Origin of the sequence: Micromonospora lupini str. Lupac 08, assembly GCF_000297395.2 — a bacterium.
Classification (GTDB): Bacteria; Actinomycetota; Actinomycetes; order Mycobacteriales; family Micromonosporaceae; genus Micromonospora; species Micromonospora lupini.
On sequence record NZ_HF570107.1, the window covers coordinates 30,509 to 74,657 of the forward strand.

39 protein-coding genes, 3 tRNA genes and 1 pseudogene are annotated in these 44,149 nt (G+C 71.2%); 28 read left to right on the plus strand and 15 right to left on the minus strand.

The features are described from left to right. The 5 genes from MILUP08_RS36435 to MILUP08_RS00190 form a co-directional block, all read left to right on the plus strand. A partial coding sequence (locus MILUP08_RS36435; RefSeq protein WP_420329254.1) for a hypothetical protein occupies positions 1 to 199 on the plus strand: 199 nt, incomplete at its 5' end. Further along, the gene (locus tag MILUP08_RS00175; protein ID WP_007453538.1) at positions 196 to 1,668 is read left to right on the plus strand and encodes an SCO6880 family protein; all 1,473 of its coding nucleotides are present in this window, start codon (positions 196 to 198) and stop codon (positions 1,666 to 1,668) included. The genes MILUP08_RS36435 and MILUP08_RS00175, both read left to right, overlap by 4 nt. Before the next feature lie 12 nt (positions 1,669 to 1,680). Next, positions 1,681 to 3,144 (plus strand): hypothetical protein, encoded by a 1,464-nt coding sequence (locus tag MILUP08_RS00180; RefSeq protein WP_007453540.1) that lies wholly within the window; start codon positions 1,681 to 1,683, stop codon positions 3,142 to 3,144. Then, on the plus strand, positions 3,141 to 4,943 hold the full coding sequence (locus tag MILUP08_RS00185; protein WP_007453543.1) for a type IV secretory system conjugative DNA transfer family protein: 1,803 nt from the start codon (positions 3,141 to 3,143) through the stop codon (positions 4,941 to 4,943). The genes MILUP08_RS00180 and MILUP08_RS00185 overlap by 4 nt, the downstream gene beginning before the upstream one ends. Beyond that, positions 4,940 to 5,452, plus strand: coding sequence for a DUF4913 domain-containing protein (locus MILUP08_RS00190; RefSeq protein WP_007453545.1), 513 nt, complete (start codon positions 4,940 to 4,942; stop codon positions 5,450 to 5,452). Before MILUP08_RS00185 ends, MILUP08_RS00190 begins: the two co-directional genes overlap by 4 nt. 30 nt (positions 5,453 to 5,482) lie before the next feature. Here MILUP08_RS00190 and MILUP08_RS00195 read toward each other — a convergent pair whose 3' ends face one another. Next, entirely contained in the window at positions 5,483 to 6,715 is a 1,233-nt protein-coding gene (locus MILUP08_RS00195; RefSeq protein ID WP_167626020.1) for an outer membrane protein assembly factor BamB family protein, read from the minus strand. Between the two features lie 424 nt (positions 6,716 to 7,139). Here MILUP08_RS00195 and MILUP08_RS00200 point away from each other — a divergent pair, with 424 nt between their 5' ends. From MILUP08_RS00200 to MILUP08_RS00225, 6 genes are all read left to right on the plus strand, one after another. Beyond that, on the plus strand, positions 7,140 to 7,490 hold the full coding sequence (locus tag MILUP08_RS00200) for a hypothetical protein (RefSeq protein WP_007453549.1): 351 nt from the start codon (positions 7,140 to 7,142) through the stop codon (positions 7,488 to 7,490). Between the two features lie 84 nt (positions 7,491 to 7,574). Further along, on the plus strand, positions 7,575 to 8,888 hold the full coding sequence (locus MILUP08_RS00205; protein ID WP_007453552.1) for a glycosyltransferase family 4 protein: 1,314 nt from the start codon (positions 7,575 to 7,577) through the stop codon (positions 8,886 to 8,888). Continuing rightward, the gene (locus MILUP08_RS33550) at positions 8,885 to 10,216 is read left to right on the plus strand and encodes an HAD domain-containing protein (RefSeq protein WP_007453554.1); all 1,332 of its coding nucleotides are present in this window, start codon (positions 8,885 to 8,887) and stop codon (positions 10,214 to 10,216) included. The genes MILUP08_RS00205 and MILUP08_RS33550 overlap by 4 nt, the downstream gene beginning before the upstream one ends. Next, positions 10,213 to 11,121 (plus strand): hypothetical protein, encoded by a 909-nt coding sequence (locus tag MILUP08_RS00215; protein WP_007453556.1) that lies wholly within the window; start codon positions 10,213 to 10,215, stop codon positions 11,119 to 11,121. The genes MILUP08_RS33550 and MILUP08_RS00215 overlap by 4 nt, the downstream gene beginning before the upstream one ends. 3 nt (positions 11,122 to 11,124) lie before the next feature. Beyond that, entirely contained in the window at positions 11,125 to 12,546 is a 1,422-nt protein-coding gene (locus MILUP08_RS00220; RefSeq protein ID WP_007453557.1) for a hypothetical protein, read from the plus strand. 28 nt (positions 12,547 to 12,574) lie between these two features. Beyond that, the gene (locus MILUP08_RS00225; protein WP_007453558.1) at positions 12,575 to 13,129 is read left to right on the plus strand and encodes an NUDIX hydrolase; all 555 of its coding nucleotides are present in this window, start codon (positions 12,575 to 12,577) and stop codon (positions 13,127 to 13,129) included. 43 nt (positions 13,130 to 13,172) lie between these two features. On the opposite strand, the gene hemC is transcribed toward MILUP08_RS00225, so the two are convergent. Continuing rightward, complete coding sequence (gene hemC, locus MILUP08_RS00230; RefSeq protein ID WP_007453559.1) at positions 13,173 to 14,114, minus strand: hydroxymethylbilane synthase; 942 nt, start codon at positions 14,112 to 14,114, stop codon at positions 13,173 to 13,175. Between the two features lie 151 nt (positions 14,115 to 14,265). Here hemC and MILUP08_RS00235 point away from each other — a divergent pair, with 151 nt between their 5' ends. The 6 genes from MILUP08_RS00235 (at position 14,266) to MILUP08_RS00260 (ending at position 20,668) form a co-directional block, all read left to right on the plus strand. Continuing rightward, positions 14,266 to 14,823, plus strand: a complete 558-nt coding sequence (locus tag MILUP08_RS00235) for a hypothetical protein (RefSeq protein WP_144056834.1) — start codon at positions 14,266 to 14,268, stop codon at positions 14,821 to 14,823. Positions 14,824 to 14,829: 6 nt separating this feature from the next. Continuing rightward, positions 14,830 to 16,047 (plus strand): efflux RND transporter periplasmic adaptor subunit, encoded by a 1,218-nt coding sequence (locus tag MILUP08_RS00240; protein WP_007453563.1) that lies wholly within the window; start codon positions 14,830 to 14,832, stop codon positions 16,045 to 16,047. Further along, entirely contained in the window at positions 16,044 to 16,733 is a 690-nt protein-coding gene (locus MILUP08_RS00245; RefSeq protein ID WP_007453565.1) for an ABC transporter ATP-binding protein, read from the plus strand. The genes MILUP08_RS00240 and MILUP08_RS00245 overlap by 4 nt, the downstream gene beginning before the upstream one ends. Then, positions 16,730 to 17,959: an ABC transporter permease gene (locus MILUP08_RS00250; protein WP_007453567.1), complete on the plus strand. Its 1,230-nt coding sequence runs from the start codon at positions 16,730 to 16,732 to the stop codon at positions 17,957 to 17,959. Before MILUP08_RS00245 ends, MILUP08_RS00250 begins: the two co-directional genes overlap by 4 nt. A gap of 73 nt (positions 17,960 to 18,032) precedes the next feature. Next, positions 18,033 to 18,731, plus strand: a complete 699-nt coding sequence (locus MILUP08_RS00255; RefSeq protein WP_039904992.1) for a response regulator transcription factor — start codon at positions 18,033 to 18,035, stop codon at positions 18,729 to 18,731. After that, positions 18,719 to 20,668 (plus strand): HAMP domain-containing sensor histidine kinase, encoded by a 1,950-nt coding sequence (locus MILUP08_RS00260; RefSeq protein ID WP_007453571.1) that lies wholly within the window; start codon positions 18,719 to 18,721, stop codon positions 20,666 to 20,668. Before MILUP08_RS00255 ends, MILUP08_RS00260 begins: the two co-directional genes overlap by 13 nt. 9 nt (positions 20,669 to 20,677) lie before the next feature. Here the strand turns inward: MILUP08_RS00260 and MILUP08_RS00265 are convergent, their stop codons facing one another. Further along, complete coding sequence (locus MILUP08_RS00265; RefSeq protein ID WP_007453573.1) at positions 20,678 to 22,246, minus strand: alpha/beta fold hydrolase; 1,569 nt, start codon at positions 22,244 to 22,246, stop codon at positions 20,678 to 20,680. A gap of 69 nt (positions 22,247 to 22,315) precedes the next feature. Beyond that, positions 22,316 to 25,144, minus strand: coding sequence for an AfsR/SARP family transcriptional regulator (locus tag MILUP08_RS00270; RefSeq protein WP_039904994.1), 2,829 nt, complete (start codon positions 25,142 to 25,144; stop codon positions 22,316 to 22,318). A gap of 296 nt (positions 25,145 to 25,440) precedes the next feature. Between MILUP08_RS00270 and MILUP08_RS00275 the strand changes: the two genes are divergently transcribed. Genes MILUP08_RS00275 through MILUP08_RS00285 form a run of 3 tightly spaced genes read left to right on the plus strand, consistent with a single transcriptional unit; the run spans position 25,441 to position 28,138 of the window. After that, entirely contained in the window at positions 25,441 to 26,634 is a 1,194-nt protein-coding gene (locus MILUP08_RS00275; protein ID WP_007453577.1) for an epoxide hydrolase family protein, read from the plus strand. Positions 26,635 to 26,691: 57 nt separating this feature from the next. Beyond that, a complete protein-coding gene (locus MILUP08_RS00280; RefSeq protein WP_007453579.1) occupies positions 26,692 to 27,420 on the plus strand; it encodes a helix-turn-helix domain-containing protein in 729 nt (242 codons plus the stop codon). Positions 27,421 to 27,478: 58 nt separating this feature from the next. Then, positions 27,479 to 28,138 carry a dihydrofolate reductase family protein gene (locus tag MILUP08_RS00285; RefSeq protein WP_007453580.1) on the plus strand — a complete coding sequence of 220 codons (660 nt, stop codon included), beginning with the start codon at positions 27,479 to 27,481 and terminating at the stop codon, positions 28,136 to 28,138. Between the two features lie 527 nt (positions 28,139 to 28,665). On the opposite strand, the gene MILUP08_RS00290 is transcribed toward MILUP08_RS00285, so the two are convergent. Then, positions 28,666 to 28,995, minus strand: a complete 330-nt coding sequence (locus MILUP08_RS00290) for a hypothetical protein (RefSeq protein WP_007453584.1) — start codon at positions 28,993 to 28,995, stop codon at positions 28,666 to 28,668. A 34-nt stretch (positions 28,996 to 29,029) separates the two neighbouring features. Continuing rightward, the gene (locus MILUP08_RS00295; protein ID WP_144056835.1) at positions 29,030 to 29,305 is read right to left on the minus strand and encodes a hypothetical protein; all 276 of its coding nucleotides are present in this window, start codon (positions 29,303 to 29,305) and stop codon (positions 29,030 to 29,032) included. Between the two features lie 699 nt (positions 29,306 to 30,004). Between MILUP08_RS00295 and MILUP08_RS33555 the strand changes: the two genes are divergently transcribed. Then, a complete protein-coding gene (locus MILUP08_RS33555) occupies positions 30,005 to 30,463 on the plus strand; it encodes a DUF4259 domain-containing protein (RefSeq protein WP_083915779.1) in 459 nt (152 codons plus the stop codon). A 252-nt stretch (positions 30,464 to 30,715) separates the two neighbouring features. Here the strand turns inward: MILUP08_RS33555 and MILUP08_RS00305 are convergent. After that, positions 30,716 to 30,788, minus strand: a tRNA-Arg gene (locus tag MILUP08_RS00305). Positions 30,789 to 30,823: 35 nt separating this feature from the next. Beyond that, positions 30,824 to 30,914: transfer RNA gene (locus MILUP08_RS00310), tRNA-Ser, on the minus strand. A 286-nt stretch (positions 30,915 to 31,200) separates the two neighbouring features. Here MILUP08_RS00310 and MILUP08_RS00315 point away from each other — a divergent pair. Next, positions 31,201 to 32,598: a hypothetical protein gene (locus MILUP08_RS00315; protein WP_237747014.1), complete on the plus strand. Its 1,398-nt coding sequence runs from the start codon at positions 31,201 to 31,203 to the stop codon at positions 32,596 to 32,598. 4 nt (positions 32,599 to 32,602) lie between these two features. Here the strand turns inward: MILUP08_RS00315 and MILUP08_RS00320 are convergent, their stop codons facing one another. Beyond that, a complete protein-coding gene (locus MILUP08_RS00320) occupies positions 32,603 to 33,373 on the minus strand; it encodes a CPBP family intramembrane glutamic endopeptidase (protein ID WP_039905082.1) in 771 nt (256 codons plus the stop codon). Between the two features lie 144 nt (positions 33,374 to 33,517). Between MILUP08_RS00320 and MILUP08_RS00325 the strand changes: the two genes are divergently transcribed. Further along, entirely contained in the window at positions 33,518 to 34,633 is a 1,116-nt protein-coding gene (locus MILUP08_RS00325; RefSeq protein ID WP_007453599.1) for a globin domain-containing protein, read from the plus strand. A 66-nt stretch (positions 34,634 to 34,699) separates the two neighbouring features. Here the strand turns inward: MILUP08_RS00325 and MILUP08_RS00330 are convergent, their stop codons facing one another. Further along, positions 34,700 to 36,229, minus strand: coding sequence for a peptide deformylase (locus MILUP08_RS00330; protein WP_007453601.1), 1,530 nt, complete (start codon positions 36,227 to 36,229; stop codon positions 34,700 to 34,702). Between the two features lie 331 nt (positions 36,230 to 36,560). Here MILUP08_RS00330 and MILUP08_RS00335 point away from each other — a divergent pair, with 331 nt between their 5' ends. Next, positions 36,561 to 37,337, plus strand: coding sequence for an IucA/IucC family C-terminal-domain containing protein (locus MILUP08_RS00335; protein ID WP_039905084.1), 777 nt, complete (start codon positions 36,561 to 36,563; stop codon positions 37,335 to 37,337). Between the two features lie 12 nt (positions 37,338 to 37,349). Here MILUP08_RS00335 and MILUP08_RS00340 read toward each other — a convergent pair whose 3' ends face one another. Beyond that, positions 37,350 to 39,179, minus strand: coding sequence for a DUF6311 domain-containing protein (locus MILUP08_RS00340; RefSeq protein ID WP_007453606.1), 1,830 nt, complete (start codon positions 39,177 to 39,179; stop codon positions 37,350 to 37,352). 211 nt (positions 39,180 to 39,390) lie between these two features. Between MILUP08_RS00340 and MILUP08_RS00345 the strand changes: the two genes are divergently transcribed. After that, positions 39,391 to 40,101: a class I SAM-dependent methyltransferase gene (locus tag MILUP08_RS00345; protein WP_007453608.1), complete on the plus strand. Its 711-nt coding sequence runs from the start codon at positions 39,391 to 39,393 to the stop codon at positions 40,099 to 40,101. Positions 40,102 to 40,212: 111 nt separating this feature from the next. Here MILUP08_RS00345 and MILUP08_RS00350 read toward each other — a convergent pair whose 3' ends face one another. Continuing rightward, complete coding sequence (locus tag MILUP08_RS00350) at positions 40,213 to 40,755, minus strand: YbhB/YbcL family Raf kinase inhibitor-like protein (RefSeq protein WP_007453610.1); 543 nt, start codon at positions 40,753 to 40,755, stop codon at positions 40,213 to 40,215. A gap of 143 nt (positions 40,756 to 40,898) precedes the next feature. On the opposite strand from MILUP08_RS00350, the gene MILUP08_RS35710 reads away from it, so the two are divergent. Continuing rightward, a complete protein-coding gene (locus tag MILUP08_RS35710) occupies positions 40,899 to 41,054 on the plus strand; it encodes a hypothetical protein (RefSeq protein ID WP_167626021.1) in 156 nt (51 codons plus the stop codon). A gap of 3 nt (positions 41,055 to 41,057) precedes the next feature. On the opposite strand, the gene MILUP08_RS00360 is transcribed toward MILUP08_RS35710, so the two are convergent. Beyond that, a tRNA-Ser gene (locus MILUP08_RS00360) sits at positions 41,058 to 41,147 on the minus strand. A gap of 374 nt (positions 41,148 to 41,521) precedes the next feature. Here MILUP08_RS00360 and MILUP08_RS00365 point away from each other — a divergent pair. Beyond that, positions 41,522 to 42,499 carry an NAD(P)H-quinone oxidoreductase gene (locus MILUP08_RS00365; RefSeq protein WP_039904996.1) on the plus strand — a complete coding sequence of 326 codons (978 nt, stop codon included), beginning with the start codon at positions 41,522 to 41,524 and terminating at the stop codon, positions 42,497 to 42,499. Here MILUP08_RS00365 and soxR read toward each other — a convergent pair. Next, a complete protein-coding gene (gene soxR / locus MILUP08_RS00370) occupies positions 42,482 to 42,940 on the minus strand; it encodes a redox-sensitive transcriptional activator SoxR (protein ID WP_007453620.1) in 459 nt (152 codons plus the stop codon). The genes MILUP08_RS00365 and soxR overlap by 18 nt on opposite strands. Before the next feature lie 47 nt (positions 42,941 to 42,987). After that, the gene (locus tag MILUP08_RS00375) at positions 42,988 to 43,695 is read right to left on the minus strand and encodes a glycosyltransferase family 2 protein (RefSeq protein ID WP_007453622.1); all 708 of its coding nucleotides are present in this window, start codon (positions 43,693 to 43,695) and stop codon (positions 42,988 to 42,990) included. Between the two features lie 124 nt (positions 43,696 to 43,819). On the opposite strand from MILUP08_RS00375, the pseudogene MILUP08_RS35715 reads away from it, so the two are divergent. Continuing rightward, positions 43,820 to 44,149, plus strand: a pseudogene (locus tag MILUP08_RS35715) (hypothetical protein); the annotation flags it as partial.

Below are 44,149 nucleotides of genomic sequence, written 5' to 3' on the forward strand. Positions count from 1 at the left end.
CGGCGGGGGTGCCGCGGCCGGCGGCGGTGCGGCAGCCGGCGGTGGCGCGGCAGCGGCAGGCGGACTCGCCGCGGCGGCCGGCCCGATCGCCGCCGGCGTCGTGGTCGGGCAGGCCGCAGCGAAGGCCGGCCCGGACGCGATCAGGAAGATCGGTGGTGCCGCCGCGGGGGCGTCGGGGCCGACAGGAGCTGACCAGTGACGACGACGGCCGCGCCGCCGAACCCGTCGCAGCAGCGCGCCTACGGCAACTGGCGTCGCGGCGTGTCGGCCGGACTGTTCGGCCTGGGCACCATCGGCACGCTGATCATGTTCGGTCTGGCCCTGCTGACCGTGCTGATGCTCGCCGTGTCACTCGTGGCGGCCCTGCTGACCGCGCTGTGCGGTGCGGCCGTCCTGGTCCCGCTGGCCATCCGCGTCAACGGGCGCTCCGGACTGCAGGTCATGGCGGCACGGTTCGCGTGGTGGCGAGGGCGTTCACGACGGCAGCACCTGTACCTGTCCGGCGTGGCCTCGAAGGTGACGCAGACACACCAACTGCCCGGCATTCTGGCCCGTTCGCAGATCTACGAGGTCGAGACGGGCCGCTCCGGGCGCATCGGCGTGGTGGTCATCCCACAGTCGCGGCACTACACCGTCACGCTGCGCTGCTACCCCGAGGGCATGGACCTGGTCGACCAGAGCGCCATCGACGCGCGCGTGGCACACCTCGCCGCCTGGCTGTCCAACCTCAGCCGTGAACCGGGCCTGGTACAGGCCGCGGTCACCGTGGAGAGCACCCCGGACCCGGGCACGCGGCTGGCCACCGAGGTCAACGACACGATGTCGCCGCAGGCACCGGAACTGGCCCGCCAGGTCCTCCACGAAGTGGTACGCAGCTACCCGGCCGGGTCGGCGACAGTCGAGACCCGGGTCTCGCTCACCTACACGCTGCCTCCGAACCGTCGACAGCTCTCGCACGAGGACATGTGCCGGGAGGTCGCCGCACGACTGCCGAACCTGCACTCCGGGCTCTCGGCCGCCGGCGGCGGCGGCGTACGCCCGATGATGCCGCGATCGCTGGTGCGGGCCGTGCGCGCCGCGTACGACCCCGGCACCAGCATCGAGCTGTCGCGTACCCCCGACCTGGACCTCACCTGGGAGAACGCCGGCCCGGTCTCGGCTCGGGAGAGCTGGGACTACTACCGCCACGACTCCGGGGTCTCGAGGACCTGGGGAATGGTCGAGGCTCCCCGTGGTGTCACCTTCGCCAACACGTTCGCCCGGCTGACCGACCCCGACCCGCAACTGCTGCGCAAGCGGGTGTCGTTGATCTACCGGCCGTACTCGCCGGCCGAGTCGGCCAAGCTCGTCGAAGCGGACAAGCGCGACGCCCGGTTCAACGCCACGAAGAAGTCCCAGGCCACCGCCCGGGACCTGGCCGACCTCAGCGCGGCCGAGCAGGCCGCGCAGGAGGAGGCTTCCGGCGCCGGCGTCGTGCGCTTCACGGTGCTGGTCACCGCCACCGTCTCCTCGGTCGAACAGCTCGACGAGGCGACCCGGATCATCGACTCGCGGGCCGCCGAGGCGCGGCTCATGCTCCGCCCGATGTACGGGGCCCAGGCGGCGACCTTCGCCGCCACCCTGCCGACCGGAGTGGTGCTGCCCGTGCACGCCACCGTGCCGTTCTAGGAGGCGGACCCGATGCCCCGATCCGTCATCCCGATCCGACGTCCCACCCGATTCGGCTACGCCGGACCCGGCGGCGGCCGGGTGTCGTGGGTCGAGTCGCCCACCGAGTACCGCGGCACGACTGTGCAGGTGTGCGGCCTGTGGCCGTTCGGCACCGGCTCGTCCACCCCGACTATCGGCGCTCCGCTCGGCCGGCACCGCTACACCAACGCGACTGTGTGCTTCGACCCGATCTCCTGGTACGAACGCGCCAAGCTGATCAACAACCCGTCGGTGTGGATCCAGGCCGAGCCGGCCATGGGCAAGTCCACGAGTGTGCGGCGGATGCTGCTGAGCCTGGTCGGCCAGGGGGTGACCCCGCTGATCCTGGGCGACCTCAAACCCGACTACGCCGAACTTGTCGCCGCGCTCGGCGGGCGGGTGCTGCGCGTGGGCCCCGGACTGCACCGGATCAACCCGCTCGACATCGGCCCCTGGCAGCAGGTGCTGGCACACGTGCAGGACCCCAAGGAGATCGAGCAGCTACGTGCGGAGATCGTCGACCGCCGGCTCAACGCCGCCCTGGTGCTGGCGACCCTGACCCGGGGTGCCCCGCTCGCGTCGGACGAGATCACCGTGCTGGCGGCCGCGCTGCGTTACCTGACCGAGCGGGAGAGCGTCGCCCAGCCGCTGCTGTCGGACGTGCTGCGGGTCATCGAGGAGGCACCCATGCAGGTGCGGTGGGTGACCCTGTGGCACGACGACAACGACCTGGACCGCTACCGCCTCGAGACGGAGAACCTGCGGCGTACGCTGCGGGCGCTGATCCACGGTCCGCTCGGCTCGACGGTCGAGGGCCACACCACCGCCTCGATCGAACTCGACACCACCGCGCTGTGCGTGGACATCTCCGGCATCAGCGAGACCAACCAGGCTCTGACCGCCGCCACCCTGGTCACCACCTGGGCCGCCGGCTTCGGTCAGGTCGAGGCGGCGCACCGGATGGCCGACCTGGGACTGGCCCCGCCGCGGCGCTTCTTCCTGGTCCTGGACGAGATGTGGCGCGCGTTGCGGGTCGGGCACGGCATGGTCGACCGCATCGACGCGCTGACCCGCCTGAACCGTTCCAAGGGCACCGGCACCGCGTTCATCACCCACTCGCTGGGCGACCTCCAGGCTCTGCCGAACGAGGAGGACCGCGCCAAGGCCCGCGGCTTCGCCGACCGGTGCGCGGTGCTCATGATCGGCGCCTGCTCCGAGCAGGAGCTCGACGCCGTGGCGCGGGTACGGCCCCTGTCGCAGGCCGAACGCAGCGAGGTGCTGTCGTGGTCGGCGCCGCCGTCGTGGACGACCGGGCCGGACGACGAGGAGGTCCTGATCGGCCGCGGGAACTTCCTCATCAAGGTCGGGACCAGGCCCGGCATCCCGGTGCACCTCGAACCCACCGAGATCGAGAAGCAACTGGGCAACACCGATTTCCGTTGGAAGCGCACATGAGCCGAACAGTGGGACCTGGCGGAAGCAGCGACTCCTCGGGCCTGATCGCCGGTGGCCTGGCCGTGCTCGCGCTGGCGGCGGCCGGGGCGGTGTGGCTCCCGTTGCGGCTGACCGAGCCGCCCGGCTATCACGGCGAGGGTCTGTTCAGCGCCGCCGGGGCGCTGATCTCGGGCAGGATCACGTGGACCGTCGCGTGCACCCTGGTGGCCGTCGGAGAGGTGCTGGTGGTGGCCGCGCTGGCCGCCGGTGTGCTGCTGCTGACCAGGGGCCGCCGGCTCCGGGGCAGCCGGGTCGACGAGGCCGCGCGGCACATGGCCCGTCGCGGTGATCTGAAGCACCTGAGCCCCGACGGCGTCACCGCGTCCGCGAAGCGGTTGCGGGCCAGCCTGGCCGACGCCGGCACCGTCGCCCCCGACGACGCGGGAGTCCTCATCGGACGCACCGTTGCCGGCGGTATGGAGCTGCGGCAGTCCTGGGAGGACATGGCCGTCGACATCTGGGGGCCGCGGACCGGTAAGACGACCGCGCGTGCGATTCCGGCCACCGTGTCCAACCCCGGGCCGACGCTTGTCACCAGCGTCAAGGGCGACATCATCGACGCCACCCGGGAACTGCGCGCGACGCGCGGCGAGATCTGGGTGTTCGACCCGCAGCAGGTCTGGGGGCAGCCGCAGCAGATGTGGTGGAACCCGCTCGGCGAGGTCGCCACCATCACCGACGCGCGCCGGCTGGCCGAGCACTTCGCCTCGGCGGAGCGCGAACCCGGTATGCAGCGCGACGCGTTCTTCGACCCCAGCGCCGAGGAGCTGGTGGCCAATCTGCTGCTGGCGGCCGCGGTCGGCGGCCGGTCCATCCTCGAGGTGTACCGGTGGGCGGTGAACCCGCGCGACGAGTCGCCTGCCGACATTCTCACCAGTGCGGGCTTCCAGTTGCCGGCCGACTCGATCATCGGTGTGGTCAACATGCCGGACCAGACCCGCGGCGGCGTCTACGCCGGTGCGCAGAAGATGCTCATGTGCCTGACCGAGCCGAGCGTCACCGCCTGGGTCAGCCCGCCGACCTCGTCGGCGATCCGGCAGTTCCGTCCCGAGACCTTCGTGGCCACCTGCGACACCGTCTACCTGCTCAGCCAGGGCGGTCCGGGATCGCCGGCGCCACTGATCGCGGCGCTTACCGACGCGGTGCTGCGGGCGGGGGAGCTGCGCGCCCGCGCCTCGCCGGGCCGGCGCCTCGACCCGCCGCTGATGTCGGTGCTCGACGAGGCGGCCAACATCTGCCGCATCCGCCAACTGCCGGCGCTGTACTCCTACTACGGCTCGCACGGCCTGCCGATCATCACGGTGCTGCAGTCGTACGCCCAGGGCATGGACGTGTGGGGTCGCGAAGGCATGCGCAAACTGTGGTCGGCGGCGAACGTGCGTACCTACGGCGGTGGCGTCGCGGACCCGGAGTTCCTCGAGGAGCTGTCCCGCCTCATCGGTGAACACGACGTCATGACCCGATCCACGTCGACAAACGGCTCCGGCTTCGGTCAGCAGTCCGTGTCGCGGCAGACCCGCCGCCAGCGGGTGCTCGACGTCGCGGAGCTGCACGCGCTGCCCCGGGGCCGGATGGTGGTGTACAGCTCCGGTGCGCCGCCGGTGCTGGCCCGCACCGCCCCCTGGCAGACCGGCCCGTACGCCGACGCCATCAAGGCCTCCATCGCCCGTTGGGACCCGGACAGCCGGAACGACTGGAGTCTCAAGGCCGACACCCCGCAGGTGCAGTCGTTCGACACCCCCGTACAGGAGCCGCGATGACCACGCCCACCGGCCAGAGCGGTTCGGAGAGGGCCGTGGCCGAACTGTCCGCTCTCCTGGAGCAGTTGTCCGGTGCTCTGCCGCGCGACGACACGCAGCCGGAACCGCAGGCGACCGCGGGTGCCGCCGCACAGCCGCAGCAGGCCGCCGACGAGGTGCCGGAGCCGGCGTTCCGCAACCTCGACGACTTCATGCGGCTGTATCTGGCCGAGGTCGTCGAGCGCCGCGTCCTGAGCGGGCCCAAGAGCGGCATCTACTGGTGCGACCGATGGTGGGCGCACCCCGAGGCGATCTCACGCTTCTACGCGATGTGGCGCGAGTGGGAGAGGGCCCGCATCGACGACACCATGAGCACCTGGTGGCTGCACCACCTCGATCCGCACCTGATGACCATGACCACCGAGTACGGGCCGTTCGCCAAGTGCGAACCCGGCCGGCACACCGAGCCCAGGACCCTGCCGGCCGTCGCCGCCCCGCGTGAGGTCCTCGATCAGCTGCCCGAGGGCTGAGCGCCGGGAGGGCCCCACGGCCCGTACCGGCTAGCCGAGGGCCGGGTGGAACACCAGTGCCGTGCCGTCCGACGGGTCCGCGGCAAGGCCCCCGTGAACGGTGACGGCCACCGGAGCCACCCCGGGCGACACCTCCTTGTCCGTGCCGGTGCGCGCGTCGAGGACGACGGCGGCGTCGTTCACCGTGCCGTAGACCGCGCCGTGCCAGGCCACGGTCATCCGGGGGGCGCGGCGACCCGTCGCGGGCAGCTGCCACAGGTCGTCTCCGGTGGTGGAGTCCAGTGCGAACAGCGGCTGCGAGTTGCCGATCGCGCACACCGTGACCGCCGCCTCGTCGTAGGAGCAGCGCAGTCCCGCCCCGTACTCGCCCTTCGTGCGGTTGACCAGGGTGCCGTCCTTCTTGATGAGCGTGTAGAAGCGCTTGCCGTCGGTCTGCTGACCCACCGCGACGAGAAAGGACGGACCGCCTGCGGCGAGTTCGGCGTTGGCGACCGAGAGCGCCGACCAGCGCTTGGCGCCGTCGAGCACCGCGAGTCCGGTGATGGAACGGCGGTAGCCGCTGTCCGGGGCGGTGAGGCCGACGACCGTGTCCCCCAGCAGTGCCGACGCGTCGAAGTCGTTGTCGCGCCAGAGGGTGCTGCCGGTGCTGACGTCGACGGCCACTGTCACCTGCTTGCCGATGCCGAGCACCACGACGGAGCCGCGACCGCCGATCACGCGGACGTGGTCACGGGCGACCAGGCTGAAGTCGCCCTCGGCCGGCTTGGCGTCCACCGTCACGGTCTTCGTCAGCCGGCCGTCCGTCGCGTCGATCACGAGCAGCTCGACGGCCTGCCGGGCCGCGACGGTGCCGGAGGCGGGGATCTCCACCGCGTACGGCACGACCACCGCGGGCTTTCCGGAGAGGTCGATCAGCACCGGCCGGTGCCCGGCGGCGGCCGGGTTGCGGGTGATCGGCGACTGCTCCGGCGTGAGCACCGACAGACGGTGTCCGCTGCCCACCTCCACCACAGTGGTCTGGGCGTCGCCGGCCAGGAACGCGGTGGTGCCGTGCAGGAGGACGTCGCCGGGGCGAGCCTCGCCCAGCGCGGCGCCGGTCGGCGCGAATCGGGTCGGCGGGTCGAACGCCGGCATCGACGGGGTGGCAGCGGGGGCCGACGCGGCCGGCGGTGACGGTGGTGACGGCGGGTCGTCGTCGCTGCACGCCGTGGTCGTCGCCGCGAGGGCAACAATCACCGCCGCCGTCTGGAGCCGCGCTCTCACCACTGGATCCCCGTTTCCCGTGATCGTCCCCCCGCGCGGAAGCATAGCAACGGGCATCGATCAGACGGGCGTTCACCGAGGTCCGCTGCCATCTCGGTCGATCGACGGCGGCCGGATCCGCGGTCGCCCCGCCCGACACGCCGTCACCGCGGTTTCCTGGTCTGTCGCGATTGGACAGGTCGATCTATGCTCACCTCTGCACGCACCGTGAGCGGATTCGGCAGCTGGCCACCGCGTGGGCGTGCCGGTGCAGTCGTGCGTTCGGGGGAGGGCACTGCATGAGTCTGCTGTGCGCGGACCGGGGGGCCGCCAGAGCCGCCAGCGGTGCTGCCGCGCCCCGCCGGCCTCGTCCTGCCCGTCGCGCGGATGAGCGTCCCGTGAGCTACGAGGCCATGACCTTCCCCGCCGGCGTAAGGATGTGGACATGGAGGCAGCAAAGGTGACGAAGGTGTCGGATTCCTGGGGATGCATGCTCAGCACGCACCGTTACCTCTGGAACGAGCGGGACGAATCGGTACGGCAGAACCTCACCTTCGCCGAACAGGCCGACCTGTCCCGCAGGACGCTGGCGGGCGAGGGCGATGCCGAGGCACCGCGGTCCGTCGAGATCGCCAGCACCGAGGCGCTCGTGGCCGCGTCCCTGCTCCGGGAGTTGTCGGCCCGGCTTCGCCAGGGCGTCACCACCGACGCGGTGAGCCCGGACGCCGTGCAACTGGCCGAAGTGGCCGACGAACTCGTCGGCCGGCTCTACGCAGCGACGGGAATGCGCGGCTGACCGTCGCCGCGACCGCGCGCCGCGCGATTTCGGTGCCCTGACCGCCGACCAGGTATCCGCAGACAGCAGAAGAGGGCAGCAGAGATGACAGTGCCATTGCCGCCGGCCCGGGCGGAGGCGCAGAACCGGCCGTTGAACGTGCTCACGCTGTGCGACAAGTGGATCGGCGGCGGTCCGATCGCCGTCAACCGGGAGATCTCCATAGCGCTCGCGGAGCTCGGGCACCGGGTGACCACCCGGGTGAGTGTCCCCTCGCCGTCGCATCCCCTGGTCGACATCCAGGTGCTCGACCCGGTCCCGGGGGTGTCCGACACGCGGGCGCAGTTGCTCCGGGCGGACCGGCTCCCTGCGGACGTCGACGTCATCATGGGCCACGGCCGGTTCTCCGGTGGGGCCGCCTCCTACCTGCGCGACAACTTCTACCCCCACGCGAAGGTGGTGCACTTCGTCCACGTGACGGCGGACGAGATGGACCGTGGCCGCGGCGAACCGTTGGAGTCGAACCAGCACACCGAGACCGAGCGCGCCCTGGTGTCCCGGGCCGACCTGGTGGTCGGGGTGGGTCCGCTGCTGACCGACGAGGGCCGCCGCCTGGCCCGGATGTGTGAGAAGCCGCCCCCGGTGGTGCAGATGACCCCCGGAGTGATCCTGGAGACGCCACCCCGGTACGACCCGGAGCAGACCCGACTGAACCTGCTGGTCTTCACGCGCACCGACGACCGCCTCAAGGGCGCCGACATCGCCGCCGCCGCCGTCGGCGAACTGCACAACCGCGGCATGGACGTACGGCTCACGATGCTGGGGGCCCACAAGTCCGACGTCGCCGAACAGGAACGCGTGCTGTCCGACATCGCCGGCTTCCCGGTCCGGGTCCGGGGCTACACCTCCGACCCGAACGTCATGGCCGCCGAACTCCGCGGGGCGGACATGGTGATCCACGCGGCACGGCACGAGGACTTCGGCCTGGCCCCGCTGGAGGCCGCGGGGCACGGCGTGCCGGTCCTGGTCGGGAACCACACCGGAGTCGGGATGTTCCTCGGCGACCCGAAGGAGGTGCCAGCGGCTCTGGGCGCACCGTCGGTGGTGAACACCCGGGGAAGCTCGGAGGCGACACTGCCCACCGTGTGGGCCGACCACGCCGAGGCCGTCCTGAAGGATCTGCCGGAGGCCCGGCGTCGAGCCATGGACCTGCGTGAGCACCTCGGGCAGAACCACACCTGGCGACACGCCGCCGAAGGGGTGGTCGAGAACATCCGGACCCTGGCGCCGCCCACGCGCGGCACCACCGCCGCGACGGCCGCATTGCAGGTCGCTCACCAACAGACTCGTCCTCCGGCCGTGGCGCCCCGGCGTCCGCAGGGATGGCAGGAGGCCTTCCGGCCGGGACGCGGCCGGTGAGCGGTACGGGACCCGCTGCCCACGACGCCGTGAAGCCGTGGCTGTTGCTCGACATCGACGGGGTCCTCAACCCCGTCGGTGACCATGCCGACCGGGGCTTCACACCGCATGACCTGCACGGCTACCAGGTGCAGCTCAACCCCGAGCACGGAGTGCTGCTGAACGCCCTCGACCGTGAGGGACTTGTCGAGCTGCGCTGGGCGACGACCTGGAACGATGCCGCGAACGCCTACGTCGCGCCCGTCGTCGGCCTGGCCGACCCGCTGCCCGTCCTGGTCATCGACCGGGCTCTGGCCGGCCCGGTGCCGTTCGGCGTGAACTGGAAGGCCGCGAGCGTGCTGGCCGAGGCCGACGGCATGCCGTTCGCCTGGCTGGACGACTTCTTCACGGACCCCGACCGGCGGTGGGCCGAGGCGCGTGTCCTCGACACCGGCGTACCCACGCTGCTCGTGCCGATCGACCCGGCGGTCGGGTTGCTCCCCGACCACCTCGATCAGGTGCGCTCATGGGCACAGAGCACCAGCGGTCCCGCAGTCCTCAGCGGCGAGGAACTCCTGGAGCGCACCCCGCACCTGGCGGCCGACCCGGTGTCGCGGGAACGGGCGGAATGGTTCGCGCGCACCTGCAACGCCCTGCCCGGCCAGGCGACCGGTCTCGACCGGAGGGACCTCACCGTCTCGCTCTGGGACCGCTGCGCGACAGCGGTCACGGCCGAGCACAGCGGTGAGCCGCGCGGGGTACGCCCCACCGACGAGTTCGTCCGCCAGTCCTTCCGCCGGTTCCTCCGTGGCGACGGCGCGGCGGCGACCGTCTGGGCCGATCGAGCGGCGCTGCGGGCCGCCCAGCCCGAGCGCGGTGGCGTGGCGCACGCCAAGGACTCGTACCGTCTCGTTCTCGGAGACCCAGCCGACCGCGACGCCGGCCGGCGGATCCAGCAGCTCGTGGATTCCGCGGTGGCCGACCTCGGGATCAGCCCGGACATCCAGCGCACCCACCGCTCGGTCCTGATCGGATCCCCCGGCCCGCTCGTGCAGGTCTCCGTCCGCGCCGACCGCAGCGACACGTCAAGTGACCTGACAGTCGCCTTCGGTCACGGCGGCCGGGCCGAGCGGGTCCCGTACGATCAACTGCTGCGCGACGGTCCGGATGCCCTGCTCGAGAGGGTCACGGGAGTGGCCAGGTCCGTGGCGGAGATGCGGGAGGGACGGCCCGCCGCCGTCGCCTACCTGCCGAGGCCCGCCGCGCGCCGGCCTCAACAGCAGCCGCACCAGGCGACGCCGGCGGTTCGTCCACCTACATCACCACAGCCATCAAGGGGCAGGCGATGACATCGGAAAGTCCGAGGCACGAGGGCAGGGCCATCGATGAGGCCCGGCAGGACTACGACGCTCTGAGCGCGGTCGGTGAGCTGTTCCCCGGCACCGCTCTGGCGGAGAGCAGCCGGCAGCTCGGGCAGGGCGGTGACTGGCCGGAGAACCTGAGCGAATCTCCGCTCGTCATCGACGCCGCCTCCGCCTGGGGCCCGGGCACCGTCCTCGCGGTGGCGGCCGCCGCACGCGGCGTCCCGCAGCTCGCTCTGGTGCTGGTGGGCGACGAGCCGGCCCGATCGGCGGCACGCCGCCTCCTGGACGCTGCGGGCCGCGCCGACGTCACGGTCGTGAACCGGCCCCCCGATGTGCCGTCAGTCGTCCGGTCCGCCTGCGGCGACAACGGGCAGCCGATCCGCTGGGTCAGCTTCGGCGAGCCTCTCCGCCTTGCGCAGCTGATCCAGCACGATCCGGGCCTGGCCGAACGGTTGCGTGTCACGCAGTCGGCGGACAGCGGGAGACCGGCGAGCGCCGAGGCCGCTCGTACGGTGCTGGACGCGGTGCGGGAGGGGCGGCTCGCCGCGCTCGACCTGGTGCTCACCGGGCCGGCAGACGCCGGGTCGTCCATCGACCGCGGCCGCCGCCAGGCCATGGCGCTGGCCGAGGCGCTTGACGACACGGTCGACCGGTCGGATGCGGCCGCCGTGCTCAGTGACTCCGTCGCCCTGAGCGCCGCCGTGATGTTGCCCTTCGTCGATGTGGAACAGGCGGGCACCGAGGTCGACGGCGAGGGCGTCTTCCAGCGCGGCAACGACGGGGTCCGCCTGTGGTGGGGGGCCGTCGAGGAGTACGAAGCGCTGCTCCGCTGGCTCACCCGGGTCGTCGAGCCGTCCTCGGCGGCGTCGCGGCCCGACCGAGGGGCGTGACAGGTGGCGGCCACCGAGGAGTTCTCCGGACTCGACGCGATCTACGAGGCGTACGGGCTGGAGTCCGCGAGCGACCGGTCGGCGGTCGCGGACGCGTACGCCGTCTTCCGTCAGCACCACGGGCCCTACGTCACCTCAATCGCCGCGGAGATGCTCGACGACCTGCGGGCTTCCGTCGACGCCGACCCGAACACGCGTGTCGTCTTCGTCGGACGGGACGGCTTCAGCCTCGGCGTGGCCGTCCGTGCGCTGGACCGCGACTTCTTCGACGCGCACTGCCACAACGTGGTGCTCTCCCGAGCACTGGCCGAGGCCGCGGTCCAGGACAAGGAGAAGAACAGCGGGGCCGAGTACCCACAGCTCGAGCCGTACCGGGAGATCTCCAAGTCGATCGACGACCGGGATGTCGACGGCGCCTACCAGCGGCTCACGCGATACCTGCGGGGCAACGGAATTCCGGTGGGCAAGGAAGGCAGCAGCGTCACCTTCGTCGACAGTTGTCTGAAGGGAACGATTCAGGAACTGTGCGCCGCGGTCTATCCCAAGACCGAGTTCACCGGTCGGTACATGTTCTACTACGGCATCGAGGGCGATCCGCATCCCGGGAGCAAGAAGGGATATGCGCTGCACCGCGAGGGTGGCATCGGCGGAGGTCTGAAGACGCTCCCGGACGACCCCGCGCTCACCTTCGGCAGCATTCCGGCGATCCGCGTCATCGAGAACGCGTTGCAGGGCCCGCTGAGCAGTCCGAAACGAATCAAGGACGATGCGCCCGACCAGACACGTCTGGTGGACACCCCGGACCGGACGTGGGGATGCAATCCGGTGCTGATCGCCGAGCCCTACCGCATTCCCGCCGTCCGCGAAGCCAGCAAGGTCGCGGCCCTGCTCGCCGTCCACGACAGTGCGGTGGACGTCAGGAACGGCGCTCCGCTCGACACGGCGGCGGTGCGTGAGCAGTTCACCACGCAGGTGCGTTCCTGGATCAACCGCAGTGACGACGTGGAGCCGGGACTGAACCGGATACTTGACAGCTTCGTCCACCGCGACGACCACCGCCTCGTCCGCCGCCTGGACGATCTCATGCACGAGGCGCGTCTTCCCGAGGACACCCGGACCCAGTTCTGGACGAAGTTCGACGAGGTCACGTCGATCGACGACAAGAAGGCCTTCATCGAGCAGTTCCGGAACGTGACCCAGCGGGGTCCTGACGTCGTCGCGCCGCGCGGGGAGATCGACGCCACGCACCGCCGCGCCGGGACCGGCCAGCCGTGGCTGCGGGGCATCGCACCGACGGCGGGCGGCACGGTGTCTCAGGCGCCTGCCCAGCGGGGGCGGCCGCCCGGCAGCAGCGCTCCGCAGCGGACCTCCGGCGGTACGCCGCACACCGGGCACCCCCGGCGACCCGACGCTCCGAGTCGCTGACCCGCCCCGGCAGGAAGGATCCCCGCACATGCCTACCGATTCCGGCCTCGCCGCCGCGTACCCCCTGCTGTTCGCCCCGCAGCGGTGGGAATGGGGCGGCCTCGACGCCCAGTTCGCCATCGGCGCACCGGCGGACGCGCTGGTCACCAACGTGCACGTCGTGGGGTTCAGCGGCGACCAGGTCATCCTGTGCCGCGACGACCGCGACGTCTGGTTCCTCCCCGGAGGCACGCGCGAGCCCGGTGAGAGCGTCGAGGAGTGCGTCGGGCGGGAGCTGCTGGAGGAGGCGGGCGCGGTTCTCACCAGCCCGCTGACGGTGGTGGGCGCGCATCACTGCGTCACCGACCGTCCGCTGCCGTACCGGCCGCACCAGCCGCATCCGGAGAAGGCCTGGCTGTGGTGCGTCGCGGACGCCGCGATCGTCCAGGCGCCGACGATGCCTGAGGACGCGGAACAGATCGTCGAGGTCCGCGCGGTGCCGATCCCGGAGGCCGCCGTGCTGCTGCTCACCGACCAGCCCTGGCTTCCCGACCTGCTCATGCTGGCCGTGGAGACGCGCAGGGGTGATGCCGCCGCCCGATAGCACGGTGGCCGGGTCGTCAGCCGAGGGTCGGCCGAGTTCTTGCTTATACCGACCCGTGGGCGGGCAGGTCGAGGAGTTCGCGGGCGCCCTGGCGCAGCAGGGCCGCGGCCACCGAAGTCCCGAGGGTGAGGGGATCCGCCGCCCATTCGTGCGCGTCGAGCACTGTCTTGCCGTCGATGCTGAGCACCCTCGCCCGCAGACCGAGGCGCCCGTCGGGTTCGGTGCGCGCGAGCGCGGCGATCGGCGAGTGGCAGTTGCCCTGGAGGATGTGCAACAGGGTCCGCTCCGCCACGGTCTCCCGCGCGGTTCGCGGGTCGCCGAGGCGCGCCACGAGGTCACGGGTGCTGGTGTCGTCGTCGCGGCACTGCAGGACCAGGGTTCCGGAGCCGATCGCCGGGACCATCGTGTCGACGTCGATCGGGTGGGTGATCCGGTCGGCCCGCCCGATCCGTTCCAGCCCGGAGACCGCGAGCAGCAGCGCGTCGTACGTGTCGCCGGCGTCGAGCTTGGCCAGCCGGCTGTTCGCGTTGCCGCGCACCGGCACCGGCACCAGGTGCGGCCAGTGCAGGGTCAGTTGCGCGATCCGCCGGACGGCGGAGGTGCCGATCCGGCTGCCGGCGGGCAACCGCTCGATGCTCAGTCCGCCCGGGTGGACCAGGCAGTCCCGTACATCGTCTCGCGCGAGGTAGGCGGCCATCACCGTGCCGGCCGGCACCGGCCGGTCCCCGGGTACGTCCTTGACACAGTGGACAGCGACGTCGACGTCCCCGGCGAGCAGGGCCGCGTCCACCTCCTTGGTGAACGCTCCCTTGCCACCCAACGCGGCCAGGTCGCCGTGCCACCGATCGCCGCTTGTCGTCATCGACACCACGTCCACCGCGACCTCGGGGTGCCGGTCGGCGAGCAGCGCGCGAACCCGCTCAACCTGGGCCAGCGCCATCGGGGAGTTGCGGGTACCGATGCGCAGCAGCCGGGAGTCGGACATACCGGCGAGGGTAGACCGTAGTGGGCGGGCGGCGACAGCCAGCCCGACGCTGCTGCGCTCTTGTCCGCACATTCGAAGACGGCGCGCGAACCTAACGAACAGCTCACATGCGGCGACCACGCTGGCCGGCATGCGATACACGATTGTGAAGATGGTCGGTCTGGGGGCCCTGCTGTTGTCCCTTCAGGCTTGCGGCGGCCAGTCGAAGGAGTCGGAGCCGCAGGTGGCCGCGATCCCGGGCGCGACGACGTCGGCCAGCGCCGGCCCGGCCGGTTCGAGCAGCGGCGCCGATCGTCAGCTTCCCCTCGGGGCGACCGGGCAGGAGATCGACCGCGTCTACGACGCCTATTACGCCTGCTGGGTGCAGCACGGCGTGCCGTCGGCGCCGGGGGAGAACGGCGGTCCGCTGCTCAGCTACAAGATGGACCAGGCGAAGTATCAGCCGGCCGTGGACGCGTGCGCCGACAAGGAGCCGCTGGGCGCTCCGGAACTCGACCCCCAGCAGAACCCGAACTTCGCCGACGACCTCCGCGAGCAGTTGCGGTGCGTCCAGAGCCACGGTCTGTCGATGGAGATCCGGCAGGCGGGAACCGACAACGCCGGCCTCTGGGTCGCGCCGGAGACCAAGGCCAATCTCGAGAAGGCGAACAGCGCCGCGGGGAGGGAGATCCAGCGTCAGTGCGAGATCTCGGCCTTCACGCAGAAGTAGCCGACCGTGCGGACGAAAACCCTCATCGCCGTCATGTCCGGTGCGCTCGCGTTGGGCGGCGTGGTCTACGTCGTTCACGCCCGCGCCGGCCAGGACACCCGGCCCGCCCACCCGGCCGCCGCCGAGGTGGCCACGGCCCAGGTGGTCCGGACCGACCTGTCCGACTATTGGACGGAGAGCGGCACGGTCGGCTATCGCAGGCAGCGCACCCTTCGCGGCGTCGCTGCCGGCGTGCTCACCTGGCTGCCGAAGCCGGGCAGTGTCATCGCCCGGGGCGACACCCTGTATCGGGTCGGCGACCGGCCGGTGACACTGTTCTTCGGTTCGTCGCCGATGTTCCGCGACATCGAGGTGGTCGGCACGGTCGGCCGCGACGTCAAGGTGCTGGCTGACAACCTGCGGACGCTCGGCTATCGGATCGGGCACCAGCCGCCGCCGGGGACCCGGGTCACCGTCCAGGGTGCTCCCCCGCCGGCTGCCGGCGCGGGCACGGACAAGAGCACCGGCAAGACCACGGACAGGACCACTGACCGGGACGCGCCCACGGCCGGATCCGGCACGTCGTCCTACCAGACCGTCGTGACCAGCCAGGACGGGGTCTTCACCCCATCGCTGAAGGACGCGGTGAAACGCTGGCAGGCGGCCGAAGGGGTACGACCGGCCACCGGTGCGGTGACCCTCGGCGACATCCTGGTGCTGCCCGGAGCGGTACGGGTAGGCGCGGCTTCGGCGCAGCTGGGCGACGACGCCACCGGCAACCTGATGGCGATCAGCGATCAGGCCAAGGCGGTGTTGGTGGAGATCGACGCGAGTCGGGCCGACGATCTCCGGGCCGGGCAGAAGGTGCAGATCGGCCTCCCGGACAGCTCGCACACCAGCGGCACCATCAACTCGGTGAGCAGCAACGTCCAAGCCGGCCCGTCAGAAGGCGGAGAATCCGGCTCGGAGAGCCCGAAGGTGCAGGTCGTCGTCACGGTGGACAAGGCTGCGGCGATCCAGAACATCAGTTCGGCCGCCGTCGAGGTCCGGTTCACCGGCACCACCGAGCACGACGTCCTCGCCGTACCGGTCGGCGCACTGCTCGCGCTCAGCGGCGGCGGCTACGGCGTCCAGATCTCCGACGGTGCCCTGGTCGCGGTGAAGGTGGGCCTGTTCGCCGACGGCATGGTGGCGATCACCGGTACGGGCATCACCGCCGGCACCCGGGTGGTGACGACGTCGTGACCACGGTGCTGGAGATCGACGGCGCCAGCCGGCGCTACGGCAGGGACGTGACGGCGCTGCGCGACGTCTCGTTGCGGATCGACGCGGGAGAGTTCGTGGCCATCCTCGGCCCATCCGGGTCGGGAAAGTCCACCCTCCTCAACATCATGGGCACGCTGGACCGGCCCACCGAGGGCCGGGTGCTGATCGGCGGACGTGACGTCACCACCATGTCCGACCGGCAGCTGTCCAGCCTGCGCGGCCGCTGGCTGGGCTTCGTGTTCCAGCAGTTCCACCTCACCGATGGGCTGAGCGCGACCGAGAACGTCTCGACCGGCCTGCTCTACGCCGGCGTGCACCGCCGTCACCGCCGGGCGCTGGCCCTGGCGGCACTGGAGCGGGTCGGCCTGGCCCACCGCGCCGACCACCACCCGCAGGCGCTCTCCGGCGGCGAACGCCAACGGGTGGCGATCGCCCGGGCGCTTGTCAACAGGCCCGCGCTGGTGTTGGCCGACGAGCCGACCGGGGCGCTCGACATGGCGACCGGCTCGGCCGTGCTCGACCTGCTGACCGAGCTGAACCGGGAGGGGACCACGATCGCGTTGATCACTCACGATCACGAGGTGGCCGCCCGGGTGCCCCGACAGATCCGCATCCTGGACGGCCGGCTGGTGTCGGACTCCGCGGTGGGCGGTGTGCCGGTATGAGGCGTACCCGTGAAGCGGCGCGAGTGGACCGGGACGCCGCGCCGGTCCGACTGGCCCCGGCCGACCTGATCGGTCTGGGTCTGCTCGGCCTCCGCACGCGCACGGCGCGGGCCGCGCTGTCGGCGCTCGGCATCGCCATCGGCATCGCCACCCTGGTCCTGGTCACCGGGATCCCCGCGTCGAGTCAGCGGGCACTCGAGGAGAAGCTGGCCGCCCTGGGCACCAACCGACTTCAGGTCACACCGGCGCCCAACCGCGAGCCACCGGTCAAGCTGCCCGTCGAGTCGGTGGACATGGTGTCCCGGATCGCGCCGGTGACGGTGGCGAGCGCGACCGCCGACTTCGGGCTGAACGTCGCCCGCTCCGACCGGACCGGCCCTGGCGACTACAACGCGATCGCGGTTGTCGCCACCAGGACGAACCTGCTCGCGGCGATCGACGGCCGGGTACGTTCCGGCCGTTTCCTGGACTCCGCGATGGAACGGCTGCCGACAGTGGTCCTCGGCTCGGTCGCCGCCCAACGGCTCGGCTTCACCACAGTCGACCTCTCCCAGCCGATCCAGGTCCACCTCGGCGGGCAGCGGTTCAGCGTGATCGGCATCCTCGACCCGGTGCCACTCGCGCCCGAGATCGACCGCTCGGCGATGATCGGCTGGGAGGCGGCCAACCGCTGGCTGCGCTTCGACGGGCACCCGACCCGGATCTATGTGCAGACCACCGACGCCCAGGTGGTCGCGGTGCGCTCGGTCCTGGCGGCCACGGCCAACCCGGAGCATCCGGGCGACGTACTGGTCAGTCGCCCCTCGGACGGGCTCGCCGCCAAGCAGGCGGTCCGGCAGACCTTCAACTCGCTGCTGCTCGGGCTGGCCGGGATCGCGTTGTTGGTAGGCGGCATCGGGGTGGCGAACACGATGTACATCTCGGTGTTGGAGCGGCGCCGCGAGATCGGCCTGCGTCGGGCTCTGGGTGCCAACAGGGGCCAGGTGCGGATCCAGTTCGTGACCGAGTCGATCGTGCTGTCGGCGCTCGGCGGAGCAGCCGGGGTGCTGACCGGCGCGGTGGCCGTCGCCGGCTACGCCACCCTCCAGCACTGGCCGGTGACGATCCCACCCGCGGCGGCCGCCGCCGGGCTGGGAGGCGCCCTGGTCGTCGGGGTGTTGGCGGGTGTCTATCCGGCGATGCGGGCGGCCTCGCTCGACCCCACCGAGTCGCTCGCCAGCGTCTGAGCTGCCGTTAGGAATCTGTCAGGTCGGGTGGGAAATCGGTTCGGTGCCGCAGCGGCGACCTATCATCGCCGACATGTGTGCGATGGTCCTGGTCGCCGACGACGACCTGCGGCACGCGGAGGGGATCCGCCGCTATCTCGTGGCCGACGGCCACGAAACCATAGTGGTGCACGACGGGCGGGCGGCGCTGGACGCCGCCCGCCGGGACCGGCCCGACCTGCTGATCCTGGACGTGATGATGCCGGGACTGAACGGCCTGCAGGTGTGCCGCACGCTGCGGCAGGAGTCGGACGTTCTGGTGCTCATGCTCACCGCGCGCCGCACCGAGAGTGACCTGCTTCTCGGACTGGAACTCGGCGCCGACGACTACCTGACCAAGCCGTTCAGCCCCCGCGAGCTGGTGGCCCGCATCCGTACCCTGCTGCGCCGCGCGCCAAGGAGCGCGCCCCAGCACACCGCCCGGGGCCTCCGGCGGGTCGGTCGGCTCAGCATCGATCCGGTCGGGCACCACGTCACTGTCAACGGCGAGCGGGTCGAGTGCACCCGTGGCGAGTTCGCGATCCTGGCCGCCATGTCCGAGCAGCCGGACCGGGTCTTCACCCGCGCACAGTTGCTGCACCACACCCGTGGCCTCGACCGCAGCTCGACCGAGCGCACCATCGACGTACACGTGATGAACCTGCGCCGCAAGATCGAAGTCGACCCGAGACGTCCCGAACAGTTGCTCACCGTGCACGGTGTGGGCTACAAGCTGGCTGTGTGCCCTCCGTGAGTGCGGGCCGGGTGCCGCTGCGGCACAGCCTGGTGACCCGGCTGCTGGTCTCCTCGGTCGTGATCGCGCTGGCTGCGATCTCGGCCACCGCCTGGCTGGCGGCGACGACCACCACCCGGGCGATCAACTACGAGCAGGGCGGCGCGGCCGCCGACCAGAGGGCCGTCTACGAGGCGCTTGTCGGCTACGCGGCCACCCACCACGACTGGTCCGGTGCCGCCGCCATGGTTCACTCGCGCGCCGCCAAGCTGGGTCGCCGCATCACGCTGACCACCGACGACCACAAGATCATCCTTGACTCGCAGGCCGGACCGGCGCTGCGGAACACCCGCCCCTCGGCGGTGGTGGATCCGCTCCACGTCGACCTGGACCTGACCGGCGGCACCGAGCACATCGACGAGCGCGCCACCGGCCCGTACACCGTGCCGGCCGAAGACCGGTACGTGCTGAGCGAGGTGGCCAGGAACGCCCTGACCTGCTTCAACAAGATGGGCTACGACGGTGTCGTCGAAACCTCGAAGACCGGTCGCCCGAGTGTCGTCCTCACCACCGTCCGCGCCGAGGCCGAGCGGCCACTGACCCGGTCCGTGACCGAGAGCTGCGGACTCGAACTCGACAGTCTGGTCAGCCCGGCCGAGAAGAAGGCGCTCCAGACGTTGAGCACCTTGACCGCCAGTTGTCTCGGCCTGGGCGACCGCTCCTCCCAGTTGCGTATGACGCCGACCTTCGAGGCGTACCTGGGTGAGTCGGCGGTTGTCCGGACCGCGCACGAGAAGATCAAGGTGACGCCGCCGTCGCTGCTCAAGCCGGCCGGGCCGGTCGGCGTCGTGCAGGGCTGCGTCGAAGCCGGGCGCAGGACCCAACTTCGACCGTACGTGGCACCCCGCGCGCTGCTGTTCGTCACCGCGCCCGGCACCGGCCGCACCACGCTGAGCCTGTCCGGCGGCAGCATCGGTCGAATCGTGGCGGTCACCGGCGCGGTCCTGCTGGCCACCGTCGCGGCGACCGTGCTGATCGGCCGGCGCCTGGTGCGGCCGCTGCGCAACCTCGCCGAGGCGGCCGAACTGCACACGCCAGCCCCGGTGTCCACCCGCGACGAGATCGGCCGGTTGGCGCGCGCCCTGAACGACTCCGCAAAACGCCGGGAACGGGCCGAGGCGCAACGCCGCACGATGGTCAACGACGTGGCGCACGAGCTGCGAACCCCACTCAGCAACATTCGTACCTGGTTGGAGGCGGCCCAGGACGACCTGGCCCCGACCGATGCCCAACTACTGGCGCTGCTGCACGAGGAAGCACTGCTGCTCCAGCACATCATCGACGACCTCGGCGACCTGGCGGCAGCCGACGCGGGCACACTGCGGATCGACCTGAGGCCGACCGACCTGCGGGACGTGCTCACGCACGTGGTCGACAGCCACCGGGGCAGCGCGTTCGCGGCAGGGGTACGCCTGGAGCTCACCGTCGCGGGAGATCCGGTCGTGCGAGCCGATCAGGCACGCCTACGGCAGGTGATCGGCAACCTGATCTCGAACGCCATCCGGCACACCCCGCCCGGCGGCTCGGTCACTGTCGACGCGAACGGCCCGACCATCTCCGTACGGGACACCGGCACCGGCATCGGTCCGACCGACCTGCCGAAGATCTTCGACCGCTTCTGGCGGGCCGACGAGTCGCGCAGCCGGGTGACGGGCGGGAGCGGGCTCGGCCTGGCGATCGCGCGCCACCTGACCGAGGCACACGGCGGCACGATCGAGGTGGAGAGCGAGCCGGGCCGGGGCACGCTCTTCACCATCCGACTGCCGGGCTTCGACGCACGTACCTCTGCCGATCGGGCTCACGAAGGACTTGTTGAGCGCGGCCAACGGTTGGCCTCAGGTCAGACAGGGCCGCCCGGTCCGACCGAGGTCGAACCGGGCGGGCAGTCGCCGGTCTGAGTCGCGCCGTCAGGCCGGGGCGGCTGGGCAGCTCGCGCCGGCCGGCGGTACGGCTCTCTCGGTGAGGTACCGCTCCACGTAGGTCCGGGTGCACGCTGTCCGCGGGTAGCTGGCGTGGCCCGACCCCTCGTAGGTGACGAGTGCGCCCCGCCCGCCGAGCTGGCTCACCACCCGCAGGGCCCCGTCGTACGGGGTGGCCGGGTCGTACCGTCCGTTGAGCACCAGAACCGGGGCTGTGGTCTCCACCCGCAGCCGATGTTGGGGATTGACGGCCGTCCAGCCCAGGCAGATCGCGGCGAACCGGACGGTCAGTGGGGAGGCCCGCAGGTGGGGCGCCGCGGCGCGGGACAGTTCGAGATACCGCTTCCAGTCGGCGAACCCGTCGACCGGCAGCGACCAGTCCTGGCAGAACGCCGGCAGCGCGTACTCGGTCAGGGCCTGGTTGGTGTCCACCGGCACCATCGGGGACGCGAGCGAGGCGGGCTCGCCCCGCTCGAGCGCGAGAAGCATTGTCGCGAGGTCCGCCCAGGTCGAGTCGAAGAAGTTGACGAAGGTCGCGAACCCCAGCTCGAACCACGTCAGCCTGGCGCCGGTGGATGCGTCGACAAGCGTGCCGGCGTCGGCGCGGCGCATCAGCCCGTCGAACAGCGCCGGTACGTCGCGTCCGTGCAGCGCGCAGCTCGAGGTCCGCTCGCACCAGGTCACGAACTCGTGGAACAGGGCCTCGTTACTGGCCGCCCCGCTGCGGAAGAACGTTCCCACTCCCTGGCTGTGGTCCATCACGCTGTCCATCGCCAGTGCGCGGACGCGGTCGGGAAACAGTTCGGCGTAGGACTGCCCGATCAGGGTGCCGTAGGACCACTGGTAGAAGCTGAGTTGCCGCTCGCCGAGCGCGGCCCGGACGGCGTCGGTGTCGCGCGCGACGCTCGCACTGTCGATGTGGTCGAACAGTGGGCCACTGTGAGCGCGGCAGTCGTCGCGCAACTGGCGGTTGTAGGTGCGGAGTCCGTCGAACTCTGCCGCGTTGGTGGGCGTCAGGGAGGGGTGCCGGGCCAGCAATGCCGACGAGCAGCGCACCGGTGCGCTACGGACGGTGCCCCGAGGATCGAAGCCGACGAGGTCGAAGCGACGCAGCACGTCCGGCCCGAGCTGGCTGGTGGCCGTCAGCACCGTGTCCACCCCGGACAGCCCGGGACCGCCGGGGTTGAAGACCAGGACGCCGATGCGGGCGGCCGGGTCGGTGGCGGTACGCCGGGCCAGGGCCAGGGGGAAGGTCGCCCCTCCCGGCCGGGCCCAGTCCACCGGCAGGCGCAGGGTGCCGCAACGCGTGCCCGGATCGTCGGGCCGCTCCGGGCACGCCTGCCAGTCGATACGGCCGTTCCAACCGCCGGTGGCGTCTGCGACGGCCGAACCGATGCCGCCGGCCGCCCCCGGCGTGGCGCCCGCGAGCGACGGCGGGGCGGTGAGCGACAGGGCGACGAGGACCGCGACGACGGCCCCGAGGTTGCGGAGAAGCCGCCGGCGCCGACGGTCGACCCCGCTGGGATGCCAGGAGGTGGTTCTTTTCGTGGTCAGCATTCGCCCAGCCTGCCGACGCCCGGTCCACGTCGGATCCACGCCGGTCCGGGGGCGGTCGGCGCAGGGCGCTCAGCGGTACGCCGCCAGCCGCTCGGACAGCACCATGGCCTGCGGATGACCGACCCGATCGAGGATCGCCAACGCCTGCCGCCACAGGTCCACCGAGGTGTCGTGGTCGCCCACCGCCTGATGGGTGTCGCCGAGACGGACGAGCGTGTCCGCCCTCCCGCACGGGTCCTCGGCCTCGGCATAGAGCGCCAGAGCGCGCCGGTAGCAGTCGGCCGCGGTCGGGTGCGCCCCCAGCCCGTGGTGGGCGAATCCGAGACTGTCCCAGGTGTGGGCCGCGCCCAGCCGATCCTCGGCCTCCTCGTAGAGCACGAGCGCCCGCTCGCAGTAGGCGATGCCGCGTTCGTACTCGTCCAGTCGCGCATGGCCCCAGCCGAGCCCGTTGAGCGCCGCCGCCATGCCGCGCCGGTCGTCGATGCTGCTGGCCAGCGTCAGCGCCTGCCTGGCGTGCGACAGGGCCGCTCGAGGGTCGCCCTCGGTGTCGAACAGCCAGGCGAGGTGCAGGTGTGCGCTGGCCTGTCCCGAGCGGTCGCCGACCTGGTCGCACCGTGTCATGGAGCGCCGAAGATGATGGTGGGCCGCACGGAACCGGCGGAGTTGGATGTGCGCCAACGCGAGGTCCCGGTGCGCCAGCGCCTCGACCAGTGGATGGCCGCGGCGTTGCGCGACCGTGACCGCGGTGGCCTGTACGGCGGCCAGGTCGTGCCACTGTGAGAGCCGGCTGAGCAGGGGTGTGAGGGCCTGGGCGAGCTGCCCGGCGTGCGTGTCGAAGCCGTGGGCGGCCGCGTCGTCGACGGTGGCCAGCAGTACCCGCTGTTCGGTGCCGAACCAGGCCAGCGCCGCCCGGTGATCGGCAAACGTCGGGGATGACGCGTCGAGGGGCACGGGCAGCGGATCAACCGGCTGCCAACCGGCGTCGACACGCCTCGCCGCGTCACGGGTGACACGCAGGTAGTGGTCGAGCACGCGCTTCCGGGCGGCTTCACGGTCGGCCGCCGAGTCGTGCGCGTCGGTCAACTCCTTCCCGTAGGCGCGGAGGAGATCGTGACAGTGGAAGCGGTTGGGGGACTGCTCGGCCAGCAGGTTCGCCCGGGTCAACTCGTCGAGCGCCGGCCGGATCAGGTGTGGCGGCGCGCCGCCGAGGCTGGCCGCCGCCGCCCCGCTGATGTCCGCCGCCGGGTGCAGGCTGAGCTGCCGGAACAGCCGGGCCGCGGCCGGGCTGAGCAGGCGGTACGACCAGGAGAGCACCGTACGCAGATCGGTGGCGGCGTCGTCGGTGACCAGGGCGGCGAGGCCGCCGCGACTCGCCGCCAGGTCGTCCGCGATGCCCTGGAGCGGGAACGTGGGCCGGGCGGCGGCGCGCGCGGCCACGATGGCAAGGGCGAGGGGCAACCGTGCGGTACGGCTGATCAGCTCGTCCACCGCCGCGGGTTGGGCGGCGGCCCGCTGCGCACCTAACCGGCGTACGAGCAGTTGGCGCGCTTCGGCGGTGCTGGGCAGGTCCAGGGCGACCGGATGCGCGCCTTCGGCGGCGACCAGCCCGGGCAGTGTGTGGCGACTCGTCACGAGCACCGCACAGCGAGCCGACCCGGGAAGCAGCGGCCGCACCTGTTCGGCGTCGCGCGCGTTGTCGAGCAGGACGAGCAGCCGCCGGTCCGCGGTCAGGCTGCGGTACAGGGCGAACTGGGCCGCCGGTTCGGCGGGGATCTCCAGCGGCTTGACGCCCAGGGCGGGCAGGAGCGAGCGTACGACGACGGCCGACGGTGACGCCTCCTGCGCCGAGCTGCCGAAACCGCCCAGGTCGACGTGGAGTTGTCCGTCGGGGAAGTGGCGCAGGTTGTCGTGCGCCCAGCGCAGAGCCAGCCAGGTCTTCCCGACGCCGCCGGTGCCGGTGACGACCACCGTGCCGGCCGGCCCCGCGTCGCCGAGCAGCAGCGTTGTGAGCTGAGCCAGCTCGCGGGTCCGGCCGGTGAACAGCGTCGGCGGGGCCGGCAACTGCCGGGGGACGACCCGCGGCGCGGATTTCTCCACCGGCCGCGTCCCGGACGTCAACAGCTCCCGGTCGGCTCGCAGGATGCGGGTGTGCAGGTGTTGGAGATCGGGACCCGGCTCCACCCCCACCTCGTCGGCGAGCAGCCGATGGAGCTTGCGGTACGTCGTCAGCGCGTCGGCGCGCCGGCCGGCCCGGGCCAGGGCCACCATCAGCTGCCCCCACGGACGTTCACGGAGTGGATCCCCGTCGATCTGCGTCCGCAGCGGCTCGATCAGCTCGTTGTGTCGTCCGATCCGCAGTTGGAGGTCGGCGACCTCCTCCAGCAGACTCGACCGCTGCTCCTGGAGCCGCGTTCGGACGGAGAGCAGCACCCCGCAGCCGGGGAGGCCCGCGAACGGCTCGCCACGCCACAGCGCCAGCGCCGACTCGAACGCCCGCAGGGCATCGGAGCAGCGGTCCTGGCGCAACGCATGGTACCCACGCTGGGTGAGGTCGTCGAAGGCCGCGCTGTCCAGCGCCTGTGCGTCGAGGACGAGACGGTAGCCGGTGGCCCCGGCGCGGATGGCCGGGTCGGGGGCGCCCGCGGAGTGCAGCACCCGACGCAGCGCCCAGATGTAGGTCTTCACGTTGCCGGCCGCCGTCTTCGGCGGGCGTCCCTGCCACAGCTCGTCGACGAGCTGGTCGATGGACCACGCGGCGCCCGGCTGCGCCATCAGGATGGCCAGCAGGCGCACCCGCATCGGCGTGCCGAGGGCCAGCGGCGCCCCACCAGGTGACCGCACCTCCACCGGCCCGAGCAGGCGGTACCGCATCGCCGGAGTCCCTTGCGCAGGGTCCATCACGTCATCGTACGGACCTCACCCGTCTCGGCCGGCCGGCGCGTGGCCTGGGCAGGCGCGTCGCCTGGGCAGAAGAAAGCAGGTCCACTTCCGCGCGAGGCCGAAGACGCTACGACACGAGGGCAGCGCCGGCTGACGGATGAGGGCCGGCTCTCGACCGCGACATGCCGCCGCCCGCCGGACGCCGCGTTGCTTGTCGACGTAGGCGGAGGTTGTCATGATCCGTCCATGACGACAACTCCTGGCACGGACGGCGGTGCCGTCACCGTCCGTGGCTCGGCAGGGCGGTGCGGCTCATGATTCCCTCGCCGCAGGACCCGACGAGTGTCGAGCCGTTCCGGGTGCACGCCAGCCCCGAGGAGTTGGACGACCTTCGGGCGCGCCTGCGCGCGACGCGCTGGCCGGACGCGCCGCAGGACGCCGGGTGGTCGCTGGGCACAGACATCACCTATCTGCGCGAACTCGTCGACTACTGGGCGGAGGAGTTCGACTGGCCGGCGCAGGAGGCCGCTCTCGCGCGCCTGCCGCGCTTTCGCACGCGGATCCGGGACCTGGGCGTCTCGTTCATTCATGCCCGTGCCGTCGCGCCGGTCGGGCCGGTGCTGCCGCTGGTCCTCTGCCACGGATGGCCGGACTCGTCGTGGCGCTACGAGAAGGTGGTGCCCCTGCTCACCGACCCCGGCGCGTTCGGCGCGGACCCGGCCGACGCCTTCGACGTCGTCGTGCCGGACATGCCGGGATTCGGGCACTCGGACCGTCCGGCGGGAGGACCCCTCGACTCGATCGCGGTCGCCGACCTGTGGGCCGAGCTGATGACCGCGCTCGGTCACGCGAGTTTCGGTGCCGTGGGAGGGGACATCGGCAGCTCGGTGAGCCGCTACCTCGCCCTGAACCATCCTGAGCGAGTCGTTGCCGTGCACCGCATGGAGGCCAGCCTCCCGGTTCTCACCGCCGTTGACCTCGCACCGGAGGAGCGGGCCTGGTTGGACTCCGCCGTCGCGTGGAAGGCCAGCGAAGGCGCGTACGCCGAGATGCACCGCACCAAGCCGCAGACCGCCGCCGTGGGGCTGACCGACTCACCCGCCGGACTGGCCGCATGGATCGTCGAGAAGCTGCGGTCGTGGAGCGACTGTCACGGCGACGTCGAGCAGAGCTTCACCAAGGACGAGATCCTCACCCTGCTCACGCGCTACTGGCTGACCGGAACGATTGGCTCGTCCATGCGCATGTACGCCGCCAACGCCGCGATCCCACCGGAACAACACGCCCGCAGGGTCGAAGTACCGTCCGGCTTCGCGCTCTTCCCCGGCGACACGCTCCACCCGCCGCGCGCCTGGCTCGAGCGCACGGCAAACGTCGTGCGCATCACCGAGCTCGACAAGGGTGGCCACTTCGCGCCCTTCGAGGAGCCCGAGCTGTACGCGCAGGAGCTGCGCGAATTCTTCCGGCCCTACCGTACTTCTTGCGCTTCTGGAGGTTGTCGGTCCTGACTGTCCACGTCGCTAGCCTCGGGAGGGAATCTCGGCAGATCGAAGACGCAGGGGGTCATGGCGTTGCGGTTCGAGCATCGCGACACCGAGGTCGACGTGAGCCTCGTCGACCGCGTGTGGCGCACCCGCTCCGACGCCGAGGAGACGATGACGTCCGCGGCACGCACCTGCTGGCATCTGATCCTCTCGCGGGCGCAGGGACGCCTACTCGCCAGCCTGCGCGGGCCGGAGACGAGGGCGACCACGGCACCGGTCCCGCCGGGCACCGAGTTCCTCGGGATCCGGTTCGCATTCGGCGCGGTGCTTCGACCGCATCCCGCAGCCTCGTTCGTCGATGGGTACGTGCCGATCCCAGTGACGGATTCGGGCAGGATCGTCATCGGCGGCGAAAGCTGGGAGGCGCCGACGTTCGAGAACGTCGAGCACTTCGCCCGGCGCTTGCAGGACGCGGGTCTGCTGGTGCGATCGCATCTCGGGGACGAGGAGCGAATCGCCGAGCATCCCGAAGCCAGCCCTAACGAGCGAACCTTGCAGCGTCGCTACCGCGCGATCATTGGACTGCCGCAAACCGCCGTGAGGCAGATCGACCGCGCGAACGTCGCAGCCACGATGCTGCGCGACGGCCTTGACTGGCGCGCAGTCGTCGAGACGTTGGGGTACTTCGACCAAGCCCACCTCACGCACGCGCTGCGTCGCTACGTCGGTTGCACCGCAGGCGAGCTGCAGGCGGGCCACTGTGCCGCCATGTCGTTCCTGTACAAGACCCACGCTGGGCCCGGCAGCTAGCGTCCGTCTGCCAGCCACCCCTGGCCGACTGTCCGCAACCAGAACGTGAAGGAAAACCGTGCTACTCAGCGTCAACATCTTCGTCAGCCTCGACGGCGTCATGCAGGGACCCGGAAATCCCGACGAGGACCGCTCCGGCGGCTTCGACCGCGGCGGGTGGCTCGTTCCACACGCCTCGACGCACACGAACGAAGTCGTCGAGAGCTGGTTCCGTGCGGCCGACGCGTTCCTCTTCGGCCGCACCAGCTTCGGCCTGCTCGGCGGGTACTGGCCGAAGGTCACCGACCCTGACAACCTGATTGCCACCAAGCTCAACACGCTGCCGAAGTATGTCGTCAGCTCCACGCTTACCGACGGTGAAGCCGATTGGAACCCGACGACGGTCCTCCGCGGTGCCCCGGCCGACGAGGTACGCCGCCTCAAGGAGCTTCCCGGCAAGGAACTCCAGGTGCACGGAAGCTGGAAACTCGTGCAGACGCTGCACCAGGCAGGACTCGTCGATGTCTACCGGCTACTCCAATTCCCGGTCGTCGTCGGCACGGGAAAGCGCCTGTTCCCGGACCGATCGACGCCCGCGACGTTCGCAACCGTCGAAGAGAGCTCACGCGTACTGCCCGGCGGCGTCGTCTCGCTGACCCTCAACCCCACGAGCCTCGGCGCGATCTCCGGAGGCGCGTACGCGGTCGACGAAGGGCGCTCGACGCCGGTCCTCGACTGACAACGGTGCTCGACCAGCTTCGAGGCCCTGATCTCCCGGCCAGAGCCTGTGTCGAAGCCGGTCACAGCCACTCGTTGACAGCGGTGGGCTCGGGCGCTGGTCGAGTCACGAACATGTCCCAGGTGATCCGGCCCGCCGCATCGGCGAGGGCTTGCAGCGTGGTGAGGATCCGCTGCCGGGTTCCCTTGCGCTGCCAGCGGCGAAACCGTGCATACGCCGACCAGGACCCCGTAGTCGGGGATCCCCACGAATCCGGCGGCAAAGGGCTGCCCTGCCCTGTAGCCATCGCCTCAGGGCCTAGCCAGCGGCCGGGCGTGCACCAATGGGTGTACGAGAAACGCTCCTCTGGTCGACTTCCGTCGATGACCAGAGAGGCGTTTGTGCTCGGAGAACGGCAATCCGACCCACACGAAGAAGAAAGGGGCATCCCCCTCAGGGGACGCCCCTTTCCGTCACCCCGCCGGGTCGGCGGACCCGGCGGAGTGACATCACTCAATCAATGACCGACCATGTGACGCGACGACACGTCACAAGAAACGAGGAAGCCGAACCGCCTTGTCCACCGTCTGGCAGAGGCCACGGTAGAACTCGACCATCTCCTCGTCTGCCGGCTCCTGCTCCTGCGTCTCCTCCAGGGCACTGTGGGCGCCCACGGACAGCGCACGCACGAACCGCTTGGCAGCCTCCGGATTTTCGATCTTCCGGATGTCCAGATATCCCATTGCTCGGCCGGGGCTGAGCCACTCGTCGAACTCGTCGACTGCGGCCACGTCGGCGGGAACCAGCCCCATGACGTGCGACAGCACCCTGCCCTGGATCCACCACTCCAGGTCGTCGTCGAACAGCACCGCCAACACCAGGGCCCCCGTGCCGAGTAACAGAACTGGAACATCAGAAGCCGATGCGGATGACGTCCTTCCGCCCCGAGGCGTCGGCTCTCTTCGCCATCGCGATCCGCCACTCCATCGGATAGCCCGTCATGTCGACGACCGTGAAGTTGTTTCCCTTGGTGAGGTGGTGGTCGAATGATGCGAGCAACACATTGAGTTTCTGGTTCTTTATAGAGGAATCGCCCATCGCATCGTACGTACGGTTCCACTGGTCGGTCCAGTCGTAGTTCGCGTTGGCCGGCGCTGGCTTGAAGACCGCCTCCCTGAACCTCGACACCACCGAGAGCCGCTGAACAGGTCGTGCAGCCGCTTCGTGCCGGCCACGGAACCCGCGATCGGAATCACGGCCCCCGCGGCTCCAGCATCGTGGTCACGGCCGACACCTACACCAGTGTCCTGCCGCAGATCCAGCGCCGCTGCGCCGACGCCACCGCCCAACTGGTGCTCAACGCCGCCCGCCGCACCCGGAAGAAGATCGAAGCCAGCGCCCGCAAGAACCGGCCCGACCGCAGCCCCAAAGCCGGCACCCCGGCGCCGACGAAACCGAAACAGGTGCTCCGGCCCCACCGAAGCGCAAGCAGGCCGCAAAGCCGCAGATCACGTCCCGACAAGCCCGCGAGAACGCCTTCTCCGGGGCTGCACCCACATCGCACCCACGTGACACCCACCGTCCACGCAGGCCAGCCAGCAAGAAGGGCTTGACCCGCGTTGCCGCAGTTCAGACCCCTCATGATCTTGTGCGCCCGAAGGGACTCGAACCCCTAACCTTCTGATCCGTAGTCAAAAAGAACTACTTGGTGTGACCTGCGTTCACGTAGTTTGTCCACATCTGTCATGTAGCACAGTCGACGGAGCGCTACGCCAGGCGACCTTTCCTGCCCTCGACATGAGCCCATGGGCTCACGCACTTGTGACGCTCTGGCGCCCGGCCACCGCACGATCTTCAGTTAAGTTCCATAGCCGCTGATGATCAGCGTTGGCCGTCTATCGAAGCGAGGGCGATGTGGGCACGTTTGGAACCGGACCGTTCAGCAGCGACGGTGCCCTGGACTTCCTTGACGAACTCGCCGAGCGACCGCCACAAAAGCGCGTCGAGGCACTGCGGCACATGCTCGGCTACGTCCTTACCAACCGCGACCTCCTCTGGCGGGAGTACTTCCCCGACCAAGTAGTAGCGGCGGCAGCCCTGGTGGCCGCTACCTTTCCCGGCGGCGAGCACCTACGGCACCGCCTTACGCAAGTAGCCGAAGAACCAAGCGCAACGATTCTGCCCGAGCCAGCGCCCGACCTTGCCACGTCCGCGCTCGAAGCGTTGCGCTTCGTGGCCGGTCCCGGCGGACCCTGGCATCAAGGATGGACGACCGAGACCGACCAGGCCGAGGCGCAGCGAACCATCGACGGTCTCACCGCCATCCTTGAAGCAGCGGATTCGTAAGAACCACCAGACACCATGTCGACCGAAGATCGCGAATGGCGGCCGCCGTGCAGCGAGCGGGCCTCTTATGCGTCGCGGTTGAGACGCGTGGATGGCGACCAGGAGGCACCTCGCGCCAAAGACTGCGCCCGCTACTCAGAGTGGCGGTGGAGTAGCCGCAAGCGGCAGGCGTGAGCCCATGGGCTCACGCAAAACGCCCCTCTGGTCGACGATTGTCGATGACTAGAGGGGCGTTGACCTGCTCAAACTCTGTGCGCCCGAAGGGACTCGAACCCCTAACCTTCTGATCCGTAGTCAGATGCTCTATCCATTGAGCTACGGGCGCTCGTGCTCAGCCAGTGTACACACCCGGCTTTCGCGCGGAGACTCCGGGATTCGAACCCGGGAGGGGCTTTAAGACCCCAACCGCATTAGCAGTGCGGCGCCATAGACCAGACTAGGCGAAGTCTCCCTGGTGGCCCGTAGACCACCGCGCCCGAGGATACAGGTCGCCACCCACCGGGAGCAAAACGACTTCCGGGGTACGCCCACCGCGACTGCCGAACCCCGTGTTTCGGCGCTGTGCGGTGGCGTGATCGGGACTACGCTCCATCGATATGCAGGAGCAGCCGCCGAGCGAGCCGACCCGTCGAGAGCCTGCTGACAGAGCGCGTCGCCGCTCTCCGCGGCCCACCTTCACGCCGCCGACCGCCGCCGAGCAGCCCGAGGAGACGACTGCACCGCCGGCAGCCGCTCCGGTGAGCCCGCGTCCTCGGCGGGCCAAGGCCGCCCCGGCCGTGCTGTTCCAGCCACCGGACCCGGAGCACCCCCTGCCCCGCCAGCCGCTCCGCTCGTCTCCCGCACCAAGCGTCCCACCCGCCGCCGACCCGGCGAGCCTGTCACCTGACGCCCCACCGGCGGACCAGGCCGGCCGGCCGAGGAACACCACAACCGACGACCAGGCCGACCCGCTGGAGGAGGCCCCAGCCCACGACCAGGTCAGCCCGCCGAGGAACACCTCGGCCAAAGGCCAGGCCAGCCCGCCGGAGAGCGCCCTGGTCAGAGACCAGGCCGGCCCGCCCGAGACCGCCCCAGTCCGCGACCAGGCCGGCCCCTCCGGCGGCGGCCCCGCAGCGGGGGTGGACCAGCCGGGCAGGAAGCGAACGACCCCCGTCAGGAAGGCCGCTCCGAGCAAGAAGGCAGCCTCAGCAAAGAAGGCCCTCCCGGCCAAGAAAGCCACCCCCACCCAGCGGGCGACCCCAGTCAGGCAAACCGCCCCGACCAACGAGGCCACCCCCGCCGGGCAAGCCGTCCCGAACGACGAGGTCACCTCGGCGAGGAAGGTCACCCGCGCCAAGAAGGCCGCCCCGGCGACCAAGCGCGCGGCGGCCCCGCGCCGGAACGCCACCCCCGCGGAGGTCACCTCGGCGCCGCAGCCCTCGACGCCGCAGCCCTCGACGCCGCAACCCTCGACCGCGACCGCCACGGCAGCGGACGATCCGGTGACGGCTCTGGGGCGTACACCGGAATCGGATGTGCGGGCGGTTGTCGCCCGCCTGCGGAACCACCCGGGCTTCGCGCCGGAGTTGCTGGCGCTGGAGGCGGTCCGGACGCTCGGTCCGGGCGCCGCCGAGTGGGCCGCGCGGCTGCGGGCCCGGTATCCGGACGCCCCGGCGGACGGCCTGGCGCGGTTGGCGACCCGGCGCTACGTGCGGGCGGCGGGCGCGGGAGGGGCGGCTGCGGCGTTGGCCGGGCTCTTTGCGCCGCTGGCCGAACTGGCTTCGGTGCTGTGGACGCAGGCCAACCTGGTGTTGCGCCTGGCGGCGGCGTACGGCCAGGATCCGGCGCATCCTGACCGGGCAGCCGAGCTGCTGGTGCTTACCCAGGTGCACCCGGACACGGCGAGCGCGCAGGAAGCCTTGGCTGCCACAAAAACGGCGGGCGATCCGGTCGAAGGGACGTGGCCGAGGGCGGCGGAGGCCGCGTGGCGGCTGGCGGCGCCCCTCACCGCCCAGGCGGGCGGGTGGGTGGCCTTGCGGTTGGCGTCCCGCCTGTTGCCGGGGGCGGCGGTGGTGGCCGCGACGTTGGGTGACGCGGCGGCGGCCGATCGGTTGGCCGCACGTGCGGTGGCCGCCTACCGGCCGGGTCGGCGCTGACCGGTCAGAGCCAGGTGAACCAGTCCCGGGGCAGCAGCGCGTAGCCGACGAAGGCGACCACGTCGAGCACTGTGTGCGCGATGATCAGCGGCAGCACCCGACGGGTCCGCAGGTAGAAGAGGCTGAACACCACGCCCATGATCGCGTTGCCGACGAACGCGCCGAAACCCTGGTAGAGGTGGTAGCTCCCGCGGAGCAGCGCGCTGGCCGCGATGATCGCGGCGAGCCGCCACTGGAGCTGGCGCAGCCGGGTGACCAGGTAGCCGACCACGATCACCTCCTCCAGCACGGCGTTCTGCGCGGCGGAGAGTATCAGCACCGGGACCGCCCACCAGACCGACGGCAGGGCGGCCGGCACGAGCGTGGCGTTGACGCCGAGCTGCGCCGCCGCCCAGAACAGGGCCAGGCCGGGCAGGCCGATGAGCGCGGCCAGGCCCGCGCCCCGGGCCAGGTCCTGGCCGGGCCGCCGTGCGTCCAGGCCGAGGGTCCGCGCCGGGTCGCCGGGGTCGCGGCTGAGCAGGTGTACGGCGAGCAGCACGGGTAGCAGCGCGAAGACGATGCCGAGGAGCTGGTACGTCAGGTCCAGCCAGGGGCGGGCCGACGCGGAGGTGTTCAGCGAGGCGGTCTGCTTGGAGAGCGGGCCCTCGGCGGTCAGCTTCGCGATGATCGAGACCACCGCGTAGACCGCGGACTGGCCGAGGGAGAGGCCGAGGACCAGCAACGTCTCGGTCCCCAGCAGCCGGCGGGACACCGGGCGGGTCAGCTCAACGGTCACCGCACCACTCTGCCCGACGGACGGCACCACGGGCACGGCCGATGGGCCGGCGTGAACCGATCGCACATTCTGTGCGACCGGTGAGCACGCTCCGTGGAGATTCTATGAGCGCCCGATCCGCTGCCGTCTGGAGAAGGAGCACCGGTGGACAACGTCGCACGGTTGCTGAAGGAGAGCTGGACCCTGGTCGAGGAGGACCGGGAGCGGCTGAGTGGGCACTTCTACGCTCGGCTGTTCCTGCTCGACCCCGACCTGCGGCAGCTCTTCCCGGTGCAGATGACCGGCCAGGGTGACCGCCTGCTGGAAGCCATCATCACGGCGATCCACACCCTGGACGACCCCGAGGGCTTCGACGAGTTCCTCCGAGGGCTGGGCCGCGACCACCGCAAGTACCACGTGGCCGACCAGCACTACGCGACGTTGGGGGTGGCTCTGCTTGACGCGCTGCGCAGCACCGCCGGCGACGGTTGGAACCTGGAGTACGACCAGGCGTGGCGGGACGCGTACGCGGCGATCGCGGCGAAGATGATGGCCGGGGCGACCGACGACGACAACCCCCCGTTCTGGCACGCCGAGGTGCTGACCCACGAGCGGCACGGCTCGGACATCGCCGTGCTGACCTGCCGGGCCCTGCAACATCCGCTGCCCTGGCGTGCGGGCCAGTACGTCAGCCTGGAGCTGCCCCGCTTCCACCCGAGGGTGTGGCGGAACTACTCGGTGGCGAACGCCCCGAACGACGACAACGTGCTGGAGTTCCACGTGCGCAGCCCCGGCGCGGGGTGGGTGTCCGGGGCGCTGGTCCGCCGGGTGCAGCCCGGGCACCTGCTGCGCCTGGCGGCGCCGATGGGGTCGATGACCCTGGACCGGTCCTCCGAGCGGGACATCCTCTGCGTGGCCGGCGGCGTCGGGCTGGCACCGATCAAGGCGCTGGTGGAGGAGTTGGCCTCCTACAACCGGACGCGGTGGGTGCACGTCTTCTACGGCGCGCGGCACGCGACGGACCTGTACGGGTTGGCCGGCCTCCAGGAGCTGGTGGGCGCACACCCGTGGTTGTCGGTCACCGCGGCGTGCAGCGACGACAGCGACTTCGACGGCGAGCTGGGCGACATCCCGGACGTGGTGGCCCGGTACGGCCCGTGGACGACGCACGACTGCTACGTCTCCGGGTCGGCGCAGATGGTCCGGTCGACGCTGCGGGTGCTGGCCGCGGACGAGGTGCCCCCGCCGAACATCCGCTACGACACGTTCGGCGACATCTAGACGTTCCTCCCCCCACACCGGGGCGCGTGCCCCTGCCCCCTGGGGCACGCGCCCCGGTCCCCTCGCTCAGTAGCGCCAGGGTTGCCCCGTCTCCCGGTATTCCTCCACCGGCACCAGCGGCACGCCGGGCGCCATCCGGTCGACGTAGAGCCGCCCCTCCAGGTGGTCGATCTCGTGCGCGACGAGCCGGGCCATGCCGAACTCGAACGAGGTGATGATCCGACTGCCGTCCCACTGGGCGTGTTCCACGTCGAGTCGCAGCGGTCGGGGCACCAGACCCCGATGGTCGAAGAAGGAGAGGCACCCCTCGTACTGCTCGTCGGTCTCCGGGTCGGCGTCGACGACCCGGGGGTTGAGCAGAACGACCGGTTCCGCCGACCGGTCGGGGGGTCGGACCACTGCGGCGGCACGGCCGATGCCGAGCTGCGGTGCGGCGATGCCCACTCCCTTGCTGAACGGGTGCAGTTCGTCGAGCCGGGACAGCGCCATGGTGAGCCGGTCCACGACGTCCCGGGCCACCTGCTCCTCGCCGGGCAGGTCGAACTGCCGGACCCGCTGGCGGAGGAGGTCGTCGCCGCGCTGGAGGACCCCGATTCCGCGCATCCGGTCGCTGGGGCGGACCCGGGCGCCGCCGGGGCCGGCGTCCGGGTCGGTGTCCGGCCGAGCCCGGAAGCGCCACTGCATCCGGTAGCGGGCGTTGAGCGGCGGGGCGTCGGTCTGCCAGTCGTAGATCGCCCGGTCGCCCTCGTCGTGGCGCTGCGGCGCCGTCCGCAACGGGCCCTCCTCCGCGGAGAGCGAGGTTTCCACGCCCCAGACCTGCGGGTCGAGGGCCGCCGGCAGATCCAGTCGTACGGCGAGGTGTCGGGTGGGCAGCCGGACGGCCCGCTGGAACCAGGGGCCCCACTTCTCGTGCCCGACGCTGTACGCGTACTCGATGATGGCCCGGTCGCCGGGGTAGAGCGGGAAACGTCGGTCACCGTTCTCGAAGAGCAGCCAGATCTCCTTGAACGCGTCCCGGTCGTGTTTCGCCCGCCAGTGCATCGGCTCCGGGTCGCCGCCGCCGTCGTCGCGGCGGGCCTGTAGTTGCAGTTCGGCGAAGGTGAGCGGGTGTTCCCGGTGGTGCCGGTTGGAGCGGCCGGGGTCGTTCGGGAAACGGTCCACGGCGACGCGGACGAGGTAGCGGGTGACCGGTTCGGTGCCGGCGTTGTACAGCTCGCGGTGGATGACGCACCGGTAGGCGTCGTCGGCGTGGGTGAGGGTGGCCAGTTCCCGCTCGACGACCAGGCCGGTGCCAGGGGGCAGCCACTGGCCGGGCAGCGGGGGTTCGCGGTGCGGGTGGCCGGAGCGGGCGTGCCGGAGGTCGTCGTACTCCCGGAAGCGCTGCCAGATCGCGCCGCTGGCCTCCAGGACGGCCTCGGCGCGGCGGGCGAAGTCCTCGGTCGGGCGGTGTCGGCGCCCCTCGACGTGGCTGACGTAGGACGGGTCGAACCCCATCAGGATGGCCAGTTGCTTCTTGGACAGGCCCCGCCCGGCACGGTGGCGGGCGAGCTCGGCCGCGAAGGAGTCGGCAGCCCGTTCGAGGGGTGACGTCGTCATCGGCTTCCTCGTGGCCGGGAGTATTAGTTTCACGTTCCGTGGCGAAGCGCACACGCATCTGCCACCTTGTCGACACAACGCTTGACAATCCACCGACGGTGATCGATCCTGCGGCGGCGTTTTCGGAGGCCGGGCGCGGGTAGTACGCCGGGGCGCGGAGCGCTGCTCCCGCCGGGAGCCGGAGTGACCCGGACCTCCCGATCCGACCGAGGCAAGGCTTCCCTTAGGCCGACCGGCATGGTTAGGCTAGCCTTAGCTCAGGACGGCGTTTGTCGTCCGCCGGGGCATGTCCCCGGTCACGCGGACGGGGGATGACACGGTGACAGCGGTGATGCCGAGGCGGGACGTGACCGCCACGCCGCTCGCCCCCGTCACCGCGGCGCTGCGGGCCATGTTCGGCACCGACGACCTTCCCGGTCTCGCCCGGGGCCTGCTCGTCGACGACGAGTTCGGCTGGTCGCCCGCCACCACCCTGATCGACGGCACCCGCCTGCCGGAGCTGCTGCACGCGGCAAGCGTCCGTTGGGGCGGCACCCCGCACGCCTGCGCCGCCCTGGCCTGGAAGTCGTACAGCTACTGGACGGCGCTGCCGGTCGTGCTCGGCTGGGCCTCGGCCCGCCGGGTGCCGCTGCTCGACCCCTCCGACGTGCTCATCCACTTCGAGGACCACCGGCCCCTGCTCACGCTGGGCCTGCGCCACGGCACCACAGTGGCGGTGCTGCCGAGCGACCCGCTGGCGCTCTCCGGCCTGCCGCAGGTGCGCGTGGTCGCCGGCGAGGCGGAGTTGCTGGCCGAGCTGCGTGCCTCCCTGCTCGACGCCCACCTGGCGCCGCTGATCGCGGCCATCCAGACGGAGGTGCGGGTGGGCACCCGTACGCTGCTCGGTTCGGTCGCCTCCGGCATCGCGCACGGCATCCTGCGGGCCGCCGACGCGCTGCCCGGTTCGACGGTGCAGAGCGTCGACACCCTGCTCGGCGCGCTCGACCTGGCGGACCTGGTGGAGCTGGTGCCCGGCCCGACCGGTGAGCCGAGCGTGCAGCGGCGCACCTGCTGCCTGGCCTTCACCCTGCCCAGCCCGAAGGTCTGCCAGGGCTGCTGCGTCCGCTAGGACCAAGTCCGCTCAGTCGGTCAGCTTCCGGACGTCCCACACCCACACCCCGCCGGTGAAGGTCGGCTGGATGCCGGTCAGCTCGGTCATGCCGCGGCGCAGTTCCATCTCGTGCTCGTGCGGCCCGAGGATCACCACGCCGGCCCGCCAGTAGCGCAGGTCGTCGACCGCCTTGACCCGGCTCTGCGGGGTGATCGGCGGCACCGCGCCGGTCCGTCGGATGGTCGCGAAGAAGCTGCTTGTCGGCCGGGGCGGCGCGGTGAACAGCGCCACCTTCGGCGGCTCCGCGCTCGGGCGGGTGTCCGGCCCGAGGAAGTAGCCGCGGGCCAGCGGCATGTCCAGCCGGGTCGCGGCGGACCAGCGCAGCGGCTCCGCGTAGTTGGTGTCCGGCAGCGGCAACGTCACCACACTGCGCCCACCGGCCACGTACGGCCGCCAGGCCCCACTGGTCACGAAGGTGGGGACCGGGTCCAGTTGGACCACGGGCAGCGGGGTGGGCAGGATCGGCAGCAGGGCCATCGTCAGCACGGTCGCGGTGGCGAAGCGGATCTGCGGCCGGGCGACCGGGCGCGTACGGGCCAGCTCGCGGGCACGTTCGGCGCCGTAAGCGAGCAGCACCCCGACGATCGGGGTGATCGCCAGCGCCCACCGGGTCGGCACCACCGAGTGCAGGATCGGCAGGTTCTCCAGCGCGGCCCAGGGCCCCGGCACGCCGGTGCCGTGACCGGCGAAGCGGATCTCCCGCCCGAGGGAGAGCACCGCGAAGAGCAGCCCGAGCCCGGCCAGGGCGAGCACCACCGCCGACCGCCGCAACCACCAGACCAGGGCGACCACCAGCACGACAAGCGACCAACCGAAGAAGCTGTTCTCCTCGGTCGGGTTCTTGGCCAGCCCGGCGGCGGTGCGCGGGCTGCCGGCGAGCGACTCCCGGGAGTACGCGACGAACGAGGCCAGGTCGCTCGAGTAACCGCGGATCAGGCTGGACAGCCCGGAGTAGGCGCCGGGTCCGAAGAACTGCACATACAGCGGGTACGCCAGCAGCAGGCCGGCGACCACGGCGGCGACGGCGAGCCCGGCGAGGAAGGACCGGACCCGTGACCGCAGGGCGGGGCGGGCGAGGGCCAGCGCGCCGACGACCACGCCGAGCCCGATCGCGGTCATCAGCAGGATCTCCAGGTTGAGAAACGCCTGCCAGACGATCACCAGAGCGAGCAGCAGCCCGTTGCGCAGCCAGCGGCCGGCGTCGGCGAGCCGCAGCGTACGCCAGATGATCAACGGGACGACGAACTGCGACACGATGTTCGGGTGCCCGTTGGCGTGCGACACCATGGCCGGCGCGAACGCGCAGAAGCCCGCGCCCAGCCAGGCCGGCCCCCGAGCGAGGATCAGGACGCGGGAGAGCAGGAAGTACCAGGCCGTGGCGGTGGCGATCATTCCGAGGGTGAGAAAGAGCAGGAATGCCGCACGCGGACCGAACAAAAGGGTGATCGGCGTCATTGGCAGCGAAATGGATAATACGGACGTATTTGCCATGAGGTTGACGCCGTCCGGCACGTTCATCCGGTCCGAATGGAACGGGTACGCGAAATGCGTGACCACTCGCGCACCGTGCGCCATCATCCATTCGAACTGCGACTGGTCCGAGCGGTTGTCCCGCACTCCGCTGCCCGGGTCCCACCAGAGGCGCCCGGCGATCCAGAGGCCGAGGACCACGAAGCTCAGCACGGCGGCCAGGTCGGTCCACTTCCCGTTACGGCGCAACCGATCGCCGCCGCCGGCCTCCTCCACCGGCGACGCGGTGGCCGGGCCGTCGCCGGGCGCGTCCGGTTCGGGAGTAGTCATGACAATTCATAGGGTAGTCAGCCTATGGCGGTGCCGTGACATGTTTCGGGGTACTGCCGTACTATGTGCCGGGTTCGCCGACCGCCGATCACGTGCCCACCCCCCGACCGCAATTCGGCCAACCGCTCCCCCGATTCTTCTGCCATCCAAGCGGATGATTCACTCTGTCGGTCCAGGCACGGGTCGAGTTCATATCGTGAGGAATCGACGCATGGCAGAAATCACTGGGGATCAGCGCGTCCAGTCCGAGGTTCTGGAGGGCCTGGCGACGGCCGTCAACCACCGCCGCTGGTTCGTCGAGCTGGCAGTGCCCTACCTCGGTGACGACCCCATCGAGATCGGCAGCGGCCTCGGTGACTACGCCCTGGAGTGGTCGCAGCGGCTGCCCCGGTTCACCGCCACGGAGGCCGACCCCGACCGGCTGGTGCAGCTCAAGGAGCGCCTCGCCGAACAACCGGGCATCGACGTTCGACAGATGCTGCTGCCGCACAACGACCGGGGGAACTACAGCGCCGCCGTGTCGTACAACGTCCTGGAGCACATCGAGGACCACGTGGGCGCGCTGCGCAGCATGCGCGACCTGGTCCGCCCCGGCGGCGCGGTGATCATCATCGTGCCGGCGTTCCAGTTCGCCATGAGCCCCGCGGACATCGCCACCGGCCACGTCCGCCGGTACACGAAGAGGACGCTCGGCACGGCGATGACCGAGGCCGGCCTGACGGTGGAGAAGATCCACTACGCGAACGCGCTCGGGCTGATCGGCTACTTCATGGCCACCAAGGTCTTCCGGCTGATGCCGAAGGAGGGGCCGATGGTCAAGGTGTACGACACGCTCGTCCTCCCCGCCACGAAGGCCGCCGAACAGGTCGTCCGACCCCCGTTCGGCCAGTCCGTCTTCGCGGTGGCCCGCGTCCCCGCCTGACCCACGCACCCCGCCACCCCGCCATCCCGCGATCTTGCACTTTCTGTCGCCGTGCCGTCCCTTATTTGGAGAATGCCGGGACAGGAAGTGCAAGATCGCGGAAAGCGGGGGTTACTCCTTGATCTGGTACGTCGGGCGGATCACCGCTCGCGCCAGGGTGTGGAAGGTCAGGTTGAAGCCCACGTAGGCCGGGCTGGCGTCCGGGGTGAGGTCCAGGTGGTCGACGTCCAGGGCGTGCACCGCGAAGACGTACCGGTGCGGGCGGTCTCCGGGCGGCGGCGCCGCCCCGCCGTACCCCTGCTCGCCGTAGTCGTTGCGGACCGAGAAGGCCCCGCCGAGGTCGGTGCCCGCCGCTCCGCCCGCGCCGCTGGGCAGCTGCGTGACGCCGACCGGGACGTTCACCAGCACCCAGTGCCAGAAACCGCTGCCGGTCGGGGCGTCGGGGTCGTAGCAGGTAACGGTGAAGCTCTTGGTCTCGGCGGGGAAGTCCGACCAGGTCAGCTGCGGGGAGACGTTCTCACCACCGGTGCTGCCGTGGGCGTGCCGGGCGTCCATCGGCTCGCCGTTCTGCACGTCATCACTCGTCAGGGTGAACGAGGGCACGGTCGGCAGCAGCTCGTACGGGTCCGGGGCGATCGGTCGTTCGAGGGTCATCGGGACGGCGTCCTTCCGGTGTGGGCGGATACCTGCCCTTCATACCCCGTTCCGGGCCGACGAACGACCAGATGCGTCGGGTGTCCGGCGTCACCGGCCGGCCGCTATGGTGGGCAGCCTGCAACGTTCCACGGGGGGACTACTTGCTAGGGATCTGGCGCGACTTCCTGGTCGCCGTCGCCACCGCGCTGCGCAAACCGAACGAGCAGGCGCTCGCCGAGGAGCGCCGACGCGCGGTCGAGCGGCTGGCCGACGAGACGATCCGCGAGAACCGGCGGACGGTCGACCCACCGGAGTAGCGGTGGCGGAGGGTGTGGGATTCGAACCCACGAAGACATCGCTGCCTTACCGGTTTTCAAGACCAGCGCCATCGGCCACTAGGCGAACCCTCCCGGACCGGCACCCGCGGGTGTACGGCCGTGAACAGTCTGCCACGACACCCGCCGGCCGGCTCGGCGTCCCTCCCCGAAGCGCCGGCCACACGGTGCCCGGAGCGTCCACTGTGGCGCGGGTCGGCGTCACCCGACGGGAATCGGGACACGCGTCGCAGCGTTAGCGGCGTGATCGACTCGGATTCCTTGAAACCGGGGCGTCAGACCGCCATGGATGCCCCGGTTTCAAGGAACCCGGGGCGGCGCCCCGACAACCGGGGCCGAGCGCCGACCACCCGGGGCCGAGCGCCGACCACCCGGGGCCGCGCGCCGAGCGACCCCGCCCGACCGGGGCGCTCCTGCGGCCCGTTGGCGCATCGGGTATGACTGAGGCCATGCGAGCCATCACCGTTCCGCAGCCCGGTGGACCCGACGCGCTGGTCTGGGCCGAGGTCCCCGACCCGGAGCCCGGTCCGGGCGAGGTGATCGTCAGGGTGCGGGCCAGCGCGGTCAACCGTGCCGACCTGCTGCAGCGGCAGGGGCACTATCCACCGCCGCCGGGAGCGCCCGCGTACCCCGGGTTGGAGTGCTCCGGGGTGATCGACGCGATCGGCCCGGAGGTGACCGGATGGTCCGTCGGGCAGGAGGTCTGTGCGCTGCTGGCCGGCGGCGGGTACGCCGAGCGCGTCGCCGTGCCCGCCGGGCAGTTGCTGCCGGTGCCGGCGGGCGTCGACCTGGTCGACGCCGCGGCGCTGCCGGAGGTGGCCTGCACGGTGTGGTCGAACGTGGTGGGGGTGGGCCGGCTCGGCTCGGGTGACACGCTGCTGGTGCACGGTGGGGGCAGCGGGATCGGCACGTTCGCGATCCAGCTCGGGGCGGCTCTCGGCGCCACTGTGCTGGCGACCGCCCGCACGGCCAAGCACCCCCTCCTGCGCGAGCTGGGCGCGGCGCACACGATCGACTACCGGGAGCAGGACTTCGTCGAGGAGGTTCGCAAGATCACCGACGACCACGGCGCGGACGTCATCCTCGACATCATGGGCGCGTCCTACCTGGGCCGGAACGTCGCCGCGCTGGCGACCGGCGGCCGGCTCGTGGTGATCGGGATGCAGGGTGGTCGCAAGGCCGAGCTGGACCTCGGCGCGCTGCTGGCCAAGCGGGCAAGCGTCGCGGCGACCGCGCTGCGCTCCCGACCGCTGGCCGAGAAGGCGGAGATCGTCCGGGGCGTACGCGATGAGGTGTGGCCGTTGGTCGAGGCCGGCGCGGTCCGCCCGGTGGTGGACCGGCGGCTGCCGATGGCCGAGGCGGCGCAGGCGCATCGGCTGGTCGAGTCGAACGACCACGTCGGTAAGGTGCTACTCACCGTCGGGTGACGGCGGGCGGGGCAGCATGAGGCGTGCGCCGGGGCCCTCGCCGGCCAGCGCGTCCCCGGGGTTGTAGAGCGTGCAGCGTTGCAGGGACAGGCAGCCGCAGCCGATGCAGCCGTCCAGGTCGTCGCGGAGTTTGGTGAGCAGCCGGATCTTCTCGTCCAGCCGGCCGCGCCAGCTCGCGGAGAGGCGTTCCCAGTCCTGTGGGCTGGGGGTGCGGCCGCCGGGAAGCGATTCCAGCGCCTCGCGGATCTCGTCCAGGGAGATGCCGACCTGCTGGGAGATCCGGATGAAGGCGACCCGCCGCAGTTCGGCGCGGGCGTAGCGGCGTTGGTTTCCGCCGGTGCGATCGGCGCGGATCAGACCGAGCCGCTCGTAGTAGCGCAGCGCCGACGGCGCGACCCCGGAGCGGACGGACAGCTCGCCGATCGTCAGTGCTTCCTGCATCACCGATCCTTGAATTGAAGTGGACTTCAACTCAAGGTTAGCGGCGATCAGCGTGCGGACGAGACCGCCGGACGACGGCGTGCGCGCTCGCGACCGAGGATCCAGATCGCCTCGACGCCGTCCTTCCAGGTGATCTTCTTGCCCTCTTCGCGGCCCCGCGCCCGGTAGCTGATCGGCACCTCGTACGGGCGGATCTTGCGGCGCAGCAGCTTGCCGGTCACCTCCGCCTCCATGCCGAAGCCCCGCGAGCGCACCTCCAGGGACCGGTACAGCTCCACCGGCATCAGCTTGAAGCAGGTCTCCAGGTCGCCGATGTACGAGTTGAAGAGGACGTTCGCCGCCATCGTGACGCCCTTGTTGCCCATCACGTACCAGAAGCTGTAGGCGCTGTGGCTGCCGAAGGTGCGATTTCCGTAGACGACCGTGGCCCGCCCGTCGAGCACCGGGGCGAGCAGCCTGGGGATGTCCTGCGGGTCGTACTCCAGGTCGGCGTCGAGGATGACCATGTAGTCGCCCTCGGCGCTGTCCACAGCCGTCTTGATGGCCGCGCCCTTGCCCGCGTTGCGCTGGTGGGTGATGACCCGCAGGCGGGCGTCGTCGGCGCGACCGAGGACCTCGCCGGTGCCGTCCCGGCTGCCGTCGTCGACGACGACCAGCTCGATCTCGCAGGGATAGTCAACCGCCAACGCCTGCTTGAGGGCATCCGCGATGCGTTCTTCCTCGTTGTAGACCGGCATGAGGATCGAGAGCTTCACGGGAATCTCCACGGTGGCGACAACACGTCGGGCATAGCCTAGCCTGGCTGGTCAGCCCGACGGTCGCCGCCACCGTCGGACAGCCGGCGTGGCGGGCTCAGCCGGATGGTGTTTACTTCCCGCCATGTCGGCTGCCGGCTCCCTGCTCGCGGTGCTTCCCGCCGCCTCGGTGCTCCTGCTCACTGTCGCGACAGCGCCACGCGGGGTCGACCCGGTGGCGCCGACACGGCTCGCCGCCGTGCGCGCGGCAGTGGTCGCCGGGGCGTACGCGGTGCTCGTCGTCGAGGTGCTCGGCGCGCTGCACGCGCTGACCCGGCCGGCGTTCGTCGCCGCCTGGCTGCTCTTCCTGCTCGCCACCGCGACGGCGGTGGCCCTGCGCTGGCGCCGGGACACCCCGGTCGCCGAGGCGCCCGCCGCGACGCCCCTGCGCGTGCCGGTCGGCGCGGCGGTGGCC

What these genes read in the sequence shown, in the direction of transcription:
- MILUP08_RS00180 (WP_007453540.1), top strand. Translation starts at nt 1,681, where the DNA reads ATGCCCCGATCCGTCATCCCGATCCGACGTCCCACCCGATTCGGCTAC.
- MILUP08_RS00185 (WP_007453543.1), top strand. Translation starts at nt 3,141, where the DNA reads ATGAGCCGAACAGTGGGACCTGGCGGAAGCAGCGACTCCTCGGGCCTG.
- MILUP08_RS00190 (WP_007453545.1), top strand. Translation starts at nt 4,940, where the DNA reads ATGACCACGCCCACCGGCCAGAGCGGTTCGGAGAGGGCCGTGGCCGAA.
- MILUP08_RS00200 (WP_007453549.1), top strand. Translation starts at nt 7,140, where the DNA reads ATGGAGGCAGCAAAGGTGACGAAGGTGTCGGATTCCTGGGGATGCATG.
- MILUP08_RS00205 (WP_007453552.1), top strand. Translation starts at nt 7,575, where the DNA reads ATGACAGTGCCATTGCCGCCGGCCCGGGCGGAGGCGCAGAACCGGCCG.
- MILUP08_RS00215 (WP_007453556.1), top strand. Translation starts at nt 10,213, where the DNA reads ATGACATCGGAAAGTCCGAGGCACGAGGGCAGGGCCATCGATGAGGCC.
- MILUP08_RS00225 (WP_007453558.1), top strand. Translation starts at nt 12,575, where the DNA reads ATGCCTACCGATTCCGGCCTCGCCGCCGCGTACCCCCTGCTGTTCGCC.
- hemC (WP_007453559.1), bottom strand. Translation starts at nt 14,114, where the DNA reads ATGTCCGACTCCCGGCTGCTGCGCATCGGTACCCGCAACTCCCCGATG.
- MILUP08_RS00235 (WP_144056834.1), top strand. Translation starts at nt 14,266, where the DNA reads ATGGTCGGTCTGGGGGCCCTGCTGTTGTCCCTTCAGGCTTGCGGCGGC.
- MILUP08_RS00250 (WP_007453567.1), top strand. Translation starts at nt 16,730, where the DNA reads ATGAGGCGTACCCGTGAAGCGGCGCGAGTGGACCGGGACGCCGCGCCG.
- MILUP08_RS00255 (WP_039904992.1), top strand. Translation starts at nt 18,033, where the DNA reads ATGTGTGCGATGGTCCTGGTCGCCGACGACGACCTGCGGCACGCGGAG.
- MILUP08_RS00265 (WP_007453573.1), bottom strand. Translation starts at nt 22,246, where the DNA reads ATGCTGACCACGAAAAGAACCACCTCCTGGCATCCCAGCGGGGTCGAC.
- MILUP08_RS00270 (WP_039904994.1), bottom strand. Translation starts at nt 25,144, where the DNA reads ATGGACCCTGCGCAAGGGACTCCGGCGATGCGGTACCGCCTGCTCGGG.
- MILUP08_RS00275 (WP_007453577.1), top strand. Translation starts at nt 25,441, where the DNA reads ATGATTCCCTCGCCGCAGGACCCGACGAGTGTCGAGCCGTTCCGGGTG.
- MILUP08_RS00280 (WP_007453579.1), top strand. Translation starts at nt 26,692, where the DNA reads ATGGCGTTGCGGTTCGAGCATCGCGACACCGAGGTCGACGTGAGCCTC.
- MILUP08_RS00330 (WP_007453601.1), bottom strand. Translation starts at nt 36,229, where the DNA reads ATGACGACGTCACCCCTCGAACGGGCTGCCGACTCCTTCGCGGCCGAG.
- MILUP08_RS00335 (WP_039905084.1), top strand. Translation starts at nt 36,561, where the DNA reads ATGCCGAGGCGGGACGTGACCGCCACGCCGCTCGCCCCCGTCACCGCG.
- MILUP08_RS00340 (WP_007453606.1), bottom strand. Translation starts at nt 39,179, where the DNA reads ATGACTACTCCCGAACCGGACGCGCCCGGCGACGGCCCGGCCACCGCG.
- MILUP08_RS00345 (WP_007453608.1), top strand. Translation starts at nt 39,391, where the DNA reads ATGGCAGAAATCACTGGGGATCAGCGCGTCCAGTCCGAGGTTCTGGAG.
- MILUP08_RS00350 (WP_007453610.1), bottom strand. Translation starts at nt 40,755, where the DNA reads ATGACCCTCGAACGACCGATCGCCCCGGACCCGTACGAGCTGCTGCCG.
- MILUP08_RS00365 (WP_039904996.1), top strand. Translation starts at nt 41,522, where the DNA reads ATGCGAGCCATCACCGTTCCGCAGCCCGGTGGACCCGACGCGCTGGTC.
- soxR (WP_007453620.1), bottom strand. Translation starts at nt 42,940, where the DNA reads ATGCAGGAAGCACTGACGATCGGCGAGCTGTCCGTCCGCTCCGGGGTC.